A 57,671-nucleotide genomic window follows, 5' to 3' on the forward strand; every position below is an offset into this window, starting at 1 on the left:
GAATACATTTGATCAGTCACCTGGCGAAAGGAGTGGAAGTACACCCTCTGTTCGCTTTCAGTCAATGTTTCAAAATAACGTAACATCCAGTTTGGATAAACGCGTTCTGTATGCATGTCTCTAAAGATTGAGAAACCAAGGGTTTCTAGGCTATTAAAATCCTTCTTATTCATTTTTTTGTTGGATAATCCCCACCCAAAATCTAAGTATTGATCCAGGCTTAAACGTATTATCGCTCCTCCTATGACGTTATCATAGAAGGAGCGATAATAAATTATAAGGGGTTTTTATCAAACTGTCCTTGACATGGGGTCCAGTTTAAAAAATGATCCTTGATTTGACGGTGTTTTTAATTACTCAGATTTATAAATTATTACTAAAAGGTGACTTTTTTCCCATCCCCGTTGATTAAGTTCTCAGTACCAATAATGCGGCCGACAGAAGGCCAAATGCCACCATTATCATGGTATCTCTGCTAACCCATTCCAGCTGGCGGTACTTGGTACGCCCTTCTCCACCTTTATAACCACGTGCTTCCATAGCCGTAGCCAGTTCTTCAGCCCGGTTGAATGAACTGACAAACAGAGGAATCAGAAGTGGGACGATAGCTTTCATCTGCTGGTAAACATTTCCTTCACCAAAATCGATGCCTCGCGCACGCTGGGCATTCATGATTTTCTCCGTTTCATCCATTAACGTTGGAACAAAACGTAAGGCGATCGACAGCATCAGAGCAATTTCGTGAACGGGAACTTTTACTGCTGCAAGCGGACGCAGCAGGTACTCGATAGCATCTGTCAGAGACAGTGGCATCGTCGTCAATGTCAGGATCGTCGACATGAAAATGATCAGGACGAATCGCATGAAGATGAATACCCCATTCAGGAGCCCTTCCTGTGAAATAACGATCGGCCCAAGTCTGAACCAGATCGTCGATCCGCTCGTAAACAGGATCTGCAGGATTACAGTAAAGAGAATCAGCCAGATCAGGGGCTTCACACCATTAATGAAGAATTTCGGGCTGATCTCAGACAGCTTGACAGCCGTCAGAACAAAAACGGTCAGGAGAACATAGGTCAGCCAGTTATTCGCAAGAAAGATGATGATAATGAACCAGATGGCTCCCATCAGCTTCGCACGAGGATCCAACCGGTGAATAAATGAGTCACCCGGGATATAGCGTCCGAATATCAGTTTTTCCATCATAATCCTTCACCTGCTTTGCTCGCTAACTTATCTTTCATCTGCTGGGCCAGCTCATCTGTAGTCAGAGGCAGCGGATCAAATATCCACTCAAACTTTTCTTCCAGCTCATGAGCAAAGCGCACAGTTGACGGCACGCCCAGTTGCATACTGGACAACCAGCCGGCTTCCTTGAACAGCTCTCTCGGGTGTCCTTCTTTCATGACTGTTCCTTTTTCAAGAACGATCATGTGATCAGCGTATGTCGCCACATCATCCATCTGGTGCGTGACCAGTACAACAGTCAGTCCCTGTTCCTTGTAGAGAGTGTAGAACATGTCCATAATTTCCTTACGTCCCTGAGGATCCAGACCAGCTGTCGGCTCATCTAGAACCAGAACTTCCGGTTCGAGAGCCAGCACTCCAGCTATAGCCACGCGGCGCATCTGGCCCCCGGACAAGTCAAAAGGTGACCGTTCCATAAAGGATTCGTCCAGTCCAACGAGCGGCAGGAGTTCTCTGGCTTTCTCGAGGCCTTCTTCTTCGGACAGGCCGAAGTTCTTCGGTCCGAATGCAATATCTTTTCCAACCGTCTCTTCAAACAGCTGAGCTTCCGGGAACTGGAAAACGATTCCCACTTTTTTACGTAGAGACTTGAGTCCTTTATTCTCAGAAAAATTTGTGATGACACGGTCGCCGATAGTAACCTGACCACTCGTCGGCTTTTTCAGCGCATTCAGATGCTGAAGTACAGTCGACTTTCCACTTCCGGTATGTCCGACGATGGCAGTAAAGGAACTGTCTTTGATCGTCAGATTGATATCATGAAGCGCTCTACTCTGAAAAGGTGTGCCCGGCTGATAGGTGTAGCCTACTTCTTCGAAACGTATGTCCATAGCCAGTCAACCATCCCTTCTTCAGTCAGATAATCCTTGGGCACATCGATGCCCTCTTTTTTTAGTGATGCCTTCAGTCTTTCAGGAAAAGGCAGATCCAGTCCCATTTCGACAAGTTTTTCTCCATATGAAAAGATCGTTTCCGGAGTTCCTTCCTGGATCATCTGGCCGTCTCTCATGACCAGTACCCGGTTGGCAGCTGCCGCTTCGTCAATATCATGAGTGATGGACAGGACAGATAAATTCTCCTGCTCCTTCACTTCCTTGACTGTACGCAGAACTTCTTCTCTTCCCTGAGGATCCAGCATACTGGTTGCTTCATCAAGGATCATGATGTCCGGTCTCAGTGCAACGATTCCTGCAATAGCTACACGCTGCTTCTGACCTCCGGATAGACGGGCTGGTTCACGTTCAGCAAACTCGAGCATGTTCACTTTTTCCAGAGCTGTTCGGACCCGTTCAAGCATCTCTTCTCTGGGAATTCCCAGATTCTCGAGTCCAAAGGCTACATCGTCCTGCACAGTCGATCCGACAAACTGGTTATCAGGGTTCTGAAAGACCATGCCGACCATTTCACGAATGGACCATACATTCTTTTCATTCAGCTCAAGACCGCCGACAGCGACTTCTCCACTATCGGGTTCGATCAGCCCGTTGACCGTCTTGGCCAAAGTGGACTTACCAGAGCCGTTGGGTCCGATGATTGCAACCCATTCGCCTTTATTGATCGAAAAAGATACACCCTTCAGAGCCGGACGCTGATCTTCATCATCATATGTGTAAGTGACGTTTTTAACGTTTATAATTTCAGACATGATTTACCTCAACTTTTTGATTCAGTCTTTAAGTGCAGCGTCTTAGGTGTCAAGACAGCAACTCAACATTACAAGATTACCAAAAACAGTCTGAGATAACAATAGCCAAAGCCTTATGTATCCCTTTACATTACAGGCTTTTAAGGTTATCTCACTGCCATTCTCGCTATGCTGGGGAACGATTCTTTACGCAGAAATTCCTGCTAAAGGTATGCTCACGAAACTAGATTAAGCCATTCACTATTTAAACATATAAAAAAACACTTTGCGATATATGGTGCTCCCCCCGAAGGAATCCTCCGGGGGAAACTGAGCTAGACACTTGGAAACTAGTCCATCATCGTAACGCTCATCATACATCCAAAAGTGATTTGGTCAAATCATTATATCGATTACTGATTACTCAGCATCTTCGTCAGCAGAAGCTGCAGATCCTTCAACAAGCTCAAGTACAGCCATTGGTGCACCGTCTCCGCGACGAGGTTCTGTTTTCAGTACGCGTGTGTATCCACCGTTACGCTCAGCGAAACGAGGTGCGATATCATCAAACAGTTTTTGAAGTACAGTTTGTACTACGATTTCGTCTTCAGTTTCTGATACAGTTGCCAGTTCGTTACGAACAAATGCAGCAGCTTGACGACGAGCGTGCAAGTCTCCACGCTTACCTAATGTGATCATTTTATCGGCAAGTTTAGATACTTCTTTCGCACGAGTCACAGTAGTTACAATACGCTCGTTGATGAAAAGATCTGATGTCAGATCACGAAGCATTGCTTTACGCTGTGAACTAGTACGTCCTAATTTACGATAACCCATTCGTCGAAATCCTCCCTTAACTACAAGATTACAATTCCGTCATGTCAGACATGCCGGTCAGTTTTTTTATAACATACCTGTTTAGGTATATCAGTTAGTATGAGTAATTACTCTTCATCACGCAGGCCCAGATCGAGCTCGCCTAATTTAAGTTTAACTTCTTCCAGTGATTTACGTCCTAAGTTACGGACTTTCATCATTTCTGGTTCAGTTTTATTTGTCAGTTCCTGTACAGTGTTTATTCCAGCTCGCTTCAGACAGTTGTAAGAACGTACAGACAGATCAAGCTCTTCGATAGTCATCTCAAGCATTTTTTCCATTTGTGTTTCTTCTTTTTCAACCATGATTTCAGCTTCGCGGGCTTCTTCTGTCAAGTTGACAAATATATTCAGGTGTTCGGTCATGATTTTAGCTGCTAAACTTACTCCGTCTTCAGGAGAGATCGAACCATCTGTCCATACATCAAGCGTCAGCTTGTCGTACTGTTCTTTTTCTCCAACACGCGTATTTTCGACATGGTAGTTCACTCGGCTGATTGGGGTATAAATCGAATCAACCGGCAATACACCAATCGGCATATCATCGTGTTTGTTGTGTTCAGCGCGTACATACCCTCTGCCTTTTTGTGCTTCCATGCGGGCGTGTAAGTGTCCACCCTCAGAGACTGTACAAATATATAGATCCGGGTTCATTATTTCAACATCACTGTCAAAAATAATATCAGCAGCTGTGACAGTTGCCGGTCCCTCGACATCTATTTCAATTGTTTTAGTTTCATCAGAATACAACTTAAGCGCGAGTTTTTTTAAGTTTAAAATGATGGCAGTAACATCTTCTACTACTCCATCGATCGCAGTGAATTCATGCAAAACGCCATCAATTTGAATATTTGTGACGGCAGCACCTGGCAAAGATGATAGTAAGATTCGACGCAGGGAGTTACCCAGAGTAGTTCCGTATCCTCGCTCAAGCGGTTCAACGACAAACTTGCCGAATTTTCCATCTTCACTGATCTCAACTGTATCTATTACCGGTTTCTCAATTTCGATCATATAGTCCGTTTACCCCTTTCAAAACGTTTAGTCCACGCTATCCTAAAACGACATCTATTATTAAACGCGACGACGTTTTGGAGGACGGCATCCGTTATGTGGTACCGGTGTTACGTCACGAATTGCAGTTACTTCCAAACCAGTTGCTTGTAGAGAACGGATTGCCGCTTCACGGCCTGATCCAGGTCCTTTAACAGTAACCTCGACAGACTTCATGCCATTTTCCATTCCGCCTTTTGCAGCAGCTTCAGCAGCCATTTGAGCAGCAAACGGTGTTGATTTACGAGAACCTCTGAATCCTAATGATCCAGCAGATGACCATGAAATCGCGTTTCCATGTACATCAGTTATCATTACAATAGTGTTGTTGAATGTTGAACGGATATGTGCTACTCCGTGTTCAATATTCTTTTTCACTCGACGTTTACGATTACGAGCGGGTCTTTTTGCTTTAGCCATTCGTAGATTGACCTCCTAACTTAGGTGATTATTTTTTCTTGCCGGCAATAGCGATTGCTCTGCCTTTACGCGTACGCGCATTGTTTTTAGTGTTCTGACCACGTACTGGAAGACCACGACGGTGACGAATGCCACGGTATGATCCGATTTCGATTAAACGTTTGATGTTCTGGTTCACTTCACGACGAAGATCTCCTTCAACTTTCAGTTTATCGACTTCAGCACGGATTGCATCTAATTGATCGTTTGTCAGTTCACGTACACGAGTTTCCTCTGGTACGCCTGCAGCTTCAAGAATCTTCTGAGCTGTTGTCTTACCGATACCATAGATATATGTTAATGAAATTACCACATGTTTGTCACGTGGAATATCTACACCTGCTACACGAGCCATGTATGAGCACCTCCTGTTATTATATTATCCTTGACGTTGTTTGTGCTTAGGATTTTCGCAAATAACCATTACACGGCCGTTACGACGAATCACTTTACACTTGTCACATATTTTTTTGACTGATGGTCTTACTTTCATGAACTTTCCCTCCTTGAGTCTTCGGAGTCCTAAGTTTATTTAAATCGATACGTAATGCGTCCACGAGTTAAATCATATGGAGACATTTCTACCGTTACCTTATCCCCAGGCAGAATCCGGATGTAATTCATACGAATTTTGCCAGAAACGTGTGCTAGAATTTCGTGCCCGTTCTCCAATTCAACTTTGAACATTGCATTAGGCAAAGTTTCTAGGACGGTTCCTTCAATCTCTATAACATCATCTTTTGCCACGCCTGGTTTCCTCCTTTGATATCTCACTTCTGTACACATGAAATAGTGAGAACAAAGTATTCTCACTTGATTATCTACTATAATAATGTAAAACGCCAGCTTTTTGACGCTCGTACTATTATATCATGCGCACACAATCATTGCAAGGATTCATTATAAAACATCGGACTTCTTAGTTTAACTGGTCCACAATGTCCTGAAATACTTTTTTAGGATCCTGTTCGCCGTCAATTTCACGAACCAGATCGTAGTCAGCATAATGCTTGACAAGTACTTCTGTCTGTTCTTCATTCACATCAATACGATTCTTAACTGTTTCAGGCTTATCGTCTTCACGCTGATAAAAATCGTGTGCGCCGCATTTATCACAAGTGCCCTCCACTTTAGGTGGATTCATTGTCTTGTGATACGTAGCACCACAGTTTGAACACATGAATCGGCCGGTCAGACGTTCCATTAAAATGTCTTTAGGTACCTTAATGTACAGAACATGCTGCAGTCTTCTGTTCTTCGAAGCCAAAGCTTTCTGTAAAGCCTGTGCCTGATTCAACGTGCGAGGGTAGCCATCCAGTAAAAACCCTCTTTTGGCATCGTCTTGTTCTAGACGTTCTTTGACAATTCCATTTGTTACTTCATCTGGCACGAGATTTCCCTCGTCCATGTATTTTTTTGCTTCCAAACCCAGTGGAGTCTTGTTCTTCATAGCTGCCCTGAACATATCTCCGGTAGAAATATGCGGTATATTGAATTTATCAGATATACGTGCAGCCTGAGTCCCTTTCCCTGCTCCGGGAAGACCTAACAGGATCACATTCATCTTGCTTCCTCCTTAAGTTGGTAAGAATTTCTTCAGCATTAACCGAAAAAAGACCGATTCACCCTCTACTGGCAAGCAGTAAAGACTAAGGGGCAAATCGTCTATTTTCAATGGGCTACCATTATGAGCGCTGAATGAAACCTTGGTAACTCTTCTTGCTCAGCAATCCTTCAAGCTGACGCATGGAGTCAAGTGCCACACCGACAACGATGAGCAGGCTTGTTCCTCCTAAAGCAATCGAACTGGGTAGATTGAACAAAGCAGAAGCCACAATCGGAAGCAATGAGATCGTTCCTAGATAAATCGCTCCAACTGTGCTTAAACGAATAAGCATATAGCCAATGTATTCTTCTGTAGCTCGTCCAGGTCTGACACTAGGTATATATCCATTTTGTTTCTGCAGGTTTTCCGCGGCTTTTTCAGGGTTGACCTGAATAAAGGCGTAGAAGTACGTGAAGAGAACAATCAGGATCGTGTACAGAGCTGCTCCAAGCGGTTCCTGAAGATTGAAAATGTTATTCAATGTCTGGAACCATGCAGCATTCTGATTACCTTGAGCAAAGTAACCTAAAATGATCTGCGGAGTCATAAGAAACGAACTGGCGAAGATAACTGGAATAACTCCAGCTGAGTTAACTTTAAGTGGCAATACAGCACTGTCCTTGGACGTGCTAGCACGTTTTGAATAACGGACAGGTATATTACGTTTTGCATTTTCCATAAACGTTACGAGAATAACGAGCAGAATGAAAACGACGATGATTCCTGCAGCTAATGCCCAGGCACTGACGATTTCATCTCCTGCATTACGGATCTCAGTGTTATAGAACTGCTGTACATCTTGTGGAATACGAGCAATAATCCCTGAGAAGATGATGAATGATGTTCCGTTACCGAATCCGTGAACGGTGATCATTTCACCTAACCACATAACAAGCATCGTTCCTGCTGTAAGGATGATTGCGATCGTAACATACGTCGCCGGTCCAGGATTTCTTACGAGTCCCAGTCCAGTCAGCGCATTAAATCCATAAGAGATACCAATCGCCTGGAAGAATGCCAGAACGATTGTTAAATAGCGCGTGGCCTGGTTCAGCTTTTTACGTCCCACTTCACCCTGTTCGGACCATTCCTTGAACTTAGGAAGGACGTCCATCTGCAGGAGCTGTACGACGATCGATGCCGTAATGTATGGAGATACACCTAGAGCGAAAACTGAGTAACTCCCCAGGGCTCCACCACCAAAGGTATCGAGCAAGTTGAACAAGCCGGTATCTGATAATTCTGTTAATGCCTGTGCATTTACACCTGGTACCGTAATATGCGTTCCGAGACGGAACACAATCAGGATACCTAAGGTGAATAATACACGAGTACGAACATCTTTTTCTTTGATAGCGCCCTTTATCAGTTCGATCATTAGATCACCTCTACTGATCCACCGGCAGCTTCGATCGCTTCTTTAGCAGAAGCAGAAAACTTGTGTGCTTTCACAGTTAGTTTGTGATCGACGTTTCCTTTCGCCAAAACTTTCACACCGGATTTTTCGTTTTTGATTACTCCTGTTTCTACAAGTAGTTCTGGAGTAACTTCTGTACCTTCTTCGAATCGGTTAAGTGTGTCTAAGTTAACAATAGCAAATTCTTTACGGTTGTAGTTAGTAAATCCGCGTTTTGGTAGAGTCTGGAACAATGGTGTCTGTCCACCCTCAAAACCTAAACGTGTTCCTCCGCCTGAACGAGCTTTCTGCCCTTTTTGTCCACGGCCGGATGTTTTTCCGTTACCAGAAGATGATCCGCGACCTACACGGTTACGTGTTTTACGAGATCCTTCTGCAGGTTTTAATTCATGAAGTTTCATAAATTCTGGCACCTCCTTTAGTTAGTCTCTGTACTCATTAGGCTTCTTTAACATCGACTAAATGAGCGATATGTTTGATTGCTCCTCGAACATATTCATTGTCAGGTCTTACCACTGTGTGGTTTGGCTTTCTAAGACCTAAAGTCTGAACTGCCTGGATCTGTTTCTGAGAACGACCAATCAAACTGCGTTTTAAAGTAATTTCCAAGTTTGCCATTGAGTCATCTCTCCTTATCCAAGTAATTCTTCTACGGATTTTCCGCGTAGTTTAGCTACATCTTCAGCACGTTTCAAGTTGCTGATTCCGTCAATTGTTGCACGGATCATGTTGATTGGCGAGCTGGATCCAACTGATTTAGAAGATACGTCTTGTACTCCAGCCAATTCCAGTACCGCACGTACAGGTCCACCAGCAGATACTCCAGAACCGGCAACAGCTGGTTTAAGAATAATCTTACCGCCACCATGGCGTCCGATAATCTGGTGTGGAAGAGTAGTTCCAACCATAGGTACTTCCACAAGATTGTTTTTAGCGTCATCGATCGCTTTACGGATCGCTTCAGGTACTTCCTGAGCTTTACCGGTACCAAAACCGACATGTCCGTTTCTGTCTCCAACAACGACTAAAGCAGCGAAACGCATACGACGTCCACCTTTAACAACTTTAGTAACACGGTTGATTTCTACTACGCGATCTTCAATATCTAATTTAGATGCATCAATATGAGTTGTCATGTACTGTAACTCCTCCTTTTCTTTAGAATTTAAGTCCGTTTTCACGTGCTGCGTCAGCTAGTGCTTGTACGCGTCCGTGGTATTGATATCCTCCACGATCAAAGACTACTTCAGTAATGTCTTTGTCTACTGCGCGTTTAGCAACTAGTGCGCCTACTGCAGCAGCTTCTTCAACTTTTGAATCACCTGAAACATCAGTATCCAAGGAAGATGCACTTGCGAGCGTTACACCCTCTACATCATCAATTACTTGAGCGTAGATGTTTTTATTCGAACGGAAAATGTTCAAACGTGGGCGCTCAGCAGTACCAGAAAGGTTTCTGCGAATACGTTTTTGTCTTTTCTTGCGTAATTTGTTTTTATCTGGTTTTGAAATCACAATTGTCACCTCTTTATATAGAATTCTCCTGTTACAGAGATCGTCCGGTCAACTGGCAAATAGAGAAGCAGAACACGATACGCTGATGGATCAGGTTCCACTTATACTTATTATTTACCTGTTTTACCTTCTTTACGACGTACGTGTTCGCCTCTGTAGCGAATTCCTTTACCTTTGTATGGCTCAGGTGGACGTACAGCGCGGATGTTAGCAGCTAATGCGCCAACTTTTTCTTTGCTTGCACCTTTAACAGATATAACAGTATTAGATGGTACTTCAACTGTCAATCCTTCAACTTGTTCGAATTCAACTTGGTGAGAAAGACCTACGTTCAATACAAGTTTAGTTCCCTGCAACTGTGCACGGTAACCAACACCATTCAGTTCTAGAACTTTTTCGAATCCGACAGATACACCTTCTACCATGTTGTTCACGATAGCGCGAGTAGTTCCGTGGATCGTACGGTTAGCTTTAGAATCGTTTGGACGAGTGAACGTCATTTCATTATCTTCGATTTTAATATCAATAACAGGGCTGACTTCACGGGATAATTCTCCGTTTTTCCCTTTAACTGTTACCACGTTTCCGTCGATGTTTACATCTACACCTTCAGGAATAGTGATAGGCTTATTTCCGATACGGCTCAAAGTCCGGCACCTCCTTCATCTTTCTTAATGATTACCAAACGTATGCGAGGACTTCTCCCCCGATATTTTTAGCACGTGCTACTTTATCTGTAACGACGCCTTCTGAAGTCGATACTAGGGCGATACCCAGTCCGTTCAGTACTTTAGGCATGTCTTCTGCGTTAACATAAACGCGTAGGCCTGGTTTAGAGATACGTCTAACACCAGTGATTACACGTTCGTTGTTCTGACCATATTTTAAGAAAATGCGGACGATTCCTTGTTTGTCATCTTCCACGAATTCAACATCCTTGACGAAACCTTCTGATTTCAGGATATCGGCCATAGCTCTTTTTAAGTTAGAAGCAGGAATTTCCACTTTCGTATGACGCGCGTTGTTGGCGTTACGAATACGAGTTAAAAAGTCTGCGATTGGATCTGTCATGACCATTCGTTGTAGCCTCCTTTACGGCAAGTTTTCTAATTCAGTCCCGCTCGGCTGGCTCCATCATTTCTTATGTTCATGCAGTACTGATACCGAATGATCTGTTCAAAATGTGAAGTCCATTTACCGTGCTGTCCCTTGTTGTTTACCAGCTTGCTTTTTTCAAGCCAGGAATTTGACCTTTATATGCTAGCTCACGCAAGCAGATACGGCATAATTTGAATTTTTTGTACACGGAGTGTGGGCGTCCGCAACGTTCACAGCGGGTATACTCACGAGTCGAAAACTTGGCTGGTTTTTTGTTTTTTTCGATCATTGCTTTTTTAGCCATTTCTAATATTACCCTCCTAATAGGTAGTTTAGGTTATTTCTGGAACGGCATTCCCAATTGTCCGAGTAACTCACGAGCTTCTTCGTCTGTGTCAGCTGTTGTAACAATGACGATATCCATTCCGCGAACCTTATCTACATCATCGTAGTCGATTTCAGGGAAAATTAGTTGCTCTTTGATTCCCAGCGTGTAGTTACCACGGCCGTCAAATGCATTTTTGCTCACTCCACGGAAATCACGTACACGAGGTAATGAAACAGAAACTAATTTATCCAGGAAATCATACATGCGAGCTCCACGCAGGGTAACTTTCGTACCGATCGGCATACCTTCACGTAGACGGAAACCTGCGATAGATTTTTTCGCACGAGTGACAACTGGTTTTTGTCCAGAAATTTTTGTTAATTCTTCTACTGCTTTGTCTAAGTTTTTCGTGTTTGAAACAGCGTCACCTACACCCATGTTGATAACGATCTTGTCAACTTCTGGTGCCTGCATAACAGAGCTGTATTCAAATTTTTCAACTAATGATGGACGTACATCATTGTTATATTTTTCTTTAAGGCGTGTCATTTATGAATGCCCTCCTTTCCTACTTTTTATTAAAGTGCTTCGCCAGATTTTTTAGCGTAACGAACTTTCTTGCCATCTTCGATCTTATAACCTACACGTGTAGATTCTCCTGTTTTAGGATCGATCAACTGAACATTAGATACGTGAATTGGTGCTTCTGTTTCAACAATTCCGCCTTCTTGTCCCATACCTGTAGGACGGGTATGTTTTTTCATGATGTTGATCCCTTCAACGATCACTTTGTTCTGTTTAGGCATAGCAGATAGGACTGTTCCTTCTTTACCTTTGTCCTTACCAGCTAAAACTCTAACTTTATCTCCTGATTTAACAAACATTCTCTAGCGCACCTCCTTATGACGTTTATCGGAATTATAGAACTTCCGGAGCTAACGAAACAATTCTCATAAAGTCATTCTCACGTAATTCACGAGCAACTGGTCCGAAGATACGTGTTCCACGTGGTGCTTTGTCTTCACGAATAATTACACATGCATTTTCGTCAAATTTGATATATGAACCGTCTGGGCGTCTCGCACCAGATTTTGAGCGGACGATTACTGCACGAGCAACGTCTCCCTTTTTAACAACGCCGCCTGGTGTTGCCTGTTTAACAGTTACAACTACTTCATCACCGATGTTAGCCGTTTTAGCGCCTGAGCCACCTAGAACTTTAATGACCAGCACTTCACGTGCACCAGAGTTGTCAGCGACTTTCATTCGACTTTCTGTTTGAATCACGTTAGGATCCTCCTTTCAAACTCACGATAAAGCTTTATAGCTTTTCGTTGTGTACCTACCGCCTGGCGGTATTGTGTTCTGATTAAAGAACGATAGCCTCTTCTACCACTTCTAATAGACGGAATCTTTTGTCTTTAGACAATGGACGAGTTTCCATGATTGTAACAATGTCGCCAGTTTTAGCTGTGTTGTTTTCGTCATGAGCTTTGAATTTAGTTGAGTATTTCATTTGTTTTTTGTATTTAGGGTGTGACTTGCGAGTTGCGATTTCAACTACGATGGTTTTATCCATCTTGTCAGAAACGACTCTTCCCTGATACACTTTACGGTCGTTACGTTCAGCCATTGTTTAGCCTCCTTTGATTAAGCTATTACACTCAGTATTACTTATACTGCTTCAGTCTGACGCAGAACAGTTTTTACACGAGCGATACTTTTACGGACCTCTTTAATGCGAGCGGTGTTTTCCAATTGTCCAGTAGCTAATTGAAAGCGTAAGTTGAATAGCTCTTCTTTAAATTCTGCTTCTTTTTCAATTAATTCAGTAGTGGATAAGCCTATTAATTCATTAGCCTTCATTTGAGTCACCACTTTCTTCACGAGTTACTATCCTAGTTTTCACAGGTAGTTTGTGTGAAGCTAAACGCAATGCTTCTCGAGCGACTTCGTCAGATACGCCACCGATTTCAAACATGATTTTCCCACGTTTAACAGGTGCTACCCAGCTTTCAGGAGCTCCTTTACCAGAACCCATACGTACGCCGATTGCTTTAGCTGTCACTGGTTTGTGAGGGAAAATTTTAATCCATACTTTCCCACCACGTTTCATATAACGAGTCATCGCTATACGAGCTGATTCGATCTGTCTACTTGTGATCCATACTGAATCAACAGCTTGCAGACCATATTGTCCATATGCTATTTCTTTACCACCTTTAGCTTCGCCTCTCATTTTCCCACGAAACTCACGACGGTGTTTCACACGTTTTGGTACTAACATTGATTATTTCCCTCCTTTCTTGTCTTCGATTTTTTCAGGAAGAACTTCTCCTTTATAGATCCATACTTTAACACCTAGTTTACCGTAAGTAGTGTCAGCTTCTTCGTTAGCATAATCGATGTCTGCACGAAGTGTATGCAAAGGAACTGTCCCTTCTGAAAAGCTTTCGCTACGGGCAATATCTGCTCCGTTTAGTCGACCGGCTACCATTGTGCGGATACCTTTAGCTCCCATACGCATAGCACGTTGGATCGCCTGTTTCTGCGCACGACGGAATGAAATACGGTTTTCAAGCTGGTCAGCGATACTTTTAGCTACTAGTGTAGCATCAAGGTCTGCTTTTTTGATTTCCACGATGTTCACGTGTACTCTCTTGTTAGTCAAGTTGTTCAAGCCATTTCTCAATGCATCAACTTCTGATCCACCTTTACCAATGACCATTCCTGGTTTAGCAGTGTGAATCGATACATTGATTCTGTTTGCTGCACGTTCGATTTCTACGCGAGAAATGGAAGCATCGCTTAATTTCCTAGCAATGTACTCACGAACAGCAATATCTTCATGTAATTTATCTGCAAAATCTTTTTCTGCGTACCACTTAGCATCCCAATCTTTGATGACGCCAACACGCAGTCCATGAGGATTTACTTTTTGTCCCATTGATTACCCCTCCTTCTTCTCTGATACCACTACTGTAATGTGGCTTGTTCTTTTGTTGATTCTTGAAGCTGCACCTTTTGCACGAGGGCGGAACCTTTTTAGGGTTGCTCCTTCATTGACATAGGCTTCACTTACGACTAATTCTTCGATATCCATATCGTAGTTGTGTTCAGCATTTGCAATTGCTGACATCAAGACTTTTTCTACCGCTTCCGCTGCTCCTCTGTTAGTGAAGCGAAGGATAGAAATAGCTTCTGCAGCACTTTTTCCTCTAATGGTGTCAACGACCAGACGTGCTTTACGTGGTGCAATGCGTACCATGCGAGCTGTTGCTTTTGCTGCTGTTACTGTTTCTGCCATGAATGTATCCTCCCTTCGCTATTAACGTTTAGTCGTGCGGTCGTCTTTTCCGTGTCCGCGGTACGTTCTTGTTGGTGCAAATTCACCTAGTTTGTGTCCTACCATGTCTTCTTGAACATAGACGGGCACGTGTTTTCTTCCATCATATACGGCAATGGTATGACCTACAAAGTTCGGAAAGATTGTTGAGCGACGTGACCATGTTTTAATGACACGTTTGTTATCGTCATCCATTTCGCGAACTTTTTTCATCAGATGATCATCGACGAAAGGTCCCTTTTTCAAACTACGGCTCATGTATTGCCCTCCTTTTGGGGTTCTTCCCCTTATAATCGTTGCGTTTTTCAGTCAGTCCGTTATCGTTTATTTTTTAGCTTTACGACGACGAACGATAAGTTTATCTGAACGGTTCTTACCTTTACGGGTTTTCTTACCAAGAGTAGGTTTACCCCAAGGTGACATTGGACTTGGACGTCCGATTGGTGCTTTACCTTCACCACCACCGTGTGGGTGATCGTTCGGGTTCATTACAGATCCACGGACAGTTGGGCGTTTGCCTAACCAGCGGCTGCGTCCAGCTTTACCAATGTTGATTAGTTCATGCTGTTCGTTTCCTACAGTACCGATTGTTGCACGGCAGCTTTGAAGGATCAGACGGCTTTCACCAGAGCTTAAACGAACCAGTGCGTATTTACCTTCTTTACCAAGAACTTGAGCAGAAGTACCAGCTGAACGAACAAGCTGTCCGCCTTTACCAGGTTTTAACTCAACGTTGTGTACGAACGTACCAACAGGAATGTTTGCCAATGGCAGTGCATTACCTACTTGGATGTCTGCATCTACGCCAGAGTAGATGTCTGTTCCTACTTTAAGTCCTTTAGGTGCAAGAATGTATGTTTTTGTTCCATCCTCATATTGGATCAATGAGATGTTAGCAGAACGGTTTGGATCATATTCAATCGTTTTAACGATACCGCGAACGCCATCTTTCTGACGTTTGAAGTCGATCACACGGTATTTATGCTTGTGGCCTCCGCCTTGATGACGGACAGTGATTTTACCAGCGTTGTTACGTCCAGCACGTTTTGGGTTTGGTCTCAGCAAGCTTTTTTCTGGTGTGCTTGTTGTGATTTCAGCAAAATCTGACCCAGTCATGTTACGACGTCCGTTTGTGGTTGGTTTATATTTCTTAATCGCCACGTGATTCCCCTCCTTGTTAAACTAGTTTCGTGAATAGCATTTAAATTTCAATTATTATTATTCTTCGTCTCCGAACAATGCAATGTCATTCGAATCAGCAGATAAGGTAACGATCGCTTTACGACGTTTTTTAGTATATCCTTCATAACGTCCCATGCGCTTAGGTTTAGGCGCAGTGTTTATTACGTTTACTTTATCAACTTTTACATCGAAAATTTCTTCAACAGCTTTTTTGATTGTTGGTTTTTTAGCACGAACATCAACTTCGAAGGTATACTTTTTTTCGTCCATAGCATACATAGAAGCTTCAGTGATGATCGGGCGTAAGATTACGTCACGTGCATTCATTATTGAAGAGCCTCCTCTACTTTTTCCAGAGCAGCCTTCGTCAAGATGAGTTTGTCATGCGCAACAACATCTAGCACTGATACATTGTTAGGAGCTACAACTTTAACTCCTGGAATGTTGCGTGCAGAAAGTTTTGCGAATTCATTGTCATCCTCTAAGACAACCAGAGCTTTTCTGTTGACATCAAGGTTATTGAGTACCGCTCTGAACTCTTTTGTTTTTGGTGCATCGAAGTTCAGTCCGTCTACGATTACGATTTCTTCATCTATTACTTTAGTAGAAAGAACAGATTTGATCGCTAGGCGACGAACTTTCTTAGGTAGCTTGTAGCTGTATGAACGAGGTGTAGGTCCGAATACGGTACCTCCTCCACGCCATTGTGGTGAACGGATTGAGCCTTGACGAGCTCGTCCAGTCCCTTTCTGACGCCATGGTTTGCGTCCTCCGCCGCGCACTGCGCTACGGTTTTTTACTGCATGTGTTCCTTGTCTTAATGACGCACGCTGCATAGTGATCGCATCAAAAACGACACTTTCGTTTGGTTCGATACCAAAGATTGCATCATTTAATGTTACATCGCCATTTTGCGTTCCGTCTTGTTTAAATAACGTTACAGTTGGCATTCTGCTAGTCCTCCCTTCCTGATATTACTTGTCTGCTTTTTCTGCAGTTCTAATTTGTACAAGTGATTTTTTAGCTCCAGGTACATTACCTTTGATCAGTAAAACGTTGCGTTCAGTATCAACACGAACGATTTCCAGATTCTGTACAGTGACACGGTCGCCACCCATACGTCCAGCTAGTTTTTTGCCTTTGAATACTCTTGCAGGGTGAGTAGCCATACCCATTGATCCAGGACGACGGTGGTAACGAGAACCGTGCGTTTCAGGTCCGCGGCTTTGGCCGTGACGTTTGATAACACCCTGGAATCCTTTACCTTTAGACGTTCCTGTTACATCGACGATATCGCCTTCTGCAAATGTGTCTACTAATACTTCGTTTCCAACTTCTACGTCACCTAGCTCTGCATCTCTGAATTCTCGAATGAAGCGCTTAGGAGCCGTGTTAGCTTTTTTAACATGACCTTGTGCCGGTTTGTTAGATAAAACTTCACGTTTATCTTCGATTCCTAACTGAACTGAGTTATAACCGTCTGTTTCAACAGTTTTAACCTGCAGTACAACGTTAGGTTTCACTTCAACAACTGTTACAGGTACTAATTCACCTGATTCGCTGAAGATTTGAGTCATTCCGACTTTTTTTCCTAAGATTCCCTTGGTCATGAGTACACCTCCGTTATGTTAGTTTTTTATAGTTTAAGTTGTGTTGCTGATTAATTATAATTTGATTTCGATGTCTACGCCTGACGGTAAGTCAAGTTTAGTCAACGCATCAACTGTCTTTGGTGTTGGATTCAAGATATCCACAAGACGTTTGTGTGTACGCATTTCAAACTGCTCACGTGAATCTTTGTATTTATGTGGTGAACGGATGATTGTGTACAATTTACGTTCAGTTGGCAATGGGATTGGACCAGATACGTTTGCCCCAGTTCTTTTTGCCGTTTCCACGATTTTGTCAGCTGATTGATCAAGTACTCGATGCTCGTAAGCTTTTAGACGAATACGAATTTTTTGATTTGCCATGTTTTTCCCTCCTTCGCTTATTTAAGAAATAAACCTAGCTCCACGAAAATTTTCGGCCACCCTCCATGGCAATGCATCCGGGTGTGTCGTAACCTCTCGCTTCCTAGCCGCGGTTCTATGATTGATGCCTACCAGCGATTTCTATTTATACACAGGTTCAATAGATCCCGCCGAAATAAACGTCTCTCACAGACACCTATACAAGTATACAGACAACACGGACTAGAATCAAGTGTTTTCAAGCTTTTTATTGATTTATTCCCAGTTTTTTCAGTCTGTCCTGTATTAAACAACACTTCTTGTATTATAAGGGTTCCTGCCACTCCCTGCACCCTTTTTCACTCGCACATTTCAGCCTTTTTCATCAGGTTTCACTATTCTGCCACATTTGAGCTGCATGCTGCTTCAAGCTAATGTTCTTCTTTTATTTCTTTCGCTTCTTATTTAGTATAGAGTGATCTTCGGTAGTTCTGGTGGGATTAGGATTTTAGAGAGGCTTGGCACTTTTAGAAAACCTCCGCAACGTTTAACTTAGATTCCCCTCACCAGACTTGAATCTTATATTGAAGAAACTGATTTCTAATCATTTTTTTCAGTCCCCCCGCATCTCTCTGGTATATTCTTTGTTCTGGCCAGTACTGTATTGGTGATATTCAGTTGGAAGATATCGGCTAGTCTCTTTAAAACGATAGTGAAACAAGAATGGATCACTGTGGAACGTTCCTGCTCAGGCGTTCTTAACCTGTTCCGCTTCAAATTAAAATGGGAGCCCGGGCAGACGGTCGGCCTTTTCTTTAATTTATGAAGACTGTTTTCGCGGGACGAAAACATCCTCTATGAACAGTTATGATGATAAAAGCCGATAATCTCGGCTTTTTCTTTTACATAATGCATGGTACTGCCTCGGTTCCAGCATTGTCCACCGGCTATTTCTTCCCGAGTGTCTGTCCTGGCTCGATTGCTCCTTAGCTCAGATGCTTTTCCCGTTTGAGTTCCGGTTCTATCTCGATTGCTCCTTAACTCAGATCCATTTCACATTTGAGTTCCGGTTCTATCTCGATTGCTCCTTAACTCAGGTCCATTTTCCGTTTGAGTTCCGGTTCTATCTCATTTGCTCCGGAGCTCATCATGTTTGTCATTTCGACCACCCGAGATTGCCTTAAAATCTGAACTTCTTTAACTATTTCTGCAATATAGTATTTAAAGGCAAAAAAAAGAGAGCTTAGAAGAAAAATCTTCTAAGCTCTCTTGAACTAGCTCATTGAAAAATATTATTCAACAATTTTAGTTACAACGCCAGCTCCAACAGTACGTCCACCTTCACGGATAGTGAATTTAGTACCATCTTCAACAGCGATTGGGGCGATTAGAGAAACGCTCATGTTAGTGTTATCGCCAGGCATAACCATTTCAGTTCCTTCTGGAAGTTCAACAACACCAGTTACGTCTGTTGTACGGAAGAAGAACTGTGGGCGGTAGTTAGTGAAGAATGGAGTGTGACGTCCACCCTCTTCTTTTGAAAGAACATATACTTCTGCATCAAATTTAGTATGCGGAGTAATTGAACCAGGTTTAGCTAAAACTTGTCCACGCTCGATATCGTCACGTGACATACCACGTAGTAACGCACCGATGTTGTCTCCAGCTTCAGCGTAGTCTAGTAATTTACGGAACATTTCAACACCTGTAACAGTTGTTTTAGCAGTGTCTTTAATTCCGATAACTTCAACTTCGTCACCGACGCGAACTTCACCAGTTTCAACACGACCAGTTGCAACCGTACCACGACCAGTGATTGAGAATACGTCCTCAACTGGCATCATGAATGGTTTAGCAGAGTCACGTTCTGGAGCAGGGATGTAGTCATCTACAGCGTCCATAAGTTCAAGGATTTTCTCTTCGTAAGCTTCGTCGCCTTCAAGAGCTTTAAGAGCAGAACCAGCAACTACAGGAATGTCGTCGCCTGGGAAGTCGTATTCGCTTAGTAGGTCACGAACTTCCATTTCTACTAATTCTAGTAATTCTTCATCGTCGACCATGTCAACTTTGTTCAGGAATACAACGATGTAAGGAACTCCAACCTGACGTGAAAGCAGAATGTGCTCACGAGTTTGAGGCATTGGTCCGTCAGCAGCAGAAACTACCAAGATAGCTCCGTCCATTTGAGCAGCACCAGTGATCATGTTTTTAACGTAGTCTGCGTGTCCTGGGCAGTCAACGTGTGCATAGTGACGAGTATCAGTTTCATACTCAACGTGAGAAGTAGAAATTGTGATTCCACGTTCTTTTTCTTCTGCAGCACCATCAATTGAATCATATGCTTGAGCTTCTGCGTATCCTTTTTTAGATAGTACAGTAGTAATAGCAGCAGTTAGAGTTGTTTTACCGTGGTCAACGTGTCCGATTGTACCAATGTTCATGTGTTGCTTCGTACGGTCAAATTTTTGTTTAGCCATTTTAAACATTTCCTCCTTAGGATTATCTTCTTTTTTTAAAATAGAAAATAGTATTTTCTTTTCCTATTTACTCTAGTTAATTATACCGGTAGGCCGGTATAAAATCAATCGATTTGGCAGATCAGACCTCCTGTCCAGTATTTACTTGACTGGATAGTAGCGTCTGTCTCAGAAAGAGCTGATTAAGCTTCTCCACCGTTTTTCTTGATGATTTCTTCAGCAATGCTCTTAGGCACTTGTTCGTAGTGATCGAACTGCATTGTGAATGTTCCACGTCCTTGAGTAGCAGAACGTAGCGTTGTTGCGTATCCGAACATCTCAGCTAGCGGGATCTGTCCTTTAACAACAGTTGCGTTTCCACGCTGTTCAGATCCTTCGATATTTCCGCGACGAGCAGAAATGTGACCCATGATGTCTCCCATATAATCTTCAGGTACAGTGATTTCAACAGCCATCATTGGCTCAAGAATAACTGCGCCTGCTTTTTGAGCAGCATTTTTAAGTGCCAGTGATGCAGCAACTTTAAATGCAGTCTCGTTTGAGTCGACATCGTGGTAAGATCCATCGTAAAGTTTAGCTTTAACGTCAACTAGAGGGTATCCAGCAAGAACACCGTTTTCCAGTGATGCTTCAAGACCAGCTTTAACTGCAGGAATGTATTCACGTGGAACAACCCCACCAACGATAGCATCTTCAAATTCGAAACCTGCGCCTTCTTCGTTTGGTGTGAACTCGATCCATACGTGACCGAACTGTCCTTTACCACCAGACTGACGAACAAATTTACCTTCTGCTTGTACTTGTTTAGTGAATGTTTCACGGTAAGAAACCTGAGGCGCTCCAACGTTGGCTTCAACTTTGAATTCACGCTTCATACGGTCAACGATAACGTCCAGGTGAAGTTCTCCCATACCGGAAATAATCGTTTCGCCTGTTTCGTGATCCGTTTCAGCACGGAAAGTTGGATCTTCTTCAGCTAGTTTCTGTAGTGCAAGACCCATTTTATCCTGGTCAGCTTTTGATTTAGGCTCAATAGCAACTTGGATAACTGGTTCAGGGAATTCCATTGATTCAAGGATTACCGGATTCTCAAGGTCACATAGTGTATCCCCAGTTGTTGTATCTTTAAGACCAACAGCAGCAGCGATATCTCCAGAGAATACTTCTGAAATCTCTTCACGAGAGTTCGCGTGCATTTGAAGGATACGTCCCACACGTTCACGAGAATCTTTCGTCGCATTCAGGATATAAGATCCAGATTCAAGAGTACCTGAGTAGACACGGAAGAAAGTCAGACGACCAACATATGGGTCAGTCATAACTTTAAATGCCAATGCAGAAAACGGCTGATCATCGCCAGCTTCTACTTTGACTTCTGCAGTCTCATCTCCTTGTTTGTGACCAACAATGGCACGTACATCAAGTGGAGAAGGCAGGTAATCTACTACAGCGTCCAGAAGTAACTGAACCCCTTTGTTTTTGAAAGCAGACCCAACTAGTACTGGATAGAATTCAACGCTTAGAGTTGCTTTACGAATACCTTCTTTTAATTGCTCTTCAGAGATTTCTTCTCCTTCAAGGTAACGCATCATCATCTCTTCATCTAGATCAGCAACAGCTTCAACTAGTTTAGTACGCCATTCTTCAGCCAGTTCAACCATGTCAGCTGGAATATCTTCTTCAGTTATTTCAGTTCCAAGGTCGTTACCGTACATGAATGCTTTCATTTTAACTAGATCGATGATACCTTTGAAGTCATCTTCAGCACCGATCGGTAGTTGGATTGGGTGAGCGTTAGCCTGTAGACGGTCATGAAGGGTTTCATTCGCGTGCAGGAAGTCAGCTCCCAGTTTGTCCATTTTGTTTACAAAAACAACACGAGGTACGCCGTAAGTAGTTGCCTGACGCCATACTGTTTCTGTTTGTGGTTCAACACCTGATTGTGCATCCAGTACAGCAACCGCTCCATCAAGTACACGTAGTGAACGTTCTACCTCAACGGTAAAGTCCACGTGTCCAGGAGTGTCGATGATGTTTACACGGTGGTTTTTCCACTGAGCAGTTGTTGCAGCGGAAGTGATTGTGATTCCACGCTCCTGCTCCTGCTCCATCCAGTCCATCTGTGAAGCACCTTCGTGCGTTTCACCGATCTTGTGGATTCGGCCAGTGTAATAAAGGATACGCTCAGTCGTGGTTGTTTTACCAGCATCGATGTGCGCCATGATTCCGATATTACGGGTTCTCTTTAGAGGAAATTCTCTTTTGGCCACTAATCATTACACCTCTCTTTAATAATTTTGGATCATTCTGACATGATCCTCGGATAACTGTCAATGAAGATACAGAGTTTTTCCGTCGCACGAATCGACTCCATGCGACCGAAGACTGCTCTGGTTATCTTACCAGCGGTAGTGAGCAAACGCTTTGTTCGCTTCTGCCATACGGTGAGTTTCTTCACGTTTACGGACAGCAGCACCAGTGTTGTTTGCTGCATCCATGATTTCTTTAGCCAGTCTGTCTTCCATGGTGTTTTCTCCACGTAGACGAGCATAGTTTACTAACCATCGAAGTGCCAGAGTCGTACGACGATCAGGACGTACTTCTACAGGAACCTGGTAGTTAGACCCTCCTACACGACGAGCTTTAACTTCTAATACAGGCATGATATTTTTCAGTGCTTGTTCATACACTTCCATAGGATCATTTCCTGTTGTTTCTTTAATCTGATCAAATGCATCATACAAAATCGTTGATGCTTTTCCACGCTTACCGTCAACCATCAAACGGTTGATCAGACGGGAAACCAGTTTAGAGTTGTACATTGGATCTGGTAATACATCACGTTTTGCTACAGGACCTTTACGAGGCATTCAAATTCCTCCTTTCGGGAATATTAATTTCGAGTTATTTTATGAAGCTGAGCTTAACGCCTCACTCCACTTTTATTTATCCAGTTTCGTTCGGCAACTCCCCGTGCCATTCACCTTGAAAATTCGCTGTGCAGTCTTCGACTTGCTTGACGAAGCTGTTTCGGCTTTAGCCGTTTACAGATTAGTTATGTCGATAAGCAAGGCTTATGCGACCTTCATCTATTGCTATTTTCTAGGTGGATGTCAGGCTGAGCTTAACGCCTCACTCCACTTTTATTTATCCAGTTTCGTTCGGCAGCTCTCCGCTCCATTCACCCAAAACATTCGCTGTGCAGCCTTTGGCTTGCTCGCTATAATATTTTGGGCGGATGTCGGGTAGACCTGTACGCCTCACTCCACTTTTATTTTACTTATTTAGGACGCTTAGTTCCGTATTTAGAACGACCTTGTTTACGGTCTGTTACTCCGGCAGTATCAAGCGCTCCACGAACGATGTGATAACGTACACCCGGTAAGTCTTTTACTCGACCTCCACGGATAAGTACCACGCTGTGTTCCTGAAGGTTGTGACCTTCACCTGGGATGTATGCTGTTACTTCGATCATGTTAGATAGACGTACACGAGCATATTTACGTAAAGCTGAGTTAGGTTTTTTAGGAGTCATTGTTCCCACACGAGTACAAACACCACGTTTTTGTGGAGAGTATACTGTCGTCTGTTTGCGTTTTTGAGTGTTGTACCCTCTATTCAACGCAGGTGACTCTGATTTACTTGTTTTAGATTTACGAGGCTTACGGATCAGTTGATTCATTGTAGGCATATTGTGTTTCCTCCTTCCATTTTTACTGTGTTATACTTGCTTTTCTAGGTCCACACATCCAGGCGGTTCCTTTTTGGGCAAAAAAGAATAATCGCTTAATGCGACGGCCTTCCATTGCCAGAAACCTTCTTGATATATGGCTTGTTTTTGTCTCTTGCGTACCAGTCAGCACGACTGTTAACTCAATCAGGCCAGATCACTCCAGCACAAGAATCGGAACACAAAAGCACCTATAGCATAGTACCACGCAGGGGCGGTTATGTCAACAACCTGTTGGAAATTAATTTATTTACCCAAAAGGTATATCAGAGCAGCCCGAAGCTGCCCCGACTTCCTTCCGGTTTAATTACTCTGTTGTAGTCTGATCTGCAGGTTGAACGTCTTCATTAATGCTATAGACATTTTCGCTGACGACGCCTACTTCTTTAGGTTTCATGTCGTTGTAAACCTTCATACCTGTTCCGGCTGGAATAGATTTACCAATGATGACATTTTCCTTCAGACCAATCAATTTATCGTTCTTACCTCTTATAGCAGCATCGGTCAGGACACGCGTTGTTTCCTGGAATGATGCAGCAGATAAGAAACTGTTTGTTTCAAGTGACGCTTTGGTGATACCCAGAAGAACTGGGCGTGCTGTTGCTGGAAGTCCACCAGATAATAAGGTTGATCTGTTGGCTTCCTTGAAGTCCGCTACATCTACCAGGCTACCTGGCAGGATGCTTGTATCACCTGGATCCATCACTCTAACTTTCTGAAGCATCTGTCTAACCATTACCTCGATGTGCTTATCACCGATTTCAACCCCTTGACTGCGGTAAGCGTACTGTACTTCTTTAAGCATGTAGTTCTGAAGCTTAATGACGTTACTTACTGCAAGGAGCTGTTTAGGTTCGATTGATCCTTCACTCAATGCATCCCCACGTTCGATGAAGCTGCCGACTTTCACTCGGAGGCGGGCATTGATAGCCAGAGTGTAGCTGCGGGTATCTGTTGCACCCTTAACCGTCACTTCTTTAGTTCTTTCGCTAGGGTTTTCTTCTATAGACACGACTTCCCCAGTTACTTCAGTGATTGTTGCAAGACCTTTAGGGTTTCTTGCTTCAAAGATTTCCTGAACACGAGGGAGACCCTGAGTGATATCGTCTCCGGCAACACCACCTGTGTGGAACGTACGCATGGTCAGCTGAGTACCCGGTTCACCGATAGATTGAGCAGCAATTGTACCAACTGCTTCTCCTACTTCGACTTCACGGCCAGTTGCCAGGTTGCGTCCGTAACATTTCTTACATACCCCATGATTAGTGTTACATGTAAAGACGGAACGGATTGTTACTTTTTCAATTCCTGATTCGATGATTACTTTAGCGATATCTTCAGTGATCAGATCATTTTCTTTAACGAGTACGGCATCTGTTTCCGGATGTCTCACTGTCTTACGTGCATAACGTCCGATGATACGTTCTTCAAGCGGCTCGATTTCTTCGTTGCCGTCTTTCAGTGTTTCAGCGTCCAATCCACGTTTCGTGCCACAGTCTTCTTCACGGATAATGACGTCTTGAGCTACATCTACCAGACGACGAGTCAGGTAACCGGAGTCAGCTGTCTTAAGCGCCGTATCGGTCATTCCTTTACGGGCACCGTGTGTAGAGATGAACATCTCGAGAACGGACAGCCCTTCACGGAAGTTTGATGTGATTGGCAGTTCCATGATACGACCACTCGGAGCCGCCATCAGTCCACGCATTCCAGCAAGCTGGGTAAAGTTGGAGATGTTACCACGGGCACCGGAATCACTCATCATGAAGATGTTGTTGTGGTTATCCAATGAGCGCATCAAGTGTTCCTGGATGGTATCTTTTGTTTTCGTCCAGACATCGATGACTGCAGTATAGCGCTCTTCTTCAGTTATCAGACCACGACGGTGAGACGCGTTGATGCGGTCCACCTGTTTGTGTGCCTGATCCAGGATCTCACCTTTTTCTTCCAGGTGAGAAATGTCGGCGATTCCGACAGTGATTCCTGATTTAGTTGAGTGTTTGTAGCCAAGGTTCTTCATTTTATCCAGCATTTTTGATGTTTCAGTGACCTGGAATCGTTTGAAGACTTCAGCAATGACGTTACTTAAGTTTTTCTTCTTGAACGGTGACACGAGTTCAGCATTCTTGATGTGCTCTCTGATGTCCGTTCCATAAGGGACAAAGTATTTATCCGGAGTCTGTTTCTCCAGGTTGTCCTGAGAAGGTTCATTCAAGTACGGGAACTCTTTCGGCATGATTTCATTGAAAATCAGTTTTCCGACTGTTGTAACCAAGTACTTGTCCTTTTGCCATTCAGTAAACGGCTTTTCAGGCAGCGCAGATGCATGGATCGCTACTCTTGAATGAAGATGAACATAGCCGGTCTGGTATGCTTGAATTGCTTCAGACTGACTTGAGAAGATCATGCCTTCTCCAATTTTACCCGCATCTTCCATAGTCAGGTAGTAGTTACCCAGTACCATATCCTGTGAAGGTGTTACAACGGGTTTCCCATCTTTAGGGTTCAGGATGTTTTGAGCACCAAGCATCAGAATACGGGCTTCAGCCTGGGCTTCGTCACTTAATGGAACGTGAACAGCCATCTGGTCTCCATCGAAGTCGGCGTTGTATGCTTCACACACTAATGGGTGAAGACGAATTGCTTTTCCTTCAACAAGTACAGGTTCGAAAGCCTGGATACCCAGACGGTGAAGCGTAGGCGCCCGGTTAAGAAGAACAGGGTGTTCTCTGATGACATCTTCAAGTACAGCCCAGACTTCTTCGTCCATGCGTTCAACTTTACGTTTCGCATTCTTGATGTTGTTTGCAATTTCTCTTGCGACCAGCTCTCTCATAACAAAAGGCTTGAACAGCTCAATTGCCATTTCTTTAGGCAGGCCACACTGGTACATTTTCAGACTTGGTCCAACAACGATAACGGAACGACCAGAATAGTCGACACGTTTACCCAGCAAGTTCTGACGGAAACGGCCCTGTTTCCCTTTCAGCATATGAGAAAGAGATTTAAGTGGGCGGTTACCCGGTCCAGTTACTGCACGTCCGCGACGGCCGTTGTCAACTAGTGCATCGACAGCTTCCTGAAGCATACGTTTCTCATTCTGAACGATGATATGCGGAGCATTCAGGTCCAGAAGGCGTTTCAGACGGTTGTTACGGTTGATGACACGACGGTACAAGTCGTTCAAGTCACTTGTTGCAAACCGTCCACCTTCTAGCTGAACCATCGGACGCAGTTCAGGTGGAATGACTGGTACAACGTTCATGACCATCCATGCCGGATCGTTTCCTGAATTTCTGAAAGCTTCCAGAATATCCAGACGACGGATCGCACGAGTACGTTTTTGTCCTGTAGCCGTCTGAAGCAGTTCTTTCAGCTCTTCGACTTCTTCCACAAGATTTACGTCGTTCAATAATGTCTTGATCGCTTCCGCACCGATTTCAGCCTGGAAACTGTTTCCGTACTGTGCACGGCGTTCGCGGTATTCGCGTTCAGTCATCAGCTGTTTCTTCTCAAGTGGTGTGTCACCGGCATCAGTGACAACATATGAAGCGAAATAAATGATTTCTTCAAGCGCACGTGGCGACATATCCAGTACAAGTCCCATACGACTCGGGATTCCTTTAAAGTACCAGATATGTGTGACCGGTGCTGCCAGTTCAAGGTGACCCATACGTTCACGGCGAACTTTAGATTTAGTGACTTCTACGCCACAACGGTCACAGACGATCCCTTTATAATGGACACGTTTGTATTTCCCGCATGAACATTCATAATCTTTTGACGGTCCAAATATTCTTTCACAGAACAGTCCGTCTTTTTCAGGTTTCAGTGTGCGGTAATTGATTGTTTCAGGTTTCTTAACTTCTCCGTAAGACCAGCTGCGGATCTTGTCCGGCGAAGCCAGACCTATTTGTATACTTTCAAATTTATTTACATCGATCAAAGGGGCTACCTCCCTTTAGTAGATTATAGAGCTGCCCTAGTGCTCCTCTTACATGCGAAAAGATGAAGGAGAGGAAAGAATGCTGTATCATCTTCTGTCCTCTCACTTCTATCTTTTAATGTGTTTCTGACTTACTCCTGCTCCTGCTCTTGTGACTCAGCAAGGGCTTTTTCCTGTTCTTTCAGTCTTGCTTCTTCAGCACGCTTTTCGTCCTGCTCTTTTTTCATCTTTTCAAGCGAATCGACATTTCCGAATTCATCGTCTTCATCCGAATCCTGAAGGTCGATGGCTTCTTCGTTGATGTCCAGCACTTTAAGATCCAGTCCTAATGACTGAAGCTCTTTGACTAGTACTCGGAATGATTCCGGTACACCAGGTTTTGGAATGGTTTCGCCTTTAACGATGGCTTCGTACGTTTTCACACGTCCGACAACATCATCTGATTTGTATGTCAAGATTTCCTGAAGGGTATAAGCCGCACCGTATGCTTCCAGTGCCCATACCTCCATCTCTCCGAAACGCTGTCCACCGAACTGGGCTTTACCACCAAGCGGCTGCTGCGTAACTAAAGAGTATGGTCCAGTTGAACGGGCATGCAGTTTGTCGTCGACCATGTGGGCCAACTTGACGAAGTACATGACTCCGACAGAGACCTTGTTGTCGAACGGCTCACCAGTACGTCCATCGATCAGTACCGTTTTGGCATCGTCATCCATACCGGCTTCTTTGATCGTTTCCCAGACTTCATCTTCATTCGCTCCGTCAAATACCGGCGTTGCAATGTGAATGCCCATCTTGCGTGCGGCCATTCCCATGTGCAGTTCGATGACCTGACCGATGTTCATACGTGATGGTACCCCAAGCGGGTTAAGCATGATATCGACAGGTGTCCCGTCCGGCATGAACGGCATGTCTTCTTCTGGAAGGATCAGGGATACAACACCCTTGTTTCCGTGACGACCGGCCATTTTATCTCCGACGTTGATCTTACGTTTCTGAACGATAAAGACACGGACAAGATAGTTGACGCCAGGAGATAGTTCGTCTCCAGCTTCACGGGTAAAGATCTTCACGTCGTGAACGATCCCTCCGCCACCGTGAGGCACTCTTAGTGATGTATCTCTTACTTCACGTGCTTTTTCTCCAAAGATCGCATGTAACAGTTTTTCTTCCGCAGATAACTCAGATACCCCTTTTGGTGTGACTTTACCTACAAGGATGTCTCCATCATGGACTTCTGCACCAATTCTGATGATTCCACGATCATCAAGATTTTTCAGTGCGTCGTCGCCAACGTTAGGCAGTTCACGCGTGATTTCTTCAGGGCCTAGTTTCGTATCGCGGGCTTCAGATTCATACTCTTCAATATGGATCGATGTATAGACGTCATCTTTGACCAGGCGCTCACTCATGATGACCGCATCCTCAAAGTTATAGCCGTCGAATGTCGTGAAGGCAATCAGCGGATTGCGTCCAAGCGCCATTTCACCATTTTCCATAGAAGGTCCGTCCGCAAGAATATCTCCTTTGTCAACCTGTTCACCATGACGTACCAGTGAACGTTGGTTGTAGGATGTTCCTGCATTAGAACGTTTAAATTTAGCTACATAATAGTTATCCAGTGCACCATCTTCACGTCTGACACGAATCTGCTTCGCATCAACGTATTCAACAGTACCTGAATGTCTTGCAATGACTGCTGCTCCAGAGTCACGCGCTGCTATGTGCTCGATTCCTGTTCCGACAAGCGGTGCTTCCGGATCGATCAGAGGCACAGCCTGACGCTGCATGTTTGCACCCATCAGGGCACGGTTGGAGTCATCGTTTTCAAGGAATGGAATACTTGCTGTCGCAACAGAGACAACCTGCTTAGGTGAAACGTCCATGTAGTCGACAAGAGAAGCTTCCAGTTCTTCGTTGTTATTCTTCGTACGAGCCAGAACCAGATCGTTGACGAATGATCCGTCGTCGTTAAGCGGCGCATTGGCCTGAGCAACAACATAAAGATCCTCTTCGTCTGCAGTAAGATAGTCGATTTCATCAGTTACGCGTCCAGTTTCTTTATCCACTCGACGGTAAGGTGTTTCGATAAATCCGAACTCGTTGATCTTAGCGTATGTGGACAAGCTGTTGATCAGCCCGATGTTTGGTCCCTCAGGTGTTTCGATCGGGCACATACGTCCATAGTGGGAGTAGTGAACATCTCGGACTTCATATCCGGCACGGTCACGCGTCAGTCCACCAGGTCCTAACGCAGACAGACGTCTTTTGTGTGTCAGCTCGCCAAGCGGGTTCGTCTGATCCATGAACTGAGACAGCTGTGAAGATCCGAAGAACTCTTTGATGGACGCTACAACCGGACGAATGTTGACCAGTTGCTGTGGTGTTGTCGTAGATGTGTCCTGAATGGACATACGCTCACGAACCACACGTTCCATACGAGACAGACCGATACGGAACTGATTCTGAAGCAGTTCACCAACTGAACGGATACGTCTATTTCCTAGGTGATCGATGTCGTCTGTTTCACCGATACCTTCCTGTAAGTTGAAGAAGTAACTCATGGATGCAATCATGTCCGCCGGAAGAATGTATTTCACTTCACGGTCAGGATTCGCATTTCCTATGACATTGACAACACGGTCATTGTCATTCGGAGAGTAGACTTTAACGATCTGAAGATCGATCGGTTCAGGCACGACACCTTCATCGGATGGATAAAGCGTCACTACGTTCAGTCCGTTATCCAGATGTGGTCCGAGCTGGTTCATAACTTCACGGTTGATCAGTGTACCTTCTTTAGCCAGCAGTTCGCCTGTTTCACTGTCAACCAGTGATTCAGCCAATGTCAGACCCATCAGGCGGATTTTAAGATCCAGTTTCTTGTTCATTTTATAGCGTCCGACGCGCGCAAGGTCATAACGCTTAGGATCGAAGAAGCGTGTAGTCAGAAGACTTCTTGAAGAGTCAGCCGTTTTAGGCTCGCCCGGACGTAGACGTTCGTAAACATCTTTCAGTGCTTCTTCCACTCGGGAATCCGCAGTGTTTTTGTGAATATCTTTTTCTAGAGTAGCTACCAGACTTTCGTTCGAGCCGAAAATATCCAGAATTTCATCATCCGATCCGAATCCCAGTGCACGAACAAGTACACTTAGAGGGATTTTACGGGTACGGTCGATACGGACATTGGACAAGCCTTTAGAATCCGTTTCATACTCTAGCCATGCGCCACGGTTAGGAATGACAGTAGATCCGAATCCTTCCATGCCGTTCTTTTCAACTTTAGGGCTGAAATAAACGCCAGGTGAACGGACTAGCTGAGAAACGATAACACGTTCCGCTCCGTTGATGATGAATGTTCCCTGTTGGGTCATCAGTGGGAAGTCTCCGAAGAATACTTCCTGCTCTTTTACTTCGCCTGTTTCTTTATTGATCAGGCGCAGCTTGACGTACAGTGGTGCTGAATAGTTAGAATCATGCTGTCTCGCTTCATCTACTGAATATTTAGGTTCCTGCAACTGATAGTCTGTAAATTCAAGTGACAGATTACCTGAAAAGTCTTCAATAGGAGAAATGTCCTTGAACATGTCTCTCAATCCTTCTTCAAGAAACCAGTCATAAGAGTTTGTCTGAATTTCGATTAGGTTCGGTAATTCCAATACTTCTTTAATTCGTGAGTAACTTCTACGTGTACGGTGCTTGCCGTATTTCACATCTTGGCCTGCCAACCTCTTCACCCCTCATAATTAATCACTAGTCGTCATAATCAGGAACAATTATTCAGCCCTTAAAATCCAGGTTCAGCCCTCACATTTTCATATTACAGTTTCGTTACAATTGTTAACGATCCTTTAAAAAGCAAGTGTTTTTCCTGTTTTAGACCAAAAAAAATACAAAAGAGTCGTGAAAGAATCATCCTGAATCATCACACATTCTTTTGTTTTGCTCCAAAAACCGCGTCCGGACAATATTTCGTACGGGTTTTATTTTCATACTTTGTTTAGCGTCTATTAAGTTTACACAAAAAGCAAGAGTAAGTCAAGTTTTTTCTAAAGAAACAGCCCATCCAGTAATTGGATAGGCTTGTTATTATTTATGGTCTCCCTGTCAGTCCGTTTTGATGGACTGAAGGACCCAGTATCCTTTGTCGAGTCCGATACGAGTCACATTCCCGTATGTCTCTTCCATGACTTTCTTTGCGCTCGGCGCACCCTGCTTCTTCTGAATAACGATGATCAGCACTCCGTTGTCCGCCAGATGTTCCTTGGCATCCGTGATGATCTTGTGCACCGTTTGTTTCCCGGCACGGATCGGCGGATTAGAAATGACAGCACCATAGGTCTGTTTCTCGACCTGCTCATATATGGGAGAAAGAAAAATAGAGACATTGGAAACCCCGTTCAGTTCGGCATTCTTCTTAGCCAGCTCGAGGGCCCGTTCGTTTACGTCAATCATATCGATGTGAAGTGCCGGATTAGCCTTGGCTAAAGACAGCCCGACCGGCCCGTACCCACATCCGACATCCAGGACCTCCCCCGTGGAAAATGCCCGCTCGTCAATTGCTTCGATCATAACCTTAGACCCGAAGTCCACACGGTCTCTCGAAAAGACTCCAGCATCTGTCGTAAAGGTCATCTGCTGCCCCTTAAGTCTGGCTTCAATTTTCTTCTCGTTTTTATCAGCACTCGGCTTCGATGTAAAATAATGATCAGTCATCTGATACTCCTCTTTTGCTTTGTAGTCAGTGTGCTTTAAGTATACTATTCAACCGGCCGGACTACAATCCTTGTTCATTTTAGACTAGTTTTCTCCCTCTGACTGATATAGGTAAACTTTAATGATATTGATTATTGCTATATTTCATCTAGAAGGCAGCCTACTTACAGTTTAGCTCCCTGTTAAACCTTGGAACTCCAGCGACAAGGTTTCTAGTTACAGATTAGTCTGAAACGCGGTCGCGTTTCTTCTACTAGAGTCTGTCTAACGGAAGAACTGGATTAATTATTGATCCGAACTGTCGCTAGATGTCTTCTAACAGCATCTTTAGAAAATTTTAAAAGCTGAACTACCGCTAGACGCGTTTTAACGACATAATCGACTTGATGAAAGCTAACGAACTACAATTAAAGACGGAATAGAGCGCGTCACCATCAAGAGTCAGTCGTTTCATCGATACAGAACTGCTCAAAAAAGAAAACAGAGGCGCCAGGCCTCTGTTCGATTTAAAAAGCTGGTATCAGAATCTCATTTTCTAAATGAATTGCATCCAGTCACACTACACCATGTCAGCCGGATCGATATACTTCTCGAATTCTTCTTCTGTAAGTATCCCCAGGTCAACAGCTGCTTCTTTTAGAGTCGACTGGTCTTCGTGGGCTTTTTTGGCAATCTGACTGGCTTTATCGTAGCCAATCTTCGGGGCGAGAGCGGTCACCAGCATCAGCGACTGGTCTACCAGTTCGCTCATCTCTTCTTCCACCACTTGTATGCCTTTCAGACACTTGCTGTTAAATAAAGCGAGGCTGTCTCCCAGCAAAGTAATGCTCTGAATCATATTGTAAGCAATAACTGGCATATAAACGTTCAGCTCGAAATTTCCCTGTGAAGCTGCGACACCGATTGCCGTGTCATTCCCCAAAACCTGTACGGAGACCATTGTTAGTGCTTCTGCCTGAGTAGGATTTACTTTTCCAGGCATGATGGAGCTGCCTGCTTCATTGGCGGGAATCGTTATTTCTCCCAGCCCACTTCTTGGTCCACTGGATAGCCACCTGACATCATTCGCCATCTTCAATGCATTTGCCGCCAGAGCCTTCAGCGCACCATGAGCAAAGACGAAGGCATCTTTACTCGTCAGGCCGTGAAACTTATTCGGATTCTCCTTAAATTCGATGCCGGATGCCTGACTGATTCGTCGGATAGTCTTCTCTGCAAAGTCCGGATGGGTATTTAATCCGGTACCTACAGCTGTTCCACCGAGTGGCAGTCGTTTCAATGGAATTAATGCGGCTTGGATCATTTCAGCATTCTGAACCATCATTTCCTTCCAGCCGCTGACTTCCTGACCGAACGTGACAGGCGTTGCATCCTGAAGGTGAGTCCGTCCGATTTTTATCGTATCTTTATACCTGGTTTCCAACTCTTCCAGTGTGTGCTCAAGCTCCCCCAGCACTGGCAGCAGATGATCAGTAAGCAGCCGGACAGAAGCAATGTGCATCGATGTAGGAAAGGTATCGTTGGTACTCTGCCCTTTATTAACGTCATCATTTGGATGTATGTCCAGTCCACTTTCACCTTTTGCCAGGTGAGCTATGACCTCGTTGACATTCATATTGGTCTGTGTGCCGCTGCCTGTCTGCCAGACGGATAGAGGAAATTCACTGTCCCAGTGTCCTTTAATGATCGCATCACAGACTGAAGCTATGGCGTCTGCTTTCTGGGGTTCGAGTAACCCCAGCTCGGCATTTGTTTCTGCCGCTTCTTTCTTGACGCGTGCATACGCATGGATCAGCTCCAGAGGCATCGTCTCGTTTCCAATAGAGAAGTTCTGCAGACTGCTCTGAGTCTGAGGTCCCCATTTACAATCCTCGGGTATTCCGATTTGTCCAAATCCATCTTGTTCCAGTCTTTTTATCATAATGCTCCCCTTTTTAAATCATAATATCCGGAAAAGCTGTCTGCAGATAAGTGGTTCTGTCCATAGTATCCGATCTTGTTTCCAACTGTCTGACAACCTCTTCTGCGAGAAGTTTCTTATTACGGCTGCTTGTAAACCCATGATCGAGCAGCCGCTTGATGTCATCACTTGTCAGATAGAAATTTATCTTGATACTTTCCCATCCTAATTCAGATAGCAGAACCGTGATCCTGTTTGAAAAAGTCAAGATTGCATCGAATTTCATTTCTTCAAGTCTGTATAACTCGTTGATTGTCAGATAAGAGACCATCTCGTAATTGACATGCTGGCTTAATACTTCCAGAAAAAATGAAACTTTCTCGACAGAAGAATTTGTGATGATGACGACCCGCCTGTTATTCTGGCCGGCAACTCTGTTCTTTATAATGAACCGTTCAAGAATCAGACAGACCACGGAGATCTGATGATCGGTCAGCTCACAGCCGTCATCTGTCTCCCACGTACTGACTGTCCGCTTTACTTGTTCATACAGTTTCGGAAAGACAGTCTTGGTATTATCCAGCTTGTCATCGTAAAAATAGTAGGCCAGCTTGTTTTTGATCAGACACTTATAGAAATAGGCATACAGCTCATTATATATACTATCATACGTATAGAACTGAACCTGATTTTTTTCTTCTATAACATTGATCAGCTCTTCGGTCAGCCTCTTGAGCTGACTATTGAATGGAAAGTGTAACGGTTCCTTGTAGTTCAACGAGGCAATCAGGTAATCCAGATAATCACTGTCTTCCTGGACTGGAAGAAGATAATTCGAAGCCACTTCAGGCATATCTTCAATAATCTCTTTAATGGTATAGCCTTTTTCAATACGTATGAGACTGATCATCATATGGAGGTAGATAAATTTCTTTGATGGATAATCGACTAATCGGGCATCCGGACCAAAGAAGTCACAGAGCTTGTCTTTCACTTTGTCGTGGTAAGCTGTCAGGTAATGCTCCACCAGTTCGTAAAGGAGAGTCTGTACAGGCGTATTGGCCTGCCGAGGAACATAGTCATCATTCTTTTTCAACTCGATGACAGACAACAGATTCCTTGCTGCAATCATTCTGAGAAACCGCTCGTTCCCTTCAAAACTGACCCCTTTCCTATGCCTGTTTACTACTTCAATGCCATTTTGTTGAAGGAGAAAGCCCAGTTCTTTCCTGTCTTTCTTCTTCGTGGACAAACTGAGGTTCAACCTGGCATACAGTTCGGTCATATTGACAATGCCGTCAAGCAGCCCGAAGCACACAATCAGACTGAGTCGCTCTTCCAGTGACGGGGAATAGTCATTCATATCTAGCCGCTGACAGAGAGCCGAGAAGTCAGCATAAGTCATATTCGTTCTGATCTCATGATGACTGATGCTGAACCTCAGGTGATCGGGAATGTATTCATTCAACGTATAAATGCTCCGCTTAAGCGTCGACTCACTTTTTCCGAACAGTTCTTCACAGGCTTTAAAGTCAATTTTACCTTTATCCTGAACATAATTAGCCAACTTCAGGTCAAACTGGGTCACGACCACGCTCATTCTCCTTATCTCTTTTTGTTAACGTTATCAAAGCAGTTCTAAAAAGTAAAGATGATTCCTGACTCTTTATCACTCTGTATTATAGTGTTCCATAGTGGCTTAAGTCGTAGCCGTATGACTGAAGCATCTGACTGAATGCCTGAGTGCACAGAACTTCCACTTCCCTCATTCTAGGCAGATGGAATGAGGACTGATAGTACACCTCTGTATCAACGAAGCCCGGATGACAGCTTGCTTCAACTGTTCCATATCCGTTAAATTTTTCAGCGTTTTCTTTGAATACATCAAACAGCGTGTCTTGAACTTCGGAAAAGGACCGGGACATGTCCTTGAACGCCGGAAAGTTGAACAGATTCCAGAAGGCTTCCGTGACATAACAATCTGGATAAGCTGAACGCTCAAGTACATCTCCATAGACTCTGATGGGCAGGTGATATTCCTTACTCAACTGCTCCGTCACTTTTGCATGTTCCCCCATTATGTGTACATAGTGATGCGAATCGATGTGAGTCAATTTTACGCCCAGATTCAGAAGCTTGTCTATCTGTGCTTTCCATTCTATATACAGTTGATCCAGATCAGCAGATTCAGTCTGGTAGAAGGCTCTTTTCTTGAACAGGCCATTCTCATCAACTAAATTATCTGTCCCGTCGCTGACCGGTTTGCCCATTGTCAAAGCCAGATGAACGCCAATACCTAAATTAGGTACTGAGGGGATCAGCTTAAGTGCATGATCAAGTCCGGGCATATTCGCCATCATAGTCGTTGATGTCACTGCTCCTGATAAATGGGATTCAACGATCCCGTAGTTGATACCTTTAGAATAGCCGAAATCATCGGCATTGATTATCAGTTTAGTCATACGTCACCTCTTAATTAATATAAAGCAAAAAAACTGCCTGTCCAGACAGTCTTTCTGCACTTATGGTTACAGTAACTCTTCAGAAAGCTTTTCTGCTCTCTTTGATGCTTCTTTAGCCAACTGCGAAGCCAGGCCTGTATAGCTTCTTGGATCGATCAGGTCTTTTAGTTCCTTATCGTCGTATTTTTCATCGATCAGATCATTTGCCTTCAGGTTTGTATAAAAGTCTTCCCCATAAGCAGCTGTCTTGATTGCTATATCATAAACTAGAGAATGGGCATTGTCTTTCCCAAGTTTCTTCGCCATTTCCATCATGACATATTCACTGTTGTCGAGTCCTTTATTTCTCAGAGCATTTTCCAGCATACGCTCCTTATTGATCTGGAGGGTTCTGGTCAGCTCCTCAGCACGTAAAAGAATTTCTGTCATCAGCTGAAGCGCTTCTTCCATTAACCCATCAAAGAGCATGTACTGGCTGCTGTCCCCTTCATATGGTCTGACAGCTGAGTAAGACCCCACTCCGGGAAGAGAATACAGTTTCTGGGAATTGGCAATAATGCCTTTTGCCAGTTTCGGATTGATCTTGTGCGGCATCGTGCTGCTTCCAACGGTCCCTTCCTTGAAGCCTTCTGCTACTTCTGCTATTTCTTCAAGACTGGTCTGGTAGACTTCCTCTGCCATCTTATGACAGACATTTCCCAGCAGCGACAGGTTCATCATGTACTCGAGCTTGTGAGTATTGATGCTTCGGGACGGCACGTCCATCGGATACATACCAAGCAGTTCCGCAACACGCGCCTGGACTTTAGGTCCTACTTCAGGCATCGTACTGAATGTTCCAACGGCGCCGCCCATCATTACTCGGAATACCCGTTTTTCGGATTCTCTCAATCGTTCGATGCTGTCAATGAACTCACTGATCCAGGCAGATACTTTATAGCCGTATGTGATAGGTGTCGCATGTCGCCCATGTGTCCTGCCAGGCATAACAGTGTCTGCATGCTCGGCAGCCAGTTTGGACAAGTTTTTGAGAATCTGTCCTGACAGCAGCATAAACTTATCATGAATCTGTTTCATGACATAAAGCTGTCCACTCTGCTGCACATTCTGAGTCGTAATGCCGTAATGGACGTACTTGCCACTGTCTTCTGGACAGGCTTTGACCAGCACTTTAAGGAAAGGCACAAAGCCATGCCCAATTTCTCTGTAAATGCGGTCCATTTCTTCAAAATCGATATTTTCAACTTTCGCTGACTGTTCAATGTCTAAAGCCGCCTGCTCAGGAATAAATCCTGCTTCTGCTTGAGCCTTTGCCAGAGCTGCCTCTATTTTCAGCCACGCTTTGTATTTTGTCTGTTCTTCAAAAAGCTCCCGGATCCCCCGGTCATCTATTGTCTTACTTTTGGAGTCATAAAATGCTCTCATCATCGGTCTTCCTTTCTAAGGTTAAGCTTCTATTTCCCTGCCATGTAGTCGTCTACTTCGTTGCGGACGAACTCGACATGCGGACCGAATACAACATGGACGTGATTCTTTTTAGGGAAGAATATTCCGGATGCTCCGGCTTCTTTCAGCTTATCGGCATTAACGACTTTCTGATCTTTCAGATCAATACGCAGACGAGAGACACAGTTATCAACTTGAGCCACATTCTCTTTTCCACCTAATCCTTCGATAACCAGTTGAGCAATATCGCCATAACGTTTTTCGTTAAGCAGCGTCACATTACGGTTCACATCTTCACGTCCCGGTGTCTTGGCATCCAGTTTCACGATCAAGTAACGGAACACGAAGTAGAAAATCACAAAGTTGGCGATCCCTACGAGTACCAGATTGATCCACCCAGTATTTTCGTAAAGCAGACCGAAGATGACAAAGTCGAAAATCGTTCCACGTATATAACCGATACTGACGTTCATCATCGCTAGAGGAATAACGGTGATACCGGCCAGAATGATATACACAATATAAAGGATAGGAGATATGAACATGAATGAGAATTCCATTGGTTCAGTAATGTTCCCCAGGAAGGCTGTCAGGACAACAGTAAGAATGATCCCTTTTGCCAGCTTCTTGTTTTCTTTATAAGCAGTGTGATACATTGCCAGTCCAATAGCTGGAATACGGAATAAAGTAGTCAGCATCTGACCGGAAGCCAAATACGGGCTGATTTGAGGCATGATGCGTCCCCATGCTTCATGAGAAGGCCCCAGTTCGAACAGGACTTCGTTCATGGCATTTAATATCCCTACATAATATTCTCCTTCGATCACCCAAGTTCCACCTGCTTCAGTAAATCGTACAACAGCGGCCAGAACGTGGTGCAGACCAAAAGGAATAAGCGCACGGTTAAGCAGTGCATAGATTCCGGCACCGAACGGCTGGTTCATTAGTATTGGAGACATGCCTATCAGCATGCGGGTAAAAATGCCCCAGATGAACGGCAGGACCAGTCCAATTGGAACAGTGAACAGGAATGAAAGAATCAGGACTGACTTTTTACCTGAGAAGAAGGCAAAGGCAAGCGGCAGCTGTACTCTGTAAAACTTGTCTGTCAGCTTGGCAGCCAACAGCCCCGAAATGATCCCTCCGGCTGCATCAACACGGATCGTCTGAATACCAAGTACCATGCCTTGACCCAGTTCGTTCATGACTTCAGGATCTGCCAGATTCCCTGTTGCGTTTAAGTAGACATTCATCGTTGTTATAAGAACTAGATAACTGATGATCGATGAAAATACTGCAATTCCTTTTTCGTTCTTAGCCATTCCGTACGCCACACCCATGGCGAACAGGACCGGAATGTTACTAAAAATGATACTGGATATCTGTTGAGTACTGCTTAGAACAGTCTGTAGTGTTTCATTCCCAAGAATCGGAAACTGTTCGATCATGTAACTTTGCGTGAACGCCCCCATCAATCCCATCAGCATACCTACTGGCGCCATTATCCCGATAGGCAGAAGCAGTGACCGTCCAAATACTTGGATCTGATCTTTAAATTTATCCCACATAATTTTTTCCTCCTTGTTTACTTTTCAATTTTTTGTTTAATTCCTTTAACATACGTGTCGTACAGGTTGAACTCTCCATCTATTACTAAAAAGTCGGCATCTTTTCCTTTTTCAAGGCGCCCTTTCCTGTCAGATACACCTATGTAGGCAGCAGGATTCTCAGAAGCCATTTTCACGATGTCTCCAATGGATGCATCGACATTTTTGACAACATTTCTGACTGAAGGAAGAAAGCCCAATTCAATGTCTTTCACACTGGAATAGTCAGTCTTGTCCAGGAGCTCAGTCTTGCCATCATCTCCAGTCACCCGTACTAGCTTATCGCTTTCAGGTTCGAACGTCGCTTCGCGAATGTAATGGTATGTTTTTTCACTGACTTGAGCTAGTCCCGTGCAGTCTGTGGTGAGCGTGATTCTGTCAGGCCCTTTTATTTTGTACACGATTGCAAAAGCTTCCGGCCTGACTGTCAGTCCAGTCTGCTTACCGAACTCCGCATACATATCATCGAAGTACATAGCTGCTCCGGCCACTCCGAGACGGCGATGGTGCATTCCCCTCATTCCGCTGAACGTATGGGTGAAGCCTCCAAGGCCTAAATCTTTCAATTCCTTGATCTCTTCAAATTCCGCTGCACTGTGTCCGACTGAGATCTGGATGCCTTTCTGGTTAAGATAAGTGATCACTTCAGCTGCTCCCGGCAGTTCCGGCGCTAGAGTCATCAGTTTTACGAGGCCGTCACTGACCGGGTTCAACAAGTCATCGACTGTTTCAACCGTCGGCGGCAGACAGTACTCGGCTTTCTGCATCCCCTTGTACTTTTCATTTATGAAGGGGCCTTCCAGGTGCACGCCGATAAGATCAGCCCCCATATCAGGGGTCCACTCTTTCCCAAATCGGTCTGCTGCTATCACTTGACTTTTTAAGTTGTCTAAATGATCAGTTGCTGTTGTCGCCAGATACGAGGTCACACCCATATTGACCAGATCTTTCGACATTCTGGCCAGAGACTGCTCGTCTCCCTGATGGATAAACGATCCTGTTGCCCAGCCATGTATATGGACATCTATAAATCCTGGAATGATAATCTTGTCTCCGTAATCGATATACTCCTCCTTTTCGATAGTATCGTGGATACCTTCAATCTTCCCATCTTCCACTTCAAGATAACCGGATTGATATCCACTCGGTGTATAGATTTTTTCTGAATAAATGAACATGTCTTCACTCCTTCCTGTTGTTCTGATGAATGAGTTAACAACACAACAAAAGACTTCTGCGTCTTACAGCTATATAATAGGTTTATTTTATAGTGTATACAAGGTCATTACATTATATTATTACAGGTCACATAATGACCCATTAAACTCAAAAAAATATAAAACACCTGCCTTCCGTTCCTTTTCTACTAAAGGAACGGAAGGCAGGTGCACTTTCGTTTGATGGAATAATTAAATTAATAAATCGAGTCATCATATTTAGTTACACGCATATTCTCTTTAACCGTTTTTTCAGAGTCATCTTCCATCCAATCCCCATCAGAAGATAGAAGCTGCCGAGTGTATCATTCCAGTTTAAGAATACGTTCCTGGATCTGGTTTACTGACTGCTGTTCATTACACTTCCGGATCATATTCTGCTTCCTGTTTAGGTAGGATGATGTTTAAGATGATGCCGACAATCGCACTCAAGGCTGTTCCGGAAAGAGTGACGAACCCGGCAATGTCGAACACTGCTCCGCCTAGACCAACCACGAGCATCGAGCTGGCAATAATCAGGTTTCTTGACTGGTTGAAGTCGACCTTGTCTTCAATCATGACTTTCAGACCGTTACTTGCAATGACACCGTATAACAGGATGGACATGCCTCCCAGAACTGCGTCTGGAATAGTCGAGATCAATGCTGTGAATTTGCCCATGAAGCTCAGGAAGATGGCGATCAGCGCAGCATTTCTGATGACGGATACTGAAGCAATTCTTGTCATACCGATTACACCGGTGTTCTCCCCATAAGTGGTGTTAGCCGGCCCGCCGAAGAATCCTGAGACAGCCGTTGCCACTCCATCACCGATCAATGTTCGTTTTAATCCAGGATCTTTTAGGAATTCCCGGTCACATATCTTTCCAAGGACTGAATGATCTCCAATATGTTCTGCAACCGTTACTAAAACGATTGGAACCAGTGCCCATGACTCAGGTCCGAAGTAGAATGAATAACTGTTAAATGTAGTGGTTTCAAATGGCAGATACAACTGAGGTAATGCAAACCAGTTTGCTTCTATTACCGGAGTGAAATCGACTACTCCTAGCAGCACTGCGATAATATATCCACCAGCAATCCCTATCAGGAAAGGAATGATTTTAAAGAATCCTTTACCTTGAGTATTAACGAATGCGGTGATCAGAAACGTTGAGATGGCTACGAAAATGGTACGCCAGTCAGAATCCATCACGAGTCCGGCACTTGTCACTGCATTTCCTGCTAATCCAAGTCCGATGACTATGATCATGGGGCCGATAACGATTGGGGGAAGCACTTTATCCACCCATGCTGTTCCTGTATAGTTAATGATAGCTGCAATAACAACGTATAATAATCCGACCATAATGACGCCTGTCTGAGCAGCACTAACGTCGCCACCCATCTGATCTATCGCAATTTGCATTGCTGCAATATAGGCAAATGATGATCCCAGATATACCGGGACTTTTGCTTTTGTCGCGATCTGATAAATAATCGTTCCGACTCCACTCGCCAAGAGGGCAACGGATACGGGCATGTCAAGTAATATCGGTACTAAAATAGTTGCTCCAAACATTGCGAACACATGCTGAAGACTTAAAAGTAATCCTTTCAGCGGTGCAGGTCTTGCCTCCACATCTAAAATCAATGGTCTTTGTTGTATTGCCATAACTTATCGTCCCTTTCTTCTTGTTTTTGGGCATAAAAAAATGCCCTTTACATAATGCAAAAGGACCTTTAGATAAGATGGAACCCATGTGTTTCCTGAACAGTTCTCTCACCAGACCTGGCTATTGAGTGTCCTCCGGAAACGGCTGGATATATAAGTTTTTCCATCCTTTTCTACCTCTCTGGATAGAGTTAAAGGAGCTTTGCTTTAAATAGTGTACCAGTACACAAATGGAATTGCAACTCTTTTTTTCATATCTGCCATAGCCGCTGGACCTTTGCTTTACTTACTCAAAATCAGTATACTAAACCTTAAGACTGATTTGAAAAGAGGAACGATACATATGACGAAACCGTCTGAATCTTTAAAGCACTGGCTCGTCCTAGCTGTAAGCTGCGGCTTGTCTGCCAGCGCGATCGGCATCAATTTAAACGTAATCGGGGTATTTTACACACCTGTATCTGAAAGCCTTAATATTTATCGCGGAACATTTGCTATGCATGCTACCCTTTCGTCTCTCGCTCTAGCTTTTATTTCTTTATACTTTGCTCCCTTACTCAACCAGTTCGGATGGAAACCCCTTTTGACCGGAGCTGTTACCCTGGCTTCGATATCCACTATCCTCATGGCCTTCACACAAACGATGTGGGTGTTTTACGTTCTTGGTATCCTGCGAGGAATCGGAGCCGGTCTGTATGCTATGGTTCCATTGTCCCTTATTGTAAATAACTGGTTCGAGAAGAAAAAAGGACTTGCTATGAGTCTGTCCTTCGGTTTCAGCGGCATTGCCGGAGCTATATTTTCTCCCATATTCACGTCACTGATTCAGACTATAGGCTGGGAAAACAGCTTCATCATTATGGGCCTGCTGATGTTCGTTCTGGCTCTTCCTGCCATCATCTACCGGTACTCGCTGAACCCTAGAGATGATGGCTACCTTCCTTACGGATATGACACTGAAGGAGAGGAGCAGAAGAAAGTGATCAAGAAAGCCGACTGGAGTACCTTTTCCTTTACACAGTCTTCTTTCCTGCTTGTCCTGATTATAGGTCTTCTGCATACATCTATTACCGGGGTGTCTCAGCACCTGCCTGGTTTTGCAGAGACAAATCTCCTGTCCTCACAAGTGGGAGGGATCATGCTTTCAGCTGTGATGGTTGGAAACATCTCATTCAAGCTGATTATCGGAGCAGTCAGCGATGTTTTAGGCATCGTCAGATCCACTATTCTTATGATCGCCATCAACATCGTCGGTATCCTGATACTTTTATTATTCACTCATCCCGCTGCTCAGATTTTCGGGTCTTTTGTGTTCGGTTCGGTTTTCTCCGTACCGGCTGTTGCCTTGCCTCTACTGACTATTGAATTTTTCGGAAGAGAGCTTTATGTACGGATCTATACGATCCTATCCTTCGTTTCAGGGATCGGCGGAGCTTTATCCATGGCTGTCGTAGGATACGTCTTCGACTTTACCGGTTCATACGCCCCAGCCTTCTACACAGCCTTGCTTTTTCATGGACTCAACATCGCCTTCCTTCTGACCGCTCGTCAAATGACTCTCAAAGAGAGCCATGCATCGTAGACACCCTTAGTTTACCGATTTGAAGCTTAATTAAAACTAAAAAACCTGTGAAGAGCTGACCGGATTCTTTATAATCCGTTAGCTCTTCACAGTTTTTTTATAATTCAAGAGGAACTGTTTGCTCTAGCTGCCGATATTACACAGTCGATAACGATGACGACACCCAGCAGAATCTCCAGGTCTTGTTCTTCATAAAGATTAATCTCATAAGCGTCTTCCCAAGAGAGCCATTTCTTATTGATATCCGCAACCACACGGTTCTTTTTTTTAATGACATAGTCATGTGCAGTCACTGACCCTTCAATGTGCCAGTCCTGTCCGATGATCGAATAGTTATTGCGGAAAAAGGCCCATTCTTTTTTTACTGTAGCCACTTTTTCATTGTTCATGAACAGATCAAATTCAGGAAGAAAATTCCAGAGTTTCTGTTCAATATACACTACCTCATTATTATTTTCATCGTAGATCCGGAGCTTTTTAGCAAAACTGAGAAATTCTCCCTCGACAAAATAACGATCTCTTCCATCTTCATCCTTGACATAAAACCGGTCTTTCAGTGACATGACTTGCTGCTTAATGAAGAAACGCACGGAATCCAGCCCTCTCGTTTATGACTTATTAGCTTTATCCTTATTGTAATTGATTCGTACAGAGACATTGGCAACTACACCGATCGATGCAGACAGAACAACCATGCTCGATCCGCCATAACTGACGAACGGAAAAGTCAGCCCAGTGATAGGCATTACCCCGATTACTCCACCGAGGTTTATGAAGGCCTGTACCATAAACATAGTTGCTATTCCTAAACATAAAAGAGATTCAAAAGTCTGCTTGGACCGTATGGCTGTCAGAAAAAGACGTGACGCCATCAAGGTGAACGTTAAAAGCAGTACGAGGATTCCAACTAGGCCAAATTCTTCCCCTATAATTGCCACAATAAAATCAGTATAAGGAAACGGAAGGAAACCTGTCTTCTGCACGCTGTCTCCAAATCCGACGCCCAGTAGACCTCCACGACCCAAGGCATAATAGGAGTGAACCAGCTGCATGCCGGCTCCTTCAGCCAGTGTGAAGGGATCCCAGAAACCCAGGAAACGATTGTAGCGGTATTCGTTAAGGAAAAATAGTCTTGTACCGTACTGTCGGATCAGCCGGGACAAGCCAAGCAGACCCGCTACTCCGATGAGGCCAAAGCCAAAGCCCAGTTTTGGTGAGACACCACTGGCAAAAATCATAATCGCTCCAATGAGTACAATAATGAACGACGACCCTGTATCGGGTTGAATGTAAATAAACAGCACGATGAGGGAAATCAGTATCAGCGGCGCCACAATAGCGCTAAAGAAATCTTCTGCTATTTTCCGCTGTTTTTTTGACAGAATATAAGCCAGATACCAGATCACCATAAACTGGGCAAATTGTGCAGGCTGAATATTGAAGAAGGGCGTTTCGATCCACCGTCTGGCTCCATTTATCTCCCTCCCGAAAATAAGAAGGATAAAAAGGGAGGTGGCTGTAATGACAATTCCCCAGATGACTAACTTCTTGTTTTTCAGCCATTTGATTGGAAAAAAGAATGCTATTAAAAAAACGACATAGCCGATTACGACAAACAGCGTCTGCCTAGGCAGATAATGATGAGGATTGCCGAAATTGGATAATGCACTGTAACTGCTGGCACTGTAAACCATAACGATACTGAACAGCGTCAAGGTCAGGTACGGTATAACTATTAGCTTATCTACATATTTGATTCTATCGCGTAACATGTTGTCCACCCTTTCCTGCTCTCAAGTTATTATGATCCCGGATGGAACTCTTCTCCTTCTCCGGAGAAGAAGTAAGATTTATGATGGTAGCGCATGGACAAGATTAGTCCGATCCCCATCATATTACCGAGGAGTGCTGACCCACCTTGAGAGACAAACGGAAGCGGGATTCCTGTCACCGGCAGAAGTCCGATGTTCATTCCTATGTTTTGAAGCGTGTGGAATACGATCATCATAATGACCCCTGTCGCAATATAAGCGTAGAACTCATTTTTCGTATCATATACGACTCTAATCATATGATAGACCAGGATGAAGTAAATGAAGATCAGAAATGCACCGCCGGCAAAACCGAAGTTTTCTCCAATCGTTGCAAAAATCATATCGGATTCTCTTACAGGAACATACACTTCACTCACGCCAAATCCTTTTCCGAATACGCCACCCGATCCTATCGCTTTAAAGGCCTGGATAATCTGATATGAGGTATCGTTGGCTCCCTGATGAGGATTCAGCCACGTATCGATACGGGCAAACTGATAAGGTCTGAAAAGTCCCGTATTCAAGAGGAATTCTCTATTATAAACAACCAATAGGATCAAGGTAATCCCCACAATAGATATCAGTAGAAAGACTGGAAGCAGAATCTGCCATTTTATTCCAGATAAAAGCACAACACCGATCAGAATGGCCAGATAAACAAGTGCAGTTCCCAAGTCGTTCTGCATGAATACGAGCACGACAGGTATAAGACCGATGACTGACAGCTTTCCGATCAGGATCAAATCTGTCTGGTATTCACGAACGCGGTAGACACTGTTATGTTTGGTGATTACTTTGGCTAGCATGAGAATGTGGGGGATCTTAACAAATTCGGACGGCTGTACTGTCCCTAAAGGTCCTAATGTGACCCAGCTGTTCCCACCAGTCTGAGCAGCAATCTCTCTATCATAAAAGACTAAAGTCAGAAGTAAAATAATGAGACCGGCAATGTAGAGATAGGTGGTCATTTTCCATAGCTGTTCTGAATCAAACTGCATAATGACGAGAACAGCGATCGTTCCGATTCCGTACCAGGCGATCTGCCTGACGGTCATTCCGATGGATCCACCCTGAATCAGGACCGTAGTCGAATAGAGGGATAAGATACTGATGATGGCCAGCAACATGACCGACAAGATCACGCCATAATCTATACGCTGAGGATATTTTTCATTGTTCATAAGTTGCGTCCTTTCCATATTTTAAGTCGAAGTCTGATAAGTAATTGTTTCATCTGTTCAAAGACACATTTTATCAAATATACTTGCTTATTCCTATACAAACTTGAAAATGACACAAAATAGTAGAAACAGAAAAGTTTCACGTGCCGTTTAGCCTTGACAAGAAAACACCTTAGTATCTGTTTGAGCTTTAGCTCTTACAGATATACTTGAGATCGACCGAGCTGAAGCGAGTAGACCTTACAAGTTGTAGTGCTTTAGCACGTACAACTATTGTTGAGATCGACCGAGCTGAAGCGAGTAGACCTTACAAGTTGTAGTGCTTTAGCACGTACAACTATTGTTGAGATCGACCGAGCGATAGTGAGTAGAGGAAATTTTCCCCGAATTGCTGTGACTCTAGCATTTTCAATGCGTAGAGACAGAGTATGCGGCAGAAGAGCATACTGCGCAATGGGTAAATTTATCTTTTTCTCGAAAGGCTGGCACGTTAAACTAGACAACACTTTAATAGTAGAAACAGAAAAACCCCTTCGTCATAAACTAGTTACAACTAAAGGGGTTCTGAACTGATTATTTAATTTTGTAGAGAGTTAATTACTTAAGTTCTACAGAAGCTCCAGCTTCTTCAAGCTTAGCTTTAAGTTCTTCAGCTTCGTCTTTAGATACGCCTTCTTTAACTGCTGAAGGAGCTCCGTCTACTAATGCTTTAGCTTCTTTCAAGCCAAGACCAGTAGCTTCACGAACTGCTTTGATTACTTTGATTTTAGCTGAACCAGCTGATGCTAATTCTACTGTGAATTCAGTTTGTTCTGCTGCTCCACCGTCAGCTGCTCCCGCTGCTGCTACTGGTGCTGCTGCTTCAACGCCGAATTCTTCTTCGATCGCGCTTACTAAGTCGTTTAATTCTACGACAGTTGACTCTTTCAAGTCAGCAATGATTTTTTCAATATCTAATGCCATTTTTGTTTTCCTCCATTTTAATTATATTAGTTGGTTTGCTTGTCAGCATACTATACCAAGGTATAGGTTAAAACAATTTGAATCGACTGCGTGTTTATGCAGCTTCTTCTTCTGCTTTTTTCTCTGCAACTGCTTTGACAGCCAATGCAGTGTTTCGCATAGGTGCTTGTAGTACAGATAGTAGCATTGAAAGTAGGCCTTCGCGACTTGGTAGTTTTGCGATTTTATTGATTTGATCAACGTCAGCAACTTTACCTTCCAGGACGCCACCTTTAATTTCAAGCGCTTCTGCATCTTTAGCAAATTCAGCGATGATTTTCGCAGGTGCTACGACTTCTTCGTTACTGAATGCTACAGCTGTAGGTCCTTTGAAGACATCTTCCATTCCTTCCAGGCCAGCAGCTTCAGCCGCACGACGAAGCATAGTGTTTTTCAGTACGCGCATTTCGATTCCTGCGTCACGTAATTGCTTACGTAGTTCAGTAACCTGGCCTACTGTCAATCCACGGTAGTCTACTACGACTACTGCTTGTGCATCTTCGAATTTCTTAGTCAGTTCATTAACTAATTCTTCTTTTTTTGCAATGACACTTGCTTTACTCATTGATGTTTCACCTCCTGATCGATTGAAATGAGGATTGTTTTTTACTTTCCATCCTTTAAGGAACGAAGCGTACAAAAAAACCCCATGTCACCGTAGACATAGAGGGAGTGTAAATTGACTGTTCATCACTTTATCCTCGGTATGATATTAAGGCCAGAGCCACATACTGTCTTCGGTATTATCCAGTCATTCAGCCTGCCGTTTAGACAAAGGACTGCCTGACTTTCATTCATCAATGCATATTCAATTAAGTTTAATTCCTTAACCTGCATAAGTATAGCAAGCTATGTTATGCAGGTCAAGAGAATTCAACAATTTTTATTTAAGAACTGTACTGTTGTCCACTTTGACACCAGGACCGAACGTGCTTGCTACTGCCATGTTCTTGATGTAGACACCTTTAGAGCTTGCAGGTTTAGCTTTTACGATCACGTCGTGAAGTGCTGCCAAGTTTTCTTTCAGCTTGTCAGTATCGAATGACACTTTTCCGATTGGAACGTGTACATTTGACTGACGGTCAACACGGTAAGTGACTTGTCCAGCTTTGATGTCGTTAACAGCTTTAGCAACATCTGGTGTTACTGTTCCTGTTTTAGGATTAGGCATTAAACCTTTAGGTCCTAAGACACGTCCAAGTTTACCTACTTCAGCCATCATGTCAGGTGCAGCAACGACAACGTCGAAGTCTAACCATCCACCTTGTACTTTTTCAACTAGATCGCTGTCACCTACGAAGTCTGCTCCTGCTTCTTCAGCAGCTTTAGCAGCGTCTCCTTTAGCGAATACGATCACAGTTTGAGTTTTACCAGTACCGTGCGGCAATACCATTGCGCCACGGATCTGCTGGTCAGCTTGTTTAGGGTCGACACCTAGTCTGTAAGCTACTTCGATAGTAGCGTCGAATCCAGCGTAGTCGATTTCTTTAACTAATTCTAATGCTTCAGTTGCATCATATTGTTTCTCACGGTCTACTTTTTCCAAAGCAGCTACGTATTTTTTGCTCTTTTTAGCCATTATATTTTTCCTCCTTGTTGTGGTATTAGCGGTTTAACCTCCCACTTGATCTCCGCAAAAGCAATGAGTTATTATCTCATGCACTTAGTTGAAAAGCTGGGCTTTTCTCAGGTTGCGGAGGCAGCAAGCAATGGGGTGAATTCATTATCCTTCGACAGTGAATCCCATGCTACGTGCTGTACCTTCGACCATGCGCATAGCTGCTTCAACGTTAGCTGCGTTTAGGTCTTCCATTTTTGTTTCAGCGATCTCTTGTACTTGAGCGCGTGTTACAGATGCCACTTTTTTAGTGTTTGGTTCACCAGAACCAGACTCTACTCCAGCTGCTTTTTTAAGCAATACTGCTGCAGGTGGTGTTTTAGTGATAAATGTAAATGAACGGTCTTCATATACAGAAATAACTACAGGGATGATCATTCCTGCCTGGTCAGCTGTACGAGCGTTGAACTCTTTACAGAATCCCATGATGTTTACTTGCGCTTGTCCCAATGCTGGTCCTACTGGGGGAGCCGGATTAGCTTTCCCTGCAGGAATCTGCAGTTTCACGACGTTTACTACTTTCTTTGCCACGAGACATACCTCCTTGATTTTGTCCGTGAGTGGTTAAATGAGGTTATAATTTTCCTCTCCCACTTCTGAGCATGCAAAATACACGTGTATAAGGCACACTGAAATAGTTTACCACTACTGTTCAGTTATTGCAACTGTTATTTTAATCATCCAGTTTGGAAATCTGGTTGTAGTCCAGTTCCGCATTGGTTTCACGTCCGAACATTTCAACAGAAGCTTTGATTTTTCCTTTTTCTGTTTCAAGCTCTGTAACGGTTCCTTCCATGCCGGCAAATGCTCCGCCAACAATCTTGATGCGTTCACCCAGCTCGACGTCCATTTCGATTTTACGTGGATTGATACCCATGCTGCGAAGGATCTGGTCGATTTCTTCCGGTAGAAGCGGTGACGGTTTACTTCCTGCTCCGTGCGACCCAACGAACCCGGTCACACCAGGTGTATTACGGACAACGTACCAGGCATCATCAGACATGATCATTTCAACCAGGACATATCCAGGGAATATCTTTTCTTTTTCCATTTTGGTCTTGCCGTCTTTCTCAGTAGTTGTTTCCTCTTCTGGAATAATGACTTGGAGAATACGTTCTTCCATGTTCATGCTTTTCGCACGGGATTCAAGGTTCTGTTTGACTTTGTTTTCATAACCGGAATACGTATGAAGCACGTACCAGGCTTTTGCACTTTCTAATTCGTTCATTGTAGACTCCTTTAGTTTATCTTTTATTTGTCATACTAAAAAAACCTTCTTCACTTTATGGAAGAAAGGTTTTTCGTCAACTCTCGATACGTAGTATAGCATGCAGATAGTGAAAATGCTACTATCTTAAGCTGTTGTCAAATTATATTCAATAAAAAGCTGATGGCTGCATCTGCCGCATAAAAGAATACGCCGAAAAATGCCATAACGCCGAAAACAGTTGCTGTATTTTTTTTCATCTCATCTTTTTTAGGCCATGTCGTCTCTTTCAGTTCATGTTTTACTTCACCAAAAAATGTTTTAACTTTGTTCATGAAGGACTCCTTCCACCTGAATCTTCCGGTTAGTTCGTATCAGTGCTCTGTTTCTTTATTTTGTTTCTCTGTGTAGTGTGTGCTTTTTACAGTAACGGCAGTATTTTTTAATCTCAAGGCGCTCAGTACGTACTTTGGTTCCTACTTCCTTCGAATAGTTTCGGGATCCGCATTCAGTACAAGCCAATGCCAGTTTCTTTTTCATAGATTTATTTCCTCACTTCAAGGACTTATGTTTTAATTCATAGTCTTCTATACTTTACCATGCAGCAAAAAGCCTGTCAAATCGGCTTAGTTCATCATTTCAAAGTCATTGTCCCTGATTTCAATCTGATCATTGATGCCCTCGGAGGCATATATTTCCATCTCGTTAGTAATGTAGATCACTTCTACATCTTCAAGCCCATTGATGTAATCCAGTCCGTCTTCTACACCAAGGGAAAACGCAATGTTAACCAGCGCATCTGCATCCATAGCATTATCCGCAATGATGCTGATACCGGAGATGTTGTTGTCGATCGGAAAGCCAGTTTCCGGATCCATCAGATGATGATATTCGTCATCCCCGTCTCTGACAAGACGCTCATAGATTCCAGAAGTGACGATCGCTCGGTCTGAAACGGGAACGATACCTAGTATTTCTCCGCGTTCCCCATAAGGATTCTGAATCCCGACGTTCCAGGGTTGATCTTCCCCTCGTGTGCTGTTACCAACAACCACGATGTCGCCACCCAGATCGACGATAGCCGTATTGACTCCTTCTTCCACTAATACACGTGCCGCTTCATCTGTAATGTATCCTTTTGCGATGGCTCCCAGGTCAAGGACCATGCCTTCTTCCTGAAGGTAGATCGTCTGTTCTGCTTCGTTCAGTTCCACCTTCTGATAATCGACCAGTGCAACTGCCTCAGCCAGTTCATTCGCTTCAGGTACTGCTGCATCGTCCTGTCCGATCCTCCACAAGCTAGTGACGGCACCGATGGTCGGATCAAAACTACCACCTGATTCTTCTGCATAATACAGAGCACGTTCCATCACGTGGAACACTTCCTCTGAGACTTCAACCGGCTCGATTCCAGCCTGACGATTCACTTCAGAAATTTCAGATTCCGGGTTCTGCATCGCAAACAATTCATCCAACTCCTGCACGCGCTCGAACGCTTTGTCCAACGCCTCTTCCTGACCTTCATTATAAACTTTTATATTTGCCACGGTCCCAAGTAGAAATTCTGTTCGATCATAGGGCTGATCAGCCAGTCCTCTAGGATCTTCTTCCTGACATCCCAGTAGTCCAAGAGACAGGACAGGAACCATCAGCAGCACTTTCATTGTTTTAATTCTGGTATACATGTACATTGTCCTTCCATTCTTTTTCTCTGTACATCTTACATTAAAAGTATTACTCTGTCTATGTTTTCACAAGATTAGATTGACATAATTTTGTTCTAATCTTTATGGCATGTGACAGGTATTTTGTGCGACAATAACAGGAGTAAAACCACACACTTGTGAACATAATGAACAAGAAAAGAAGGATAACCATGACTCGAACTCAAAAAATGATATATATTTCACTTCTCTCGGCTCAAGCTGTGATTCTGGGAATTGTTGAACGTAGCATCCCTTTCCCGTTTGCCTTTGCACCGGGAGCGAAACTGGGCGTTGCGAACCTGATCATCATTGTTGCCATCTATACGCTTCCCTTTAAAGACAGCATGAAAGTCGTCTGGATGCGTCTTTTAATGACGACCCTGCTTGGCGGAACGATTTCTACCTTTATGTACAGTACAGCTGGAGCGCTTCTCAGCTATGCCGGCATGCTCCTCGTAAAATTTATCGGTGGCAAGCGTGTCAGTATCATCGGGGTCAGTGCAACTGGCGGTATCCTGCACAATCTGGGGCAGCTGCTCGTTGCCAGTACCATTGCCCAGACCTGGACTGTGCTCCTGTATCTGCCGGTGCTCTCCTTTATGGGTATCCTGTCAGGAATCGCCATAGGAATCGCGGCCAACTTCCTGATGGAACATGTCACCACCATCCAGCGTTTCAAGAAGGCGCATGAAGAAAAAAAAAGTGACCGACGCAAGCAGAAAATGGCTGAGACACTGGCATAAGTTGTGTATCACAACAGGCTATCTAAATCATATGCAAAATAACTGCTACCTAATGTGGTTGAAATGTCTGTGACGAACCCAGAGTATGATTTAATCTGGGTTCTTTTTTATGTCTTCATTGCATTGATGACAGCAAGCTTAATCTTTTCACTAACAATCTATTCAACGCCATTAAACTTAGCTAGATAAGCTCTTCACTTTTATCATGTGCTTAATATTGATTGTAACAGGTCGAAAAAGGCGTTAATCTACAAACGAGTGTGAAGATTAATGCCTTTTCTAGAATGATTAAGTTTAGACTGAAAAAATACTTCTCCTGCCCCAAACTTATTAAACTATGAAGCTGAAAAACCCTACCTCGTTTCTGAAACTATTTCAAAGAACCTACTATTACATAAGCGCCTGTCCTATTATTTCCTAAAGAAATAACTTCCTAAATTTTTCGGTACAGCGATGTTTAGCATTTACTACTTTTTTCCGACTACATTTCAATTCTTCGGCAATACTGTCATAGGTATGTCCTTTATAGCACAACACACACACTTCTCTCTCAAACGGGGACAAATATACCAGATAATTCTCTACGGTTTCTTCAATGATCGGCCAATCTTCAGGTCCCGGACTGCTAAAGGACTCTGAAAGCTGAAGGCCGGATTCTTCAATCATGCCATCTAGTGACAAGGCATCACGAATGGATTGTCTTTTTAACGCATTATTCCACCTAATCAGCCGGTTGAAGTGATTATCCATACAAAGGCAGATGTACTGGTTGAACGTCATCCCTTTATTGAATTCATATTTCTGAGAAGATTCGACAAGGACAAGGCACGCCTCCTGATAAAGATCATCTCGATCGTAACCTTTTATGTACCGTCTGACTATCGCTCTATTGATTAATATTTGACATCTGTCTAGCAGAACAGGAAAGGCACTGTGGTCACCCGACTGTATCTGATAGATCAAAGAATCATTGATCGGATCAATGATGTCTCTATATGGCTTTTTTTTACTCGGTGTGTTAGTCACTGGGTTAGTCTGCATCCATTTTTCTCCTTCTGTAGATTGTTTGGTCAATTACAGAATAGGACATTTTCAAGTAGTAGTCTGTTTCATTGAAAGCGTTTCAATTATTATACTATCCAAATGTTAATATAGTCATTAAAGTTATTGAGATTGTGAGACATTTCTCATGAAAAGCGACTGAAAAATAAACCTTATACCTAAAGATGTCATATTCGATCAATAGTATAAGGCTTACTTTATGATTATTTTTCATCTAAAGACCTTGCAATCATCTGCTGATACAAGCTCTCCAATTGCTTCTTGTCTTTATCTTTAAGGGGAGAATTACGCGAGCGGTTCTGCATCCGGTAGACGGCACTGTCGATGGCGATCTTTTTCTTCGCGCTCTGGACATCTTTATAGAGCTCATTAGCTGACTTGCGGGTCGCGCCTTTCTGGAAGATGATCCACTGTTCGGCAAGATCGGACGTGGCGACCTGTACATGGGTGATCAGAAGATTTTCTTCTCCGACTGCTTTTTCAATGAAACTGTCAGCTGTCTCGCCTTCGCTTGTGAAGATGACCGTCACTTCATACTTATCGTAACGTTGTGCTATGCCAGGAACCAGCTGAGCATCAAAGACCATCCTGACTTCGATGCCTTCGTATTTAGCGTAGTTGCTCAACTCATTAAGCAGGTAGTCTCTGGCATCCGCCATCTTGTCCTGTCGCTTCAGCTTAGCCAGATCCGGCCAGGCTCCGATCATATTGTACCCGTCTACATACAGCAGTTCCTTCTTCACGTCACTCTACTCCTCTCGTTATTAATAGATTTTACTCATTAGACTTATTCTTAAAGGGCATGTCTTTTCCGGTAAACTTCATACATTAATAGTCCTGAAGCGACACCGGCATTTAAACTCTGGACATGTCCTACCATCGGGATAGACAGGGTCTCGTCTACTTTGTCTTTGACCAGTCTGGAGATTCCTTTTCCTTCGTTCCCGATGACCAAACCAACTGGAGATGACACGTCCCAGTGACGGTAGTCTTTGCCTTTCATGTCCGTTCCGAAAATCCACAAGCCACGATCCTTCAGCTCGTCGATGGTCGTCGCCATGTTCGTGACGCGTGCCACAAGCACATGTTCGATTGCTCCAGCTGAAGCTTTCGCAACGGTCGATGTCAAACCGACAGCTCGTCTTTTGGGAATGATGACGCCGTGTACCCCGCTGGCATCGGCAGTTCTCAAGATAGACCCCAAATTATGCGGGTCTTCGATCCCGTCCAGCAGCAGGAAGAAAGGCTGTTCATTTTTCTTTTCTGCCAGTTCAAATAGTTCATCGATCGAGGCGTAGTTCACCGGACTAGTCGCTAAGACCAGACCCTGGTGATTGCCTCCATCGGACAAGGTATCCAGTTTAGATTTAGGCACAAAAGACAGCTGTACTTTTCTTTTCTTAGCTTCAGAAAGAATACTGCTGATCTTGCCGCCTTCCAGACCGTCCTGAACAAAGAGTTTGTTGACATCACGGTCGGACTTCAATGTTTCCAGAACCGGGTTTCTGCCGTAGACCATCTCGTCTGACTCCACTGCTTCGCTGCTTTCCTGCGGCTTTCTGGCCTGTGGTTTGTTCGTGTGTAAACCCCCTTTGCCTGTTCGTTTATGATTCGGTTTTTTTGGCATGTGCACCGCTCCTTTCCTTTATCTTTCCTCTATTGCCTGGATGCACCAGTTTGTCAGTTCATTCAGACGGTCGGACTGCTCCGTTAAATGGAGGTAGCCCATGACTGCCTCAAAGCCCGTCGAATAGCTGTAGGTCTGTGCATCCGTATTTTTAGCTTTTGTATAGCTTTTTGCATTACGTCCTCGTTTGAAATAATCAATTTCTTCCTGAGTCAGCTGGTCCGCTTCCATCAGTGCCTGAATCAGATAAGCCTGAGCTTTAGCTGAGACATAAGTCGTGGCCTTTGTATGCAGCACATTTGGCTTAGTCTGACCTTGAGCAATCAGATGCTCTCTAATTCTGAGTTCATAAATGGCATCTCCCAGATAAGCGAGTGCCAGCCCATTCAGCAGACGCGGGTCCGCTGCTTTACTCATGGCCGCTTCCCCTTTTCCATCTGACTCCTTGAGCAGTGTCTTCAAGAATGATGTTCTGATCTTTAAGCTGATCCCTGATCTCATCCGCACGATGGAAGTTCCGGTCTTTCCTGGCTTGTTCTCTCTCTTCTATCAGCGCTTCGATATCTGAATCCAACAAGTCTTCTTCAACAGACAAGCTGATTCCAAAGATGCTCATCAGCTCTTCAAGAATATTGAGACTTGCTTCCAGCACTTGTCCGGAAACATCCTCTTCTTCCACGTAACGGTTGATAAATCGGACCAGATCATATACAACAGTGATGCCGTTCTGCGTCTGGAAGTCATCATCCATCTGTTTAATGAACTGATTTCTGAACTGATCAATCTGATCCATCAGGGATTGCTCATCGTCAGTCTGTTCAGCTGCCTGATCCAGTCTATGGCTCGCATTGAAGTAAGCGGTCTGGATGCGGTTGAGATTCGTCTTCGCTTCCTCGATTGCATCCAGGGAGTAGTTGATCGGTCGTCTGTAATGAGCCGTAGACATGAAGAAACGCAAGGCTTTAGGATCATGCTGCGCTCTCAGGTCTTTCAGAAGCACAAAGTTCCCTAAAGATTTACTCATTTTTTCATCGTCCATTGTAACAAATCCGTTATGGATCCAGTAATTGGCAAAGGTCTTGTGCGTCTTGGCTTCTGTCTGAGCAATTTCATTCTCATGATGCGGGAAAGTCAGATCCTGACCGCCGGCATGAATGTCGATCGTATCTCCGAGATATTTTGTAGCCATGACTGAGCATTCGATATGCCAGCCCGGTCGACCTTGCCCCCAAGGAGACTCCCAGCTGATTTCGCCTTCTTTCGCTGCTTTCC

General features: G+C 43.9%; 64 protein-coding genes and 1 other annotated feature (1 of these 65 running past the window's edge). Of the genes, 2 read left to right on the forward strand and 62 right to left on the reverse strand.

The window, feature by feature from the left end; all coding sequences use genetic code 11:
- Positions 1–408 precede the first annotated feature (408 nt).
- The 46 genes from BLR76_RS02930 to BLR76_RS03155 form a co-directional block, all read right to left on the reverse strand.
- Complete coding sequence (locus BLR76_RS02930; RefSeq protein ID WP_091265239.1) at positions 409–1,206, reverse strand: energy-coupling factor transporter transmembrane component T family protein; 798 nt, start codon at positions 1,204–1,206, stop codon at positions 409–411.
- On the reverse strand, positions 1,203–2,078 hold the full coding sequence (locus BLR76_RS02935; RefSeq protein ID WP_091265242.1) for an energy-coupling factor ABC transporter ATP-binding protein: 876 nt from the start codon (positions 2,076–2,078) through the stop codon (positions 1,203–1,205). Before BLR76_RS02935 ends, BLR76_RS02930 begins: the two co-directional genes overlap by 4 nt.
- The gene (locus BLR76_RS02940) at positions 2,054–2,893 is read right to left on the reverse strand and encodes an energy-coupling factor ABC transporter ATP-binding protein (RefSeq protein ID WP_091265244.1); all 840 of its coding nucleotides are present in this window, start codon (positions 2,891–2,893) and stop codon (positions 2,054–2,056) included. Before BLR76_RS02940 ends, BLR76_RS02935 begins: the two co-directional genes overlap by 25 nt.
- A gap of 399 nt (positions 2,894–3,292) precedes the next feature.
- Complete coding sequence (gene rplQ / locus BLR76_RS02945; RefSeq protein ID WP_091265247.1) at positions 3,293–3,709, reverse strand: 50S ribosomal protein L17; 417 nt, start codon at positions 3,707–3,709, stop codon at positions 3,293–3,295.
- A gap of 107 nt (positions 3,710–3,816) precedes the next feature.
- Entirely contained in the window at positions 3,817–4,761 is a 945-nt protein-coding gene (locus BLR76_RS02950; RefSeq protein WP_091265250.1) for a DNA-directed RNA polymerase subunit alpha, read from the reverse strand.
- A gap of 60 nt (positions 4,762–4,821) precedes the next feature.
- Complete coding sequence (gene rpsK, locus BLR76_RS02955) at positions 4,822–5,220, reverse strand: 30S ribosomal protein S11 (RefSeq protein ID WP_091265252.1); 399 nt, start codon at positions 5,218–5,220, stop codon at positions 4,822–4,824.
- Between the two features lie 28 nt (positions 5,221–5,248).
- On the reverse strand, positions 5,249–5,614 hold the full coding sequence (rpsM, locus tag BLR76_RS02960) for a 30S ribosomal protein S13 (RefSeq protein WP_091265254.1): 366 nt from the start codon (positions 5,612–5,614) through the stop codon (positions 5,249–5,251).
- Between the two features lie 24 nt (positions 5,615–5,638).
- Positions 5,639–5,752, reverse strand: coding sequence for a 50S ribosomal protein L36 (gene rpmJ, locus BLR76_RS02965; protein WP_034551737.1), 114 nt, complete (start codon positions 5,750–5,752; stop codon positions 5,639–5,641).
- 35 nt (positions 5,753–5,787) lie between these two features.
- Positions 5,788–6,006 (reverse strand): translation initiation factor IF-1, encoded by a 219-nt coding sequence (gene infA / locus BLR76_RS02970; protein ID WP_034299926.1) that lies wholly within the window; start codon positions 6,004–6,006, stop codon positions 5,788–5,790.
- A 172-nt stretch (positions 6,007–6,178) separates the two neighbouring features.
- The gene (locus BLR76_RS02975) at positions 6,179–6,823 is read right to left on the reverse strand and encodes an adenylate kinase (protein WP_091265256.1); all 645 of its coding nucleotides are present in this window, start codon (positions 6,821–6,823) and stop codon (positions 6,179–6,181) included.
- Positions 6,824–6,944: 121 nt separating this feature from the next.
- On the reverse strand, positions 6,945–8,243 hold the full coding sequence (gene secY / locus BLR76_RS02980; protein ID WP_091265258.1) for a preprotein translocase subunit SecY: 1,299 nt from the start codon (positions 8,241–8,243) through the stop codon (positions 6,945–6,947).
- Positions 8,243–8,683, reverse strand: a complete 441-nt coding sequence (rplO, locus tag BLR76_RS02985) for a 50S ribosomal protein L15 (protein WP_091265260.1) — start codon at positions 8,681–8,683, stop codon at positions 8,243–8,245. The genes secY and rplO overlap by 1 nt, the downstream gene beginning before the upstream one ends.
- Before the next feature lie 37 nt (positions 8,684–8,720).
- Positions 8,721–8,900: a 50S ribosomal protein L30 gene (rpmD, locus tag BLR76_RS02990; RefSeq protein ID WP_091265262.1), complete on the reverse strand. Its 180-nt coding sequence runs from the start codon at positions 8,898–8,900 to the stop codon at positions 8,721–8,723.
- A gap of 14 nt (positions 8,901–8,914) precedes the next feature.
- On the reverse strand, positions 8,915–9,418 hold the full coding sequence (gene rpsE, locus BLR76_RS02995; RefSeq protein ID WP_091265264.1) for a 30S ribosomal protein S5: 504 nt from the start codon (positions 9,416–9,418) through the stop codon (positions 8,915–8,917).
- Between the two features lie 22 nt (positions 9,419–9,440).
- A complete protein-coding gene (gene rplR, locus BLR76_RS03000; protein ID WP_091265266.1) occupies positions 9,441–9,806 on the reverse strand; it encodes a 50S ribosomal protein L18 in 366 nt (121 codons plus the stop codon).
- Between the two features lie 101 nt (positions 9,807–9,907).
- Positions 9,908–10,444: a 50S ribosomal protein L6 gene (gene rplF, locus BLR76_RS03005; protein WP_091265269.1), complete on the reverse strand. Its 537-nt coding sequence runs from the start codon at positions 10,442–10,444 to the stop codon at positions 9,908–9,910.
- A gap of 31 nt (positions 10,445–10,475) precedes the next feature.
- The gene (gene rpsH / locus BLR76_RS03010; RefSeq protein ID WP_091265271.1) at positions 10,476–10,874 is read right to left on the reverse strand and encodes a 30S ribosomal protein S8; all 399 of its coding nucleotides are present in this window, start codon (positions 10,872–10,874) and stop codon (positions 10,476–10,478) included.
- A gap of 139 nt (positions 10,875–11,013) precedes the next feature.
- Positions 11,014–11,199, reverse strand: coding sequence for a type Z 30S ribosomal protein S14 (locus BLR76_RS03015; protein WP_091265274.1), 186 nt, complete (start codon positions 11,197–11,199; stop codon positions 11,014–11,016).
- Positions 11,200–11,232: 33 nt separating this feature from the next.
- A complete protein-coding gene (gene rplE / locus BLR76_RS03020; RefSeq protein WP_091265277.1) occupies positions 11,233–11,772 on the reverse strand; it encodes a 50S ribosomal protein L5 in 540 nt (179 codons plus the stop codon).
- Between the two features lie 29 nt (positions 11,773–11,801).
- A complete protein-coding gene (gene rplX, locus BLR76_RS03025) occupies positions 11,802–12,107 on the reverse strand; it encodes a 50S ribosomal protein L24 (RefSeq protein ID WP_091265279.1) in 306 nt (101 codons plus the stop codon).
- A 34-nt stretch (positions 12,108–12,141) separates the two neighbouring features.
- Complete coding sequence (gene rplN / locus BLR76_RS03030; protein ID WP_091265283.1) at positions 12,142–12,510, reverse strand: 50S ribosomal protein L14; 369 nt, start codon at positions 12,508–12,510, stop codon at positions 12,142–12,144.
- Between the two features lie 82 nt (positions 12,511–12,592).
- Positions 12,593–12,856: a 30S ribosomal protein S17 gene (gene rpsQ, locus BLR76_RS03035; protein ID WP_091265284.1), complete on the reverse strand. Its 264-nt coding sequence runs from the start codon at positions 12,854–12,856 to the stop codon at positions 12,593–12,595.
- Positions 12,857–12,897: 41 nt separating this feature from the next.
- Complete coding sequence (gene rpmC / locus BLR76_RS03040; protein WP_091265287.1) at positions 12,898–13,089, reverse strand: 50S ribosomal protein L29; 192 nt, start codon at positions 13,087–13,089, stop codon at positions 12,898–12,900.
- Positions 13,079–13,510 carry a 50S ribosomal protein L16 gene (gene rplP, locus BLR76_RS03045; protein ID WP_091265288.1) on the reverse strand — a complete coding sequence of 144 codons (432 nt, stop codon included), beginning with the start codon at positions 13,508–13,510 and terminating at the stop codon, positions 13,079–13,081. Before rplP ends, rpmC begins: the two co-directional genes overlap by 11 nt.
- 3 nt (positions 13,511–13,513) lie before the next feature.
- The gene (gene rpsC / locus BLR76_RS03050) at positions 13,514–14,170 is read right to left on the reverse strand and encodes a 30S ribosomal protein S3 (protein WP_091265291.1); all 657 of its coding nucleotides are present in this window, start codon (positions 14,168–14,170) and stop codon (positions 13,514–13,516) included.
- A gap of 3 nt (positions 14,171–14,173) precedes the next feature.
- Positions 14,174–14,530: a 50S ribosomal protein L22 gene (gene rplV, locus BLR76_RS03055; protein ID WP_091265293.1), complete on the reverse strand. Its 357-nt coding sequence runs from the start codon at positions 14,528–14,530 to the stop codon at positions 14,174–14,176.
- Positions 14,531–14,551: 21 nt separating this feature from the next.
- Entirely contained in the window at positions 14,552–14,827 is a 276-nt protein-coding gene (gene rpsS / locus BLR76_RS03060; protein ID WP_091265296.1) for a 30S ribosomal protein S19, read from the reverse strand.
- Between the two features lie 66 nt (positions 14,828–14,893).
- Positions 14,894–15,730: a 50S ribosomal protein L2 gene (rplB, locus tag BLR76_RS03065; RefSeq protein WP_091265299.1), complete on the reverse strand. Its 837-nt coding sequence runs from the start codon at positions 15,728–15,730 to the stop codon at positions 14,894–14,896.
- 57 nt (positions 15,731–15,787) lie between these two features.
- Positions 15,788–16,078: a 50S ribosomal protein L23 gene (gene rplW / locus BLR76_RS03070; RefSeq protein ID WP_091265301.1), complete on the reverse strand. Its 291-nt coding sequence runs from the start codon at positions 16,076–16,078 to the stop codon at positions 15,788–15,790.
- Positions 16,078–16,701, reverse strand: a complete 624-nt coding sequence (rplD, locus tag BLR76_RS03075) for a 50S ribosomal protein L4 (RefSeq protein WP_091265303.1) — start codon at positions 16,699–16,701, stop codon at positions 16,078–16,080. The genes rplW and rplD overlap by 1 nt, the downstream gene beginning before the upstream one ends.
- A gap of 24 nt (positions 16,702–16,725) precedes the next feature.
- Positions 16,726–17,361 carry a 50S ribosomal protein L3 gene (gene rplC, locus BLR76_RS03080; protein ID WP_091265305.1) on the reverse strand — a complete coding sequence of 212 codons (636 nt, stop codon included), beginning with the start codon at positions 17,359–17,361 and terminating at the stop codon, positions 16,726–16,728.
- Positions 17,362–17,415: 54 nt separating this feature from the next.
- On the reverse strand, positions 17,416–17,724 hold the full coding sequence (gene rpsJ, locus BLR76_RS03085; protein WP_091265307.1) for a 30S ribosomal protein S10: 309 nt from the start codon (positions 17,722–17,724) through the stop codon (positions 17,416–17,418).
- A 1,271-nt stretch (positions 17,725–18,995) separates the two neighbouring features.
- Entirely contained in the window at positions 18,996–20,180 is a 1,185-nt protein-coding gene (tuf, locus tag BLR76_RS03090) for an elongation factor Tu (RefSeq protein WP_091265308.1), read from the reverse strand.
- A 182-nt stretch (positions 20,181–20,362) separates the two neighbouring features.
- A complete protein-coding gene (gene fusA / locus BLR76_RS03095) occupies positions 20,363–22,450 on the reverse strand; it encodes an elongation factor G (RefSeq protein ID WP_091265309.1) in 2,088 nt (695 codons plus the stop codon).
- A gap of 129 nt (positions 22,451–22,579) precedes the next feature.
- On the reverse strand, positions 22,580–23,050 hold the full coding sequence (rpsG, locus tag BLR76_RS03100; RefSeq protein WP_091265310.1) for a 30S ribosomal protein S7: 471 nt from the start codon (positions 23,048–23,050) through the stop codon (positions 22,580–22,582).
- A 410-nt stretch (positions 23,051–23,460) separates the two neighbouring features.
- On the reverse strand, positions 23,461–23,871 hold the full coding sequence (gene rpsL, locus BLR76_RS03105) for a 30S ribosomal protein S12 (protein ID WP_034299852.1): 411 nt from the start codon (positions 23,869–23,871) through the stop codon (positions 23,461–23,463).
- 346 nt (positions 23,872–24,217) lie between these two features.
- On the reverse strand, positions 24,218–27,856 hold the full coding sequence (gene rpoC, locus BLR76_RS03110) for a DNA-directed RNA polymerase subunit beta' (protein ID WP_091265312.1): 3,639 nt from the start codon (positions 27,854–27,856) through the stop codon (positions 24,218–24,220).
- A gap of 131 nt (positions 27,857–27,987) precedes the next feature.
- Positions 27,988–31,593, reverse strand: coding sequence for a DNA-directed RNA polymerase subunit beta (gene rpoB, locus BLR76_RS03115; protein ID WP_176759591.1), 3,606 nt, complete (start codon positions 31,591–31,593; stop codon positions 27,988–27,990).
- Positions 31,594–31,963: 370 nt separating this feature from the next.
- Positions 31,964–32,572: a class I SAM-dependent methyltransferase gene (locus tag BLR76_RS03120; protein ID WP_091265314.1), complete on the reverse strand. Its 609-nt coding sequence runs from the start codon at positions 32,570–32,572 to the stop codon at positions 31,964–31,966.
- Positions 32,573–33,131: 559 nt separating this feature from the next.
- A complete protein-coding gene (locus tag BLR76_RS03125) occupies positions 33,132–34,493 on the reverse strand; it encodes a class II fumarate hydratase (protein ID WP_091265316.1) in 1,362 nt (453 codons plus the stop codon).
- Between the two features lie 13 nt (positions 34,494–34,506).
- Complete coding sequence (locus tag BLR76_RS03130; protein WP_091265317.1) at positions 34,507–36,066, reverse strand: PRD domain-containing protein; 1,560 nt, start codon at positions 36,064–36,066, stop codon at positions 34,507–34,509.
- Positions 36,067–36,151: 85 nt separating this feature from the next.
- On the reverse strand, positions 36,152–36,934 hold the full coding sequence (locus tag BLR76_RS03135; protein WP_091265319.1) for a carbohydrate deacetylase: 783 nt from the start codon (positions 36,932–36,934) through the stop codon (positions 36,152–36,154).
- A 66-nt stretch (positions 36,935–37,000) separates the two neighbouring features.
- Positions 37,001–38,359 carry a class-II fumarase/aspartase family protein gene (locus tag BLR76_RS03140; protein ID WP_091265321.1) on the reverse strand — a complete coding sequence of 453 codons (1,359 nt, stop codon included), beginning with the start codon at positions 38,357–38,359 and terminating at the stop codon, positions 37,001–37,003.
- Positions 38,360–38,388: 29 nt separating this feature from the next.
- Positions 38,389–39,948 (reverse strand): PTS transporter subunit EIIC, encoded by a 1,560-nt coding sequence (locus BLR76_RS03145; RefSeq protein ID WP_091265323.1) that lies wholly within the window; start codon positions 39,946–39,948, stop codon positions 38,389–38,391.
- Positions 39,949–39,965: 17 nt separating this feature from the next.
- Positions 39,966–41,165 (reverse strand): N-acetylglucosamine-6-phosphate deacetylase, encoded by a 1,200-nt coding sequence (locus tag BLR76_RS03150; RefSeq protein WP_091265325.1) that lies wholly within the window; start codon positions 41,163–41,165, stop codon positions 39,966–39,968.
- A 396-nt stretch (positions 41,166–41,561) separates the two neighbouring features.
- Positions 41,562–42,857, reverse strand: a complete 1,296-nt coding sequence (locus tag BLR76_RS03155; RefSeq protein WP_091265328.1) for a uracil-xanthine permease family protein — start codon at positions 42,855–42,857, stop codon at positions 41,562–41,564.
- Positions 42,858–43,200: 343 nt separating this feature from the next.
- On the opposite strand from BLR76_RS03155, the gene BLR76_RS03160 reads away from it, so the two are divergent.
- Positions 43,201–44,439 carry an MFS transporter gene (locus BLR76_RS03160; RefSeq protein ID WP_143009179.1) on the forward strand — a complete coding sequence of 413 codons (1,239 nt, stop codon included), beginning with the start codon at positions 43,201–43,203 and terminating at the stop codon, positions 44,437–44,439.
- 104 nt (positions 44,440–44,543) lie between these two features.
- On the opposite strand, the gene BLR76_RS03165 is transcribed toward BLR76_RS03160, so the two are convergent.
- From BLR76_RS03165 to BLR76_RS03215, 11 genes are all read right to left on the reverse strand, one after another.
- Positions 44,544–45,029, reverse strand: a complete 486-nt coding sequence (locus BLR76_RS03165; protein ID WP_091265334.1) for an LURP-one-related/scramblase family protein — start codon at positions 45,027–45,029, stop codon at positions 44,544–44,546.
- 18 nt (positions 45,030–45,047) lie between these two features.
- Complete coding sequence (locus tag BLR76_RS03170; RefSeq protein ID WP_091265338.1) at positions 45,048–46,211, reverse strand: FtsW/RodA/SpoVE family cell cycle protein; 1,164 nt, start codon at positions 46,209–46,211, stop codon at positions 45,048–45,050.
- Positions 46,212–46,240: 29 nt separating this feature from the next.
- Positions 46,241–47,434: an FtsW/RodA/SpoVE family cell cycle protein gene (locus BLR76_RS03175; protein ID WP_091265342.1), complete on the reverse strand. Its 1,194-nt coding sequence runs from the start codon at positions 47,432–47,434 to the stop codon at positions 46,241–46,243.
- Between the two features lie 597 nt (positions 47,435–48,031).
- Positions 48,032–48,397, reverse strand: coding sequence for a 50S ribosomal protein L7/L12 (rplL, locus tag BLR76_RS03180; RefSeq protein ID WP_091265345.1), 366 nt, complete (start codon positions 48,395–48,397; stop codon positions 48,032–48,034).
- 94 nt (positions 48,398–48,491) lie between these two features.
- A complete protein-coding gene (gene rplJ, locus BLR76_RS03185) occupies positions 48,492–49,001 on the reverse strand; it encodes a 50S ribosomal protein L10 (RefSeq protein ID WP_091265348.1) in 510 nt (169 codons plus the stop codon).
- A 64-nt stretch (positions 49,002–49,065) separates the two neighbouring features.
- Positions 49,066–49,195: a sequence feature (ribosomal protein L10 leader region), on the reverse strand.
- A gap of 124 nt (positions 49,196–49,319) precedes the next feature.
- Positions 49,320–50,015 (reverse strand): 50S ribosomal protein L1, encoded by a 696-nt coding sequence (gene rplA, locus BLR76_RS03190; protein WP_091265351.1) that lies wholly within the window; start codon positions 50,013–50,015, stop codon positions 49,320–49,322.
- A 144-nt stretch (positions 50,016–50,159) separates the two neighbouring features.
- Positions 50,160–50,585 (reverse strand): 50S ribosomal protein L11, encoded by a 426-nt coding sequence (gene rplK, locus BLR76_RS03195; protein WP_091265354.1) that lies wholly within the window; start codon positions 50,583–50,585, stop codon positions 50,160–50,162.
- Between the two features lie 142 nt (positions 50,586–50,727).
- Positions 50,728–51,282: a transcription termination/antitermination protein NusG gene (gene nusG, locus BLR76_RS03200; RefSeq protein WP_091265356.1), complete on the reverse strand. Its 555-nt coding sequence runs from the start codon at positions 51,280–51,282 to the stop codon at positions 50,728–50,730.
- Positions 51,283–51,419: 137 nt separating this feature from the next.
- Positions 51,420–51,596, reverse strand: coding sequence for a preprotein translocase subunit SecE (secE, locus tag BLR76_RS03205; protein WP_091265361.1), 177 nt, complete (start codon positions 51,594–51,596; stop codon positions 51,420–51,422).
- A gap of 55 nt (positions 51,597–51,651) precedes the next feature.
- On the reverse strand, positions 51,652–51,801 hold the full coding sequence (gene rpmG, locus BLR76_RS03210; protein ID WP_091265362.1) for a 50S ribosomal protein L33: 150 nt from the start codon (positions 51,799–51,801) through the stop codon (positions 51,652–51,654).
- Positions 51,802–51,887: 86 nt separating this feature from the next.
- Positions 51,888–52,946, reverse strand: a complete 1,059-nt coding sequence (locus BLR76_RS03215; RefSeq protein WP_176759592.1) for an FAD:protein FMN transferase — start codon at positions 52,944–52,946, stop codon at positions 51,888–51,890.
- A 191-nt stretch (positions 52,947–53,137) separates the two neighbouring features.
- Here BLR76_RS03215 and BLR76_RS03220 point away from each other — a divergent pair, with 191 nt between their 5' ends.
- Positions 53,138–53,710 carry a Gx transporter family protein gene (locus tag BLR76_RS03220; RefSeq protein ID WP_091265368.1) on the forward strand — a complete coding sequence of 191 codons (573 nt, stop codon included), beginning with the start codon at positions 53,138–53,140 and terminating at the stop codon, positions 53,708–53,710.
- 417 nt (positions 53,711–54,127) lie between these two features.
- Here BLR76_RS03220 and BLR76_RS03225 read toward each other — a convergent pair whose 3' ends face one another.
- The 5 genes from BLR76_RS03225 to cysS all read right to left on the reverse strand — a co-directional run.
- The gene (locus BLR76_RS03225; RefSeq protein ID WP_091265370.1) at positions 54,128–54,751 is read right to left on the reverse strand and encodes a sigma-70 family RNA polymerase sigma factor; all 624 of its coding nucleotides are present in this window, start codon (positions 54,749–54,751) and stop codon (positions 54,128–54,130) included.
- 224 nt (positions 54,752–54,975) lie between these two features.
- Positions 54,976–55,515, reverse strand: a complete 540-nt coding sequence (locus tag BLR76_RS03230; RefSeq protein ID WP_091265372.1) for an NYN domain-containing protein — start codon at positions 55,513–55,515, stop codon at positions 54,976–54,978.
- A 50-nt stretch (positions 55,516–55,565) separates the two neighbouring features.
- A complete protein-coding gene (gene rlmB, locus BLR76_RS03235; RefSeq protein WP_245683013.1) occupies positions 55,566–56,291 on the reverse strand; it encodes a 23S rRNA (guanosine(2251)-2'-O)-methyltransferase RlmB in 726 nt (241 codons plus the stop codon).
- A gap of 126 nt (positions 56,292–56,417) precedes the next feature.
- The gene (locus tag BLR76_RS03240) at positions 56,418–56,816 is read right to left on the reverse strand and encodes a Mini-ribonuclease 3 (protein ID WP_091265375.1); all 399 of its coding nucleotides are present in this window, start codon (positions 56,814–56,816) and stop codon (positions 56,418–56,420) included.
- Positions 56,809–57,671, reverse strand: the 3' portion of a protein-coding gene (gene cysS, locus BLR76_RS03245) for a cysteine--tRNA ligase (RefSeq protein ID WP_091265378.1). Its footprint extends 556 nt past the window's final position; only the last 863 of its 1,419 coding nucleotides appear in the window; its start codon lies off the right edge, out of view; the stop codon is at positions 56,809–56,811. The genes BLR76_RS03240 and cysS overlap by 8 nt, the downstream gene beginning before the upstream one ends.

Source organism: Alkalibacterium thalassium (assembly GCF_900101165.1).
Lineage (GTDB): Bacteria > Bacillota > Bacilli > Lactobacillales > Carnobacteriaceae_A > Alkalibacterium > Alkalibacterium indicireducens.

Excerpts from the sequence above, each read along its gene's own strand:
- secY (WP_091265258.1), bottom strand. The coding sequence starts at position 8,243 with ATGATCGAACTGATAAAGGGCGCTATCAAAGAAAAAGATGTTCGTACT.
- BLR76_RS03150 (WP_091265325.1), bottom strand. The coding sequence starts at position 41,165 with ATGTTCATTTATTCAGAAAAAATCTATACACCGAGTGGATATCAATCC.
- rpsL (WP_034299852.1), bottom strand. The coding sequence starts at position 23,871 with ATGCCTACAATGAATCAACTGATCCGTAAGCCTCGTAAATCTAAAACA.
- rlmB (WP_245683013.1), bottom strand. The coding sequence starts at position 56,291 with ATGGTCTACGGCAGAAACCCGGTTCTGGAAACATTGAAGTCCGACCGT.
- BLR76_RS03125 (WP_091265316.1), bottom strand. The coding sequence starts at position 34,493 with ATGATAAAAAGACTGGAACAAGATGGATTTGGACAAATCGGAATACCC.
- rpsJ (WP_091265307.1), bottom strand. The coding sequence starts at position 17,724 with ATGGCAAATCAAAAAATTCGTATTCGTCTAAAAGCTTACGAGCATCGA.
- BLR76_RS02930 (WP_091265239.1), bottom strand. The coding sequence starts at position 1,206 with ATGATGGAAAAACTGATATTCGGACGCTATATCCCGGGTGACTCATTT.
- secE (WP_091265361.1), bottom strand. The coding sequence starts at position 51,596 with ATGAACAAAGTTAAAACATTTTTTGGTGAAGTAAAACATGAACTGAAA.
- rplO (WP_091265260.1), bottom strand. The coding sequence starts at position 8,683 with ATGAAACTTCATGAATTAAAACCTGCAGAAGGATCTCGTAAAACACGT.
- rplC (WP_091265305.1), bottom strand. The coding sequence starts at position 17,361 with ATGACCAAGGGAATCTTAGGAAAAAAAGTCGGAATGACTCAAATCTTC.
- rpmG (WP_091265362.1), bottom strand. The coding sequence starts at position 51,801 with ATGAAAAAGAAACTGGCATTGGCTTGTACTGAATGCGGATCCCGAAAC.
- BLR76_RS03240 (WP_091265375.1), bottom strand. The coding sequence starts at position 56,816 with ATGAGTAAAGCAGCGGACCCGCGTCTGCTGAATGGGCTGGCACTCGCT.
- BLR76_RS03220 (WP_091265368.1), top strand. The coding sequence starts at position 53,138 with ATGACTCGAACTCAAAAAATGATATATATTTCACTTCTCTCGGCTCAA.
- rpsG (WP_091265310.1), bottom strand. The coding sequence starts at position 23,050 with ATGCCTCGTAAAGGTCCTGTAGCAAAACGTGATGTATTACCAGATCCA.
- BLR76_RS03160 (WP_143009179.1), top strand. The coding sequence starts at position 43,201 with ATGACGAAACCGTCTGAATCTTTAAAGCACTGGCTCGTCCTAGCTGTA.
- BLR76_RS03225 (WP_091265370.1), bottom strand. The coding sequence starts at position 54,751 with ATGCAGACTAACCCAGTGACTAACACACCGAGTAAAAAAAAGCCATAT.
- BLR76_RS03140 (WP_091265321.1), bottom strand. The coding sequence starts at position 38,359 with ATGAGAGCATTTTATGACTCCAAAAGTAAGACAATAGATGACCGGGGG.
- rplP (WP_091265288.1), bottom strand. The coding sequence starts at position 13,510 with ATGTTAGTACCAAAACGTGTGAAACACCGTCGTGAGTTTCGTGGGAAA.
- rplX (WP_091265279.1), bottom strand. The coding sequence starts at position 12,107 with ATGTTTGTTAAATCAGGAGATAAAGTTAGAGTTTTAGCTGGTAAGGAC.
- BLR76_RS03215 (WP_176759592.1), bottom strand. The coding sequence starts at position 52,946 with ATGTATACCAGAATTAAAACAATGAAAGTGCTGCTGATGGTTCCTGTC.
- rplL (WP_091265345.1), bottom strand. The coding sequence starts at position 48,397 with ATGGCATTAGATATTGAAAAAATCATTGCTGACTTGAAAGAGTCAACT.
- BLR76_RS03120 (WP_091265314.1), bottom strand. The coding sequence starts at position 32,572 with ATGACTGATCATTATTTTACATCGAAGCCGAGTGCTGATAAAAACGAG.
- BLR76_RS03145 (WP_091265323.1), bottom strand. The coding sequence starts at position 39,948 with ATGTGGGATAAATTTAAAGATCAGATCCAAGTATTTGGACGGTCACTG.
- tuf (WP_091265308.1), bottom strand. The coding sequence starts at position 20,180 with ATGGCTAAACAAAAATTTGACCGTACGAAGCAACACATGAACATTGGT.
- BLR76_RS03155 (WP_091265328.1), bottom strand. The coding sequence starts at position 42,857 with ATGGCAATACAACAAAGACCATTGATTTTAGATGTGGAGGCAAGACCT.
- BLR76_RS03170 (WP_091265338.1), bottom strand. The coding sequence starts at position 46,211 with ATGTTACGCGATAGAATCAAATATGTAGATAAGCTAATAGTTATACCG.
- rplV (WP_091265293.1), bottom strand. The coding sequence starts at position 14,530 with ATGGCAGAAACAGTAACAGCAGCAAAAGCAACAGCTCGCATGGTACGC.
- rpsE (WP_091265264.1), bottom strand. The coding sequence starts at position 9,418 with ATGACAACTCATATTGATGCATCTAAATTAGATATTGAAGATCGCGTA.
- rplQ (WP_091265247.1), bottom strand. The coding sequence starts at position 3,709 with ATGGGTTATCGTAAATTAGGACGTACTAGTTCACAGCGTAAAGCAATG.
- BLR76_RS02935 (WP_091265242.1), bottom strand. The coding sequence starts at position 2,078 with ATGGACATACGTTTCGAAGAAGTAGGCTACACCTATCAGCCGGGCACA.
- BLR76_RS02940 (WP_091265244.1), bottom strand. The coding sequence starts at position 2,893 with ATGTCTGAAATTATAAACGTTAAAAACGTCACTTACACATATGATGAT.
- BLR76_RS02950 (WP_091265250.1), bottom strand. The coding sequence starts at position 4,761 with ATGATCGAAATTGAGAAACCGGTAATAGATACAGTTGAGATCAGTGAA.
- rpsS (WP_091265296.1), bottom strand. The coding sequence starts at position 14,827 with ATGAGCCGTAGTTTGAAAAAGGGACCTTTCGTCGATGATCATCTGATG.
- BLR76_RS02975 (WP_091265256.1), bottom strand. The coding sequence starts at position 6,823 with ATGAATGTGATCCTGTTAGGTCTTCCCGGAGCAGGGAAAGGGACTCAG.
- rplD (WP_091265303.1), bottom strand. The coding sequence starts at position 16,701 with ATGCCAACTGTAACGTTATTTAAACAAGACGGAACGCAAAATGGCGAT.
- rpsK (WP_091265252.1), bottom strand. The coding sequence starts at position 5,220 with ATGGCTAAAGCAAAAAGACCCGCTCGTAATCGTAAACGTCGAGTGAAA.
- rpsM (WP_091265254.1), bottom strand. The coding sequence starts at position 5,614 with ATGGCTCGTGTAGCAGGTGTAGATATTCCACGTGACAAACATGTGGTA.
- rpsQ (WP_091265284.1), bottom strand. The coding sequence starts at position 12,856 with ATGGCTGAACGTAACGACCGTAAAGTGTATCAGGGAAGAGTCGTTTCT.
- rpmC (WP_091265287.1), bottom strand. The coding sequence starts at position 13,089 with ATGAAGGCTAATGAATTAATAGGCTTATCCACTACTGAATTAATTGAA.
- rplW (WP_091265301.1), bottom strand. The coding sequence starts at position 16,078 with ATGAATGCACGTGACGTAATCTTACGCCCGATCATCACTGAAGCTTCT.
- rplA (WP_091265351.1), bottom strand. The coding sequence starts at position 50,015 with ATGGCTAAAAAGAGCAAAAAATACGTAGCTGCTTTGGAAAAAGTAGAC.
- rpsC (WP_091265291.1), bottom strand. The coding sequence starts at position 14,170 with ATGGGACAAAAAGTAAATCCTCATGGACTGCGTGTTGGCGTCATCAAA.
- rpsH (WP_091265271.1), bottom strand. The coding sequence starts at position 10,874 with ATGGTCATGACAGATCCAATCGCAGACTTTTTAACTCGTATTCGTAAC.
- rplJ (WP_091265348.1), bottom strand. The coding sequence starts at position 49,001 with ATGAGTAAAGCAAGTGTCATTGCAAAAAAAGAAGAATTAGTTAATGAA.
- rpmJ (WP_034551737.1), bottom strand. The coding sequence starts at position 5,752 with ATGAAAGTAAGACCATCAGTCAAAAAAATATGTGACAAGTGTAAAGTG.
- rpmD (WP_091265262.1), bottom strand. The coding sequence starts at position 8,900 with ATGGCAAACTTGGAAATTACTTTAAAACGCAGTTTGATTGGTCGTTCT.
- BLR76_RS03175 (WP_091265342.1), bottom strand. The coding sequence starts at position 47,434 with ATGAACAATGAAAAATATCCTCAGCGTATAGATTATGGCGTGATCTTG.
- rplE (WP_091265277.1), bottom strand. The coding sequence starts at position 11,772 with ATGACACGCCTTAAAGAAAAATATAACAATGATGTACGTCCATCATTA.
- BLR76_RS03015 (WP_091265274.1), bottom strand. The coding sequence starts at position 11,199 with ATGGCTAAAAAAGCAATGATCGAAAAAAACAAAAAACCAGCCAAGTTT.
- BLR76_RS03135 (WP_091265319.1), bottom strand. The coding sequence starts at position 36,934 with ATGACTAAACTGATAATCAATGCCGATGATTTCGGCTATTCTAAAGGT.
- nusG (WP_091265356.1), bottom strand. The coding sequence starts at position 51,282 with ATGAACGAATTAGAAAGTGCAAAAGCCTGGTACGTGCTTCATACGTAT.